The 46381-nt window shown below is 62.5% G+C and carries 34 protein-coding genes, 1 tRNA gene, 1 other RNA gene and 1 pseudogene; 13 read left to right on the top strand and 24 right to left on the bottom strand.

Features of this window, described 5'->3' with window-relative positions:
- The first annotated feature begins 865 nt into the window (after positions 1-865).
- The gene (locus ACP7BV_RS23985) at positions 866-1669 is read left to right on the top strand and encodes a hypothetical protein (protein WP_426107370.1); all 804 of its coding nucleotides are present in this window, start codon (positions 866-868) and stop codon (positions 1667-1669) included.
- Positions 1670-1956: 287 nt separating this feature from the next.
- Here the strand turns inward: ACP7BV_RS23985 and ACP7BV_RS23980 are convergent, their stop codons facing one another.
- Together ACP7BV_RS23980 and ACP7BV_RS23975 are read right to left on the bottom strand one after the other, a co-directional pair.
- Positions 1957-2247, bottom strand: coding sequence for a type II toxin-antitoxin system RelE/ParE family toxin (locus ACP7BV_RS23980; protein ID WP_426107368.1), 291 nt, complete (start codon positions 2245-2247; stop codon positions 1957-1959).
- Complete coding sequence (locus ACP7BV_RS23975) at positions 2240-2485, bottom strand: type II toxin-antitoxin system ParD family antitoxin (protein WP_426107366.1); 246 nt, start codon at positions 2483-2485, stop codon at positions 2240-2242. Before ACP7BV_RS23975 ends, ACP7BV_RS23980 begins: the two co-directional genes overlap by 8 nt.
- Positions 2486-2686: 201 nt before the next feature.
- On the opposite strand from ACP7BV_RS23975, the gene ACP7BV_RS23970 reads away from it, so the two are divergent.
- The 3 genes from ACP7BV_RS23970 (at position 2687) to ACP7BV_RS23960 (ending at position 5001) form a co-directional block, all read left to right on the top strand.
- On the top strand, positions 2687-2821 hold the full coding sequence (locus tag ACP7BV_RS23970) for a hypothetical protein (RefSeq protein ID WP_426107364.1): 135 nt from the start codon (positions 2687-2689) through the stop codon (positions 2819-2821).
- Positions 2822-2881: 60 nt separating this feature from the next.
- Positions 2882-3082 (top strand): hypothetical protein, encoded by a 201-nt coding sequence (locus ACP7BV_RS23965; RefSeq protein WP_426107362.1) that lies wholly within the window; start codon positions 2882-2884, stop codon positions 3080-3082.
- 143 nt (positions 3083-3225) lie between these two features.
- On the top strand, positions 3226-5001 hold the full coding sequence (locus ACP7BV_RS23960) for a class I SAM-dependent methyltransferase (protein ID WP_426107360.1): 1776 nt from the start codon (positions 3226-3228) through the stop codon (positions 4999-5001).
- Positions 5002-5181: 180 nt separating this feature from the next.
- Here ACP7BV_RS23960 and ACP7BV_RS23955 read toward each other — a convergent pair whose 3' ends face one another.
- The 3 genes from ACP7BV_RS23955 to ACP7BV_RS23945 form a co-directional block, all read right to left on the bottom strand.
- A complete protein-coding gene (locus tag ACP7BV_RS23955; RefSeq protein WP_426107358.1) occupies positions 5182-6609 on the bottom strand; it encodes an alpha/beta fold hydrolase in 1428 nt (475 codons plus the stop codon).
- 338 nt (positions 6610-6947) lie between these two features.
- Complete coding sequence (locus ACP7BV_RS23950; RefSeq protein WP_426107357.1) at positions 6948-8609, bottom strand: hypothetical protein; 1662 nt, start codon at positions 8607-8609, stop codon at positions 6948-6950.
- 1 nt (position 8610) lies between these two features.
- Entirely contained in the window at positions 8611-9030 is a 420-nt protein-coding gene (locus ACP7BV_RS23945; protein WP_426107355.1) for a hypothetical protein, read from the bottom strand.
- Positions 9031-9256: 226 nt separating this feature from the next.
- Between ACP7BV_RS23945 and tnpA the strand changes: the two are divergent.
- A pseudogene (gene tnpA / locus ACP7BV_RS23940) lies at positions 9257-9619 on the top strand (IS66 family insertion sequence element accessory protein TnpA); the annotation flags it as partial.
- A complete protein-coding gene (tnpB, locus tag ACP7BV_RS23935; RefSeq protein ID WP_426107353.1) occupies positions 9619-10170 on the top strand; it encodes an IS66 family insertion sequence element accessory protein TnpB in 552 nt (183 codons plus the stop codon). The pseudogene tnpA and the gene tnpB, both read left to right, overlap by 1 nt.
- On the opposite strand, the gene ACP7BV_RS23930 is transcribed toward tnpB, so the two are convergent.
- From ACP7BV_RS23930 to ACP7BV_RS23920, 3 genes are all read right to left on the bottom strand, one after another.
- Positions 10156-10245, bottom strand: a tRNA-Ser gene (locus ACP7BV_RS23930). The two genes, tnpB and ACP7BV_RS23930, sit on opposite strands and share 15 nt — an antisense overlap.
- A gap of 200 nt (positions 10246-10445) precedes the next feature.
- Complete coding sequence (locus ACP7BV_RS23925; RefSeq protein ID WP_426107351.1) at positions 10446-12500, bottom strand: putative bifunctional diguanylate cyclase/phosphodiesterase; 2055 nt, start codon at positions 12498-12500, stop codon at positions 10446-10448.
- A gap of 1 nt (position 12501) precedes the next feature.
- The gene (locus ACP7BV_RS23920; protein ID WP_426107349.1) at positions 12502-13677 is read right to left on the bottom strand and encodes an EAL and HDOD domain-containing protein; all 1176 of its coding nucleotides are present in this window, start codon (positions 13675-13677) and stop codon (positions 12502-12504) included.
- A gap of 266 nt (positions 13678-13943) precedes the next feature.
- On the opposite strand from ACP7BV_RS23920, the gene ACP7BV_RS23915 reads away from it, so the two are divergent.
- Positions 13944-16007: a carbon starvation CstA family protein gene (locus ACP7BV_RS23915; RefSeq protein WP_426107347.1), complete on the top strand. Its 2064-nt coding sequence runs from the start codon at positions 13944-13946 to the stop codon at positions 16005-16007.
- Between the two features lie 2 nt (positions 16008-16009).
- Positions 16010-16210 (top strand): YbdD/YjiX family protein, encoded by a 201-nt coding sequence (locus ACP7BV_RS23910; protein WP_426107345.1) that lies wholly within the window; start codon positions 16010-16012, stop codon positions 16208-16210.
- 50 nt (positions 16211-16260) lie between these two features.
- Here the strand turns inward: ACP7BV_RS23910 and ACP7BV_RS23905 are convergent, their stop codons facing one another.
- Together ACP7BV_RS23905 and ACP7BV_RS23900 are read right to left on the bottom strand one after the other, a co-directional pair.
- Positions 16261-16788: a DUF805 domain-containing protein gene (locus ACP7BV_RS23905; protein ID WP_426107343.1), complete on the bottom strand. Its 528-nt coding sequence runs from the start codon at positions 16786-16788 to the stop codon at positions 16261-16263.
- 89 nt (positions 16789-16877) lie between these two features.
- On the bottom strand, positions 16878-17447 hold the full coding sequence (locus tag ACP7BV_RS23900) for a DUF805 domain-containing protein (RefSeq protein WP_426107341.1): 570 nt from the start codon (positions 17445-17447) through the stop codon (positions 16878-16880).
- 264 nt (positions 17448-17711) lie between these two features.
- On the opposite strand from ACP7BV_RS23900, the gene ACP7BV_RS23895 reads away from it, so the two are divergent.
- Both ACP7BV_RS23895 and ACP7BV_RS23890 read left to right on the top strand, forming a co-directional pair.
- On the top strand, positions 17712-20552 hold the full coding sequence (locus ACP7BV_RS23895) for a response regulator (protein ID WP_426107339.1): 2841 nt from the start codon (positions 17712-17714) through the stop codon (positions 20550-20552).
- 1 nt (position 20553) lies between these two features.
- Positions 20554-22662, top strand: a complete 2109-nt coding sequence (locus ACP7BV_RS23890; RefSeq protein WP_426107338.1) for a putative bifunctional diguanylate cyclase/phosphodiesterase — start codon at positions 20554-20556, stop codon at positions 22660-22662.
- A 368-nt stretch (positions 22663-23030) separates the two neighbouring features.
- Here ACP7BV_RS23890 and ACP7BV_RS23885 read toward each other — a convergent pair whose 3' ends face one another.
- From ACP7BV_RS23885 to ubiD, 9 genes are all read right to left on the bottom strand, one after another.
- Positions 23031-25433 carry a penicillin acylase family protein gene (locus ACP7BV_RS23885; RefSeq protein WP_426107336.1) on the bottom strand — a complete coding sequence of 801 codons (2403 nt, stop codon included), beginning with the start codon at positions 25431-25433 and terminating at the stop codon, positions 23031-23033.
- A gap of 333 nt (positions 25434-25766) precedes the next feature.
- Positions 25767-26771, bottom strand: a complete 1005-nt coding sequence (locus ACP7BV_RS23880; RefSeq protein WP_426107334.1) for a DUF2334 domain-containing protein — start codon at positions 26769-26771, stop codon at positions 25767-25769.
- Positions 26758-27897: a glycosyltransferase gene (locus tag ACP7BV_RS23875; RefSeq protein WP_426107332.1), complete on the bottom strand. Its 1140-nt coding sequence runs from the start codon at positions 27895-27897 to the stop codon at positions 26758-26760. Before ACP7BV_RS23875 ends, ACP7BV_RS23880 begins: the two co-directional genes overlap by 14 nt.
- 114 nt (positions 27898-28011) lie before the next feature.
- Positions 28012-29229 (bottom strand): CaiB/BaiF CoA transferase family protein, encoded by a 1218-nt coding sequence (locus ACP7BV_RS23870; protein ID WP_426107330.1) that lies wholly within the window; start codon positions 29227-29229, stop codon positions 28012-28014.
- On the bottom strand, positions 29229-29819 hold the full coding sequence (recR, locus tag ACP7BV_RS23865) for a recombination mediator RecR (protein WP_426107329.1): 591 nt from the start codon (positions 29817-29819) through the stop codon (positions 29229-29231). Before recR ends, ACP7BV_RS23870 begins: the two co-directional genes overlap by 1 nt.
- 9 nt (positions 29820-29828) lie before the next feature.
- Positions 29829-30155, bottom strand: a complete 327-nt coding sequence (locus ACP7BV_RS23860) for a YbaB/EbfC family nucleoid-associated protein (RefSeq protein ID WP_426107328.1) — start codon at positions 30153-30155, stop codon at positions 29829-29831.
- A 37-nt stretch (positions 30156-30192) separates the two neighbouring features.
- Positions 30193-32454 carry a DNA polymerase III subunit gamma/tau gene (locus ACP7BV_RS23855; RefSeq protein ID WP_426107326.1) on the bottom strand — a complete coding sequence of 754 codons (2262 nt, stop codon included), beginning with the start codon at positions 32452-32454 and terminating at the stop codon, positions 30193-30195.
- Between the two features lie 144 nt (positions 32455-32598).
- An RNA gene (gene ffs, locus ACP7BV_RS23850) (signal recognition particle sRNA small type) lies at positions 32599-32697 on the bottom strand.
- Between the two features lie 103 nt (positions 32698-32800).
- Positions 32801-34285, bottom strand: coding sequence for a 4-hydroxy-3-polyprenylbenzoate decarboxylase (ubiD, locus tag ACP7BV_RS23845; RefSeq protein WP_426107325.1), 1485 nt, complete (start codon positions 34283-34285; stop codon positions 32801-32803).
- A 576-nt stretch (positions 34286-34861) separates the two neighbouring features.
- Between ubiD and ACP7BV_RS23840 the strand changes: the two genes are divergently transcribed.
- On the top strand, positions 34862-35689 hold the full coding sequence (locus ACP7BV_RS23840) for a transglycosylase SLT domain-containing protein (protein WP_426107323.1): 828 nt from the start codon (positions 34862-34864) through the stop codon (positions 35687-35689).
- Positions 35690-35882: 193 nt separating this feature from the next.
- Here the strand turns inward: ACP7BV_RS23840 and nusB are convergent, their stop codons facing one another.
- The 3 genes from nusB to ribBA are packed head-to-tail and all read right to left on the bottom strand — an operon-like array spanning position 35883 to position 38015.
- Positions 35883-36353 carry a transcription antitermination factor NusB gene (gene nusB, locus ACP7BV_RS23835; RefSeq protein WP_426107321.1) on the bottom strand — a complete coding sequence of 157 codons (471 nt, stop codon included), beginning with the start codon at positions 36351-36353 and terminating at the stop codon, positions 35883-35885.
- A gap of 32 nt (positions 36354-36385) precedes the next feature.
- Complete coding sequence (gene ribH / locus ACP7BV_RS23830; RefSeq protein ID WP_426107319.1) at positions 36386-36865, bottom strand: 6,7-dimethyl-8-ribityllumazine synthase; 480 nt, start codon at positions 36863-36865, stop codon at positions 36386-36388.
- A 37-nt stretch (positions 36866-36902) separates the two neighbouring features.
- Positions 36903-38015 (bottom strand): bifunctional 3,4-dihydroxy-2-butanone-4-phosphate synthase/GTP cyclohydrolase II, encoded by a 1113-nt coding sequence (gene ribBA / locus ACP7BV_RS23825; protein ID WP_426107317.1) that lies wholly within the window; start codon positions 38013-38015, stop codon positions 36903-36905.
- A gap of 349 nt (positions 38016-38364) precedes the next feature.
- Here ribBA and ACP7BV_RS23820 point away from each other — a divergent pair, with 349 nt between their 5' ends.
- Both ACP7BV_RS23820 and ACP7BV_RS23815 read left to right on the top strand, forming a co-directional pair.
- A complete protein-coding gene (locus ACP7BV_RS23820) occupies positions 38365-40830 on the top strand; it encodes a bifunctional diguanylate cyclase/phosphodiesterase (protein WP_426107316.1) in 2466 nt (821 codons plus the stop codon).
- A gap of 50 nt (positions 40831-40880) precedes the next feature.
- Positions 40881-43703, top strand: coding sequence for a M16 family metallopeptidase (locus ACP7BV_RS23815; RefSeq protein WP_426107315.1), 2823 nt, complete (start codon positions 40881-40883; stop codon positions 43701-43703).
- A gap of 56 nt (positions 43704-43759) precedes the next feature.
- Here ACP7BV_RS23815 and ACP7BV_RS23810 read toward each other — a convergent pair whose 3' ends face one another.
- The gene (locus tag ACP7BV_RS23810; protein ID WP_426107314.1) at positions 43760-44443 is read right to left on the bottom strand and encodes a hypothetical protein; all 684 of its coding nucleotides are present in this window, start codon (positions 44441-44443) and stop codon (positions 43760-43762) included.
- A gap of 1036 nt (positions 44444-45479) precedes the next feature.
- On the bottom strand, positions 45480-46139 hold the full coding sequence (locus tag ACP7BV_RS23805) for a hypothetical protein (protein WP_426107313.1): 660 nt from the start codon (positions 46137-46139) through the stop codon (positions 45480-45482).
- Positions 46140-46381 lie beyond the last annotated feature (242 nt).

Here is a 46381-nt window from a genome sequence, read left to right as displayed (position 1 = left end):
CTTCACATCGCTCATTGCCAGTTCTCCATTTTCCGGCAACAGCTTAAACCATTGTCTTGATTTCAGGATCCACTATAGAGGTTGGGTACGTTGACCAAGGCATCGTCGGCGGGGTGGTGATGGCGCGCTATATTGTGTGCGCGAAGAACGAAGAGCTGCTGATTGGGTTTGCGCTTGACGAGAGCGGCAAGGTGACGGCGTTGGTGCCGATTACCGAGTGATGTTTAGGTCGCGCGGCGGTTGCGCGGCGTGTTGATGTCTAATACAAAGGGCGAACGAAGACCATTGCGCGGCAATCTTGCCGCATTGGGCCGACTTACACGCCGCTTACTTGCGCCATGCTGGTCGTGGTGGTTGATAACCGGGATGTCATACTAAACGGGCACCTCGAATAACCACTTGTTTCCTTTGCATTGGCGAGGTCGATACGGCACAAGCGCCGGGAACGGCACAGGGGAACGCCACAGGGTCTGTGCCGACAATCGGACACGTTCTCTGCCAGCGGAGGTGCCTCGCATGGTATGACACCTCTTCAGAGAAGCCGAGCACGTCACACATATCGCAATACGGCGGCCGGCGGCCGTGTGAGCTTGATCGATATCAGAGTTCAACGCCCGGATCACGCGCACGGGAGATCCCACGCAAGTGGACAGTACGAGGCAAAAATAAGCTCGTTCCTCTTCTGTCATCCGCAAAGGATTCCTCCCTGAATAAATCTCTCCTCGCGCTCACAGCGCTACTTGCGCTGGCCGCCAGTTGGTCTGCAGCTGCCCTTGCCGCTCCGCATTCAAAAGGCAGCATCGTACTGGTTCCGTCGTTAATTGGGATGAACAAGGCCACACGTCCGCGACCGATGGCAGTCGTCATGCTGCCGCCCCAGGCCGGGAAGGTCAGAATCACATTTCAGTTGGTTCCTGGCGCCAAGCAGACGCAGAAGCGGACTGATTATGCAATTGATTACTTCATGAGCCGCCTTTACAGTCAAGCAACGCACTTCGACCGGAGGGCGGCGCCATACGCAGCAGTGGGGAGTGCGATTTCCTCAGGCAGCGGCAGGGCAAGCGCCTCGATCGCCGAGGGCAGCCAGGGCGACGGGTGCAACTACACAGAGGCCGGTTCATATGATTGCACTGGCGGTGACGCTGGCGTCTATGGTGGCGCTGGTGCCTATGGCAGCGCTAGTGCCGATGGGGGCGCTGGACGTGGCGTTCGGAATTACTCCGTGCGCGACCCAGATCAGATGGATAAGCTGTTGCGTGATGACTGCGACAGCAATTGCAGCTTCCCATCCGGGCAAGAAAGCGGCGACGGTGATCCTTGTATCGACTCGGACGGTAATACCATCTGCCCGGCGGCGTTTAGCACATGGAACCCGCCGCTTGGAGAACCGCAGAGCATGTGTGATCTTTCTTTAATATTCTGCTCAGGTGGGCTGGTGCCGACCAAGCCTCCGCCACCAATCCCGGACAAATGGCGCCGCGTGCATGCAATACAGCAGTGCTACGATATCGCTAGTGCGATGGCCGTCACATGCCGCGAAACGCAATGGGGCGAGGAAATGCAGTTTGCGATGTGCTTGCTGAAAGCGAGCGGCTCCCCCTTGAAATGCGAGATCAACGAAAGTGGACTTTCGTCGTCGATGCCAGATGCGGTTGAAGGACTTCAATGAACGTCTAACGATTTTTTTCGGCCCCACCGCCTTCCGAGACGTTTCGCTCCGTCCTGCGGTCGCCTCGCCTTGCCACCGGGGCGTTAGAGAGGGTCAGCAACGGCGCAGGGTCAGTGCCGACAAGGGGACATGGATCGCGCGCCCCCAAAGGCAGGGGTCAAAGCCGACATTCGTACACAGGCTGATCTGCAGTTTCGGTAGCTATCAGGGCGTGGCCGTTTGTCGGCACGCCGCCCATGCCGCGCGCGCAAATTTCGCGCTGAAGTCTGCCCTGGTAGTTGGTGTAATCACAGGTGGCGCAGTGCATCCATGCGGTCGTGCAGTACACGAACGACTGCGATACCGTATGTCGTGATACGAAAATAGATGATGTGGCGCTCAACACTTCGACGGCGGTAGCCTGGCCGTATGTGGTCGCAAGCCGGCGCTGTCTTGGGTGATTGGGCCAGCTCAGTGAAGGTCGCCATCAGGATGTCGATGTAACGATCAGCCTGCTCTAGGCCCCATTGCTGCAAGGTATGAATCCAGATCGCCTCCAAGTCGCGCACGGCGGCTGGCGTAAGGCGATATTCAGCCATGTTTAGCCAGCATTCTCCGCTTGAATGCGGCGACATCGAACGATGTCGGCTCCCCGCTGCCCTCGCCCTCAATTAATGCAGCGCGGATAGCGTCAATCTCAGCGTTGCGCTCCTGTTCGCGCCGGATCAGGTCGCGAATGTATTCGCTGTCGTTGGTGTAGTGCCCAGCTTCAATCTGAGCTTTAATCCAGCTGTCCTGCTGGTCGGTCAGCGTAATCGTCTTCCGCACCGTTCCCATAATTCCCCCTGAGCTACGCATCGAAAATCATACTATTGGTGCATCATCACACGAACCGACACAAGCTGCCAGAACTGCGCACGAGAACCGGACGCGCCCAGTATACGCACGAGTTGGCGCCGACGAAAGCAAGTGAACGGCGCAGGGTTAGTGCCGGCAAGGAACAGCTCGCCGACCGTACCACTCCCGCCGGCGGCCTCGATGATGATCGAGGACAAGGGAATGCTGCGCGCGATAGCGCTCGACTATACGGCACCCACGGCGACAATGGCGCCGACTTTCCTCGGCCGTATGGGCCGTATGCTCAAATCGAAGGATGTCGCGACTGCCTGGTGACCCGGCCCATTGCATCTTGTCCATCTTAAGGCCCTGCTCAATCTACTTGAAAACAAGGCAATGACAGGGCGGCTGCATTTGCTGGGAGGTGAAAAGAAGGAGCTGATGGCGGCGCACCAGTTTTTGCGCGCCACTGGTCTGGACACCATCGCAGGCGCCGTCGGCCGCTATGTGGCGGCGCCAGACGCTGCAAAAGCCTTGGCGATTGTGCATCTGTGCCACACGTGTGCGGAGCTGGACGTCAGTTTCATTGTTGGCTGACAGCGCTACCCCACCGCTGTACTGTATCGATCCAGATCTCCTCGAGGCCGCGCTCGGCAGCCGGCGTTAGGGTCGCTGTCGTTGGCGCTACGTGACACTCGCTTTCAGGGGCATTAACTTGGCGTCGGCAATTCCGAACTACAATGTACAAATCGCACTATTCAAACCCAGATTCCCTCATGCCGACTATTCCTCATTATGAAAAGAACGCGCGGCAACTTGTAGATCAGTACGAATCATTGGCGTTTGAAGTTATCCATGCCGGCTTGCTTGACCTTCTCCCACAGACGGGAACAACGATTCTTGATGTAGGCGCCGGCTCCGGGCGCGACGCCGCCTGGTTTGCATCGCGCGGATATGACGTGGTCGCCGTCGAGCCGTCCGATGCAATGCGCGCGCATGCTCGTAAGCTGCATCCGTCAACCAGGATTAACTGGATTGCCGATAGTCTCCCCAACCTCGCGCAGGTTCGCCGACTTGGCCTGTCGTTCGATCTGATCCTGTTATCGGCGGTATGGATGCACATCCTCCCAGCTTCCCGGGAGCGCGCGTTAAGAAAAATGGCCATGCTGCTCGCTCCGAACGGGCGCATTGCCATCAGTTTGCGCATCGGCGATCCGGACCCTGAGCGCGCGATGTACGCGGTGACGCTGCACGAATTGTCTGCCCTTGCGCAGCAATTTGGACTGCGGCTGATGAGCGCGACAGACAGCCCGGACAAGCTGGGACGGGCCAGCGTTTCATGGACCACGGCAGTGTTTGGTCTGCCGGACGACGCAATCGCCTCGCTCCCGCTCCTCCGTCACCTCGTCCTCAATGACGAAAAGTCGTCGACGTACAAAATCGCGCTGCTGCGAATCTTGGCGCGAATCGCAGATGCGGCAGCCGGCGCCGCGCGGCATGAATCCGACCACGTCGTTGTCCCCATGGGCCTCGTCGCACTTTTCTGGATGCGCATGTACAAGCCCTTGATCGAAAACGGCCTGCCGCAAATGCCCCACTCACGCCTTGGCGTCAAACCTGGTTTCGTGACTGACAGCTTCAACGCGCTCCGCCTCGTCACCCCGGTGGAACTGCGGGTGGGCGCAGTCTTTGAAGGTGAGACGGCCAGGCATTTGCACCGAAGCCTTTCGGAGATTGCCCGCCTGATTCGCGACATGCCGGCAAAGTACCTGCGTTGGCCTGCCAGTGAGCAGCGAATTTTCGACGTCCATCTGCTTCGACGAATGGCGGCTCCCTCACAACTTCAAGTCGATGAGCCATTCTTGTGGAGCTTCGGAGAATTACATATTCCCGCGCCGATCTGGCACGCGCTTACGCGCTATAACGTATGGGTTGAACCGGTCCTGGTGACAGAATGGATTCGCCTGATAGAAGGCTACGCAGGAAACCGCATCGCCAATGCTCGCCAGCTGGCGCAGGCGCTGCTCGTGTGGGCAGACCCCGAGCGTGATACGCGGCTGGCCCGCGCAGCTGTTACTCGCATTCGCGCTGAGGGCAAGCCAGTCTACTGCGTCTGGTCGGGCCAGCGATTGCACGATGAATACGATGTGGATCACTGTTTCCCCTTCGCCGCCTGGCCGTGTGGCGATGCATGGAACTTGATGCCGGCGTCGAGGCGGATCAACAACAAATCGAATCGCCTGGTTACCCAAGCGACCCTGGAGAAATCGAGCGATTACATTACCAGCTGGTGGAGCGATGCATTCTTGAATATCGGGGACAATTCAAGACGCCAGTTTTTTCTAGAGGCCAGGCAGACGCTTCCGATTTTTGTCGAGCACCCATCGCCCGATGACATCATCGAGGCCATGAAGATGCATCGCATTCGGCTGGAGAAGGACCAGGGATTGCGCCCTTGGGAGCCGGTACTTTCCACGAGTCGTTCTGAGCGGGGTCTGGCAGTACCTTCGGTATAAGCCATGCCGCATTTGACCTAATGTCGATACTTCAGACCACGAGCAAACAACATTCGGACATGCGCGTCTCCAGAAAGTATTGAGTCCCTCCGAACCCGTTCCGGTCGAGTGCAAGACCTGCGACAATAACGGCATCCGGCACCGCTTTCGGGACTGCGCGAACAGGGAACGGCCGCACGACTAAGGCCGTCGCTTCGACACCCCGCAGTGGTGGTCTGCAAGCGTGCCACCTTGCACAAAGTTGCGCGCGTAACGGGTAAAACATGCTGGCGCCGACCACAAAATGAAGTGCGGCGCGCTTGGCAAGCTGACCAAGCCAACCTTGCTGAATTTTTTAAGCGCCGCGATGTGGCTCAGAGCGCCGTCATAAGGCGTCTTCGGATCGAGCATGCCGGCAAACACCAGCACTGGAGGAAATTGCGTGGGCACTTTGCCAAAATACTCATCGCGGGGATACGACGGGAACAGTGGCTGGACCAGCAGCTCGGGCAATCGGCTCGCAAACAGCAAAGTTTCGTCCTCTTTTTTGAGATCGTCTGCCGTCAAGTTTGGGCGTAGATTATTTTCTGAGGCGCTGATGATGCTAACCAGTGGAATTGACGGCGGCGATTGGGGAAATTCTCCAAACTGCTTGCCAGCGTCCTGCAGCGTCTGAAGTACCGTCTCCAGTTCTTGACCGCGCGCTAATTCCAGGTCCTTGATCAAATAGGGAATGCGACTGCGGGCTTCGGGGACGTCGAGCATGCTACCAAGGAATCGCTTCAAGTCCTTGCCGGGTATCTTGGCGAGCAATATCGGCTGCTCGCGCATCATCGCCAGCACGCGTCGGTACACCGTTTCCGCTTTTTGCCCCATCATGCGATGGCACACCGTGTCTTTGTCGCACCCAGCCAGCACTGTGCGACCGACGTCATCGACGGCGTGGGAGCGGTGGCTCAAGTCCCACTGCGCTGCCGTTTGCAGGGGCACGAGAGAATCGAGGATGACACCGGTGATTGGTGTTTTCCCGAGCTGCAAGGTACGCAGGACCAATTGGGTTCCATACGAGACGCCATAAACGTACACCGGCTTATCAAGATTGGATGTCGAGATCAGATTTTTCAGATCATAGGCGGCAGTAGTCATGGAAAAGTTCCCGGCCCGTTCAGGATGTTCCGCGAGGTGCGCGGGGCAGCTCCCCCATTCCGCTCCCGCAAGCGCCGCGCCGCCAGGGCTGTCGACGGATTCTTCCCGCGGGCACAGGCGGCTGGAGTAACCGGTGCCACGATGATCCGGAATCATCAAATCGAAGTCAGGAAAACTGCTGCGCAACACGTCGAGCATCGGGTAGAGCGACGCGCCGGACTCGCCGGGACCGCCAGCGACGAGCCACACCGTCCCCTTCGACGGGCCTTTCGCGGGGAACTGCCGAACAAACAGACGTATTTCCGTGGCCGGGGCCATTGCAAGGTCCGCGTATGAGAGCGGCATGATGACGGTGGTGCAAACACTGCCCTTCAAAATAGGGAGTGCATCGCTATCAGGGCAAGGCGCATAAGTTGCAGCGCGGGCTAGGCTGGCGATCAGCAAAATGGCGAGCGCGGAAAACAGTTTCGTGCAGATCATCATGGAGACCTCAACGCAAGATTGGTGTGAATCCCCAGTATTCCGTTAACGCACAACATCCCTTGTGATTTTGCGACAGATTGCCTTGGGCATGGATAGATGGTTGTATGGGCGGTGTGAGTGATGGCCATGGTCAGCGCCGAAAGGTCGATACGCTCTGAACGTGGGGCAGTGGTGCTCAAGGTCGGGCTGGGCAACGGTAAGCGGTAAGCCAGCGGCGTTATATCCGGGCAGCTTCCATGTCGGCACAATCTCCTCCACCAGATCAAGGCGCGGCAATTGGGGCTTTCTGATCAAACGGATGGGCGATAGTTACGTCATTCCAAGTCCTAATGGGCGGATCAATGCAGAAAACTGTAAAGCTCGACGTTCTGCCGCGGCTCGCTGCACGCGATGGAAAGAACGGCGCCCTTGGTGTCGTGCAGCGTGGCCTGACCGCGCGCTGCGCAGCGGCGCTGGTGCTCGAAATAGGCATCGCGTCCCTGCTGCGCCAGCGCATAGCCGTTAATCGACGCGACCGGAAACTTGTCCGGCAATCCAGCGCATGACGCTGCCGGCGCGTCGAGCGTGTAAATGCCATCGAGAAAATACGTGCCGCGCATGCCGGTGCAATGACTGTCCAGAATCTGGTCAAGCGTCAGTTGCGCAAAAAAAGCGGACTGCGCCGGCCCCTGCTGTTCGCGGTCGGTCTGCCTCCTGATGAGGTGCTGGCGTTCCAGGCCGGCTAGCACGGACGACAACGGTTCAGCGCCGCTGACCAGCTTTTCCAGCAGGTCCACCTGCGCTCGCCCCTGTGGACCTGCCAGAACGCGCAGGGCGGCGAAATAGCGGGCCCAGTCATACGGACCTGTCTTATCGAGCAACATCTGTCGCCACACGCGCAACGTCGCGTCAGGCCCGCCCGCATCGCCCGTCAGCAACGCCGCCCCAAGATACTGAATGGCAGCGCCACAAGCGTACGGTGCGGCGCGCGTGTTATTGCGCTCCTTGTCGGCCAGCGTGTTGCCGGGTATCGATTGGCAGCGCAGCAGCGCGGCGTCCTTGACGCCTGCGAAGGCGCGTTCATCGAGCATGCCCAGGCTGTTGCGCAGGCTGCTGGCGGCCGCTTCGGCACTACCTTCAAGCAACGACAAGCCGCCATCGCCCGCCACCGAGGGTGCCAGCACATGATTCACCGTGTGAAATAGCTCATGCAGGATGAAGCCGGTCAGGTCCGCCAGCCGGGTCGGATCGGACGACTGCCAGCGCGCGCCCATGAAATTCAAGCGCACCAGTTGCGCCGACGTGTCGCCGCGCCACTGCGCGATGTCGGCTTCAGCTTCGGTGTACGTGATCAGGTAGGTCAATCGGCGCGGCAGCGAGAAATCCTTGACCAGGGCCGACGTCCCGCGAACGACACTGTCGACGGCGTGCGCGATCAGCCACGGCGGCGTGGCCCGGTCAAGCACCAGCGACGATTGTCCACGCTGTGTCACTTCGGGCTCGCCCACGATCAGATAGATATCGTCGCCACGATCGGTAAAGGCGTGCCGGCCCACGCGCGCCGACGAGCCCAGCGGCAGATAGCCTTTGAATTTGACCACCAGCTTTGTTGCTTCGCTCGCTGCCAGGTAGCGGCTGTACACGGCCATCGCACGGCGGTCGCCGAACGCAATGACGGGCGAGTAAACGCGGTCGATCTGTCCATCGCGCGCAAACGGCACAATGCTCACGTCGAATCGCCTGGCCGGCGTTGCCAGCACGACAGTGTTGCCGTCATCAAGCAGCGTTGCGCCGGCCGTCAGCATTGTCCAGGTGAGCGCCCTTACTTTGCCCGCATCGGACAGCCGAAAGCAGGAGATTTTTTCCGGAAAGCGATAGCTGAGGATGGCGCCGCCAGCCGCCTTGTCAATCTCGACGCTGGCATGCGGGACTGGAGACTGACAGGACCGGCTGTCGGCGGCCCAGGCGCAAGGTGCCCCGGTCAGAGCGGCACAGATGACGAACAGGTGAACAGCATTCATGTCAATACCCCATGCGCCGGTGAAGGCAAAGAATTGGTTCGAAGATGGCTTCAAAGATTGAGCGGCGATCGAGCACAAGATCGACCGTCAGACTCATGCCGGGAATGAGCGGACGCGCTTCATGATCGATGCTGATCACTTGCGCATCGAGGTCGATGTCCGCGCGGTACAGCGGCTCCTCGGCAGACATGCCGGCGTACAGGCCGGCCTTGCGCCCCTGGGGTAGCAAGGCCGGGTCCATCGGCGTCAGGCTCAGGGCGCGGATCGTACCGGAATGCTTGCCGAACCGATGCTGCTGAAAAGCGTCGTAGCTGATCCGTACACGCTGGCCGATTTTGACGAAGCCAATCCGCTGGCTGGGGATGAATACCACGGCGCGCAGACCAGATTTTTGACATCCGGTGGCCTTGCCGACATTCATCGCGAGTTCTTTATGTTGAGGAGCCAATCGATGGGCTGATCGACCTGCCACACGGTGGCCGTTAAATGGGCGCCTCAACTTCACCCCGATCAAAAGACGAGATGCGCATGGGAATCGCTGTTCGCTTCAAAAGAATTGCCGCATGAACGTTCGAATCGACCGGAGTATATATCAAATGAGTAACATTTTGCATCTGTAAATATTTTTGTTTTACTGACCGCTTTCGAAGGACAAGGCCAAGGCTGAATCGCCTGCGCAGATCGTCGAGCGCTCGATCATGGCGCGGCTGCGACATCGGCAGTTCGGCAGCGTGCACGAGGTTAATCAGGCGATGGCAGCACATTGGCAAGCAAGCGGCCTGTCTCAGCGCGCGTATGCGGTCGGGCAGGGTTTTACGGTACGCCAAGCCGGCTATTCGGTGCGGCGATTGACCGGCGCGCACGCTACGCCGGCGCTGCTGCCGGTGCGCGTAGCGCCAGCCGCTGCGCCGGTAGCGGCGAACAGCCTGCGCAGCGAGCGCGGCTGTACCCTGACGTTGCATGGCGATGTACCGGCCAGCTGGCTGGCCGAGTTGATGCGGGCGCTCTGATGCAGCTGTCGGCCGATGCAATCTGGCTGGCAACGGCGGCGGTGGATATGCGCAACGGAATTGACGGGCTGTCGTTGCATGTGCAGCAGGCGTTGGGGCGGTCACCTTGCGATGGCACGGCGTACGTGTTTGCCAAGCGCCGTTGTACGCGCCTGAAGATGCTTTGCTGGGATGGCACTGGCCTGTGGATGTGCCTGCGCCGCCCGCACCATGGCCAGTTCGTCCGGCCGCAGGTTGACGATGCCTGCTGGCAGATGAGCGCCGAGCAATGGCAATGGCTGGTCGCCGGCGTGGACTGGCAACGCCTGTCGGCACCGGCGCCAGCGCCGTGGCGACTGTGGGGGTGTACTGTTTCGCTTGTAGTCAGTCCAAACACGCGCAAGCTTCTGCTAATTTTGCCATTCTATGCGTCGCTCCGCGGCGCGTCTGCCGAGCGCGCGTCCTGCTCGTCCTGCGTCAGAAAGTCTTCGTCCATCCCCACGGTTTTGGGAGCGAACGGAAAAAGCCCCAACGCGTGGGGCTTATTTTCAAAATTCTGGCGGAAGCGGTGAGATTCGAACTCACGAACAGTGTAACCCGTCGCCAGTTTTCAAGACTGGTGCCTTCAACCACTCGGCCACGCTTCCTGCAGACCCGCATTATACATAAGTCGCTGGTACATGGCGGGAGTGGTTGACAGGCGACAGCCACCTTCCCTACCAATCCAGCGTCATCCGACATTGGCGCCTGATGGCGGAACGCCGCCTTCAGCCTTTTCCACCGAACCACTCTTCAAGCTCCCGTCCGGTTCAAACAGTGCCAGCTGGCCGTCTCAAGATCTGTCCGCTCACGGCACGCTTGGCCAATCATCGCGCAGCGCCTGCTCGAACGCCCGCGCCGCCAGCGGTCTTGAAAAATAATACCCCTGCACTTCGTCGCAGCCGGCCCCCAGCAAAAACTCCAGCTGCGCCGTGCTCTCCACGCCTTCCGCGATCACCCGGTGCCCCAACTGCTGCCCGATGCTGATGATGGTGCTGGCAATGGCGCAGTCGCTGGCGTCCAGCGGAATGCCCATCGTAAACGACTGGTCAATCTTCAAGGTATCGATCGGAAAGCGCTTCAGATACGACAGGCTTGAATACCCGGTCCCAAAATCGTCCAGCGACAGCGACACGCCCAGCGCCGTAATCTGGTCCATGATGTCGATCACCCGCTCGATGTCGTGCATCAGCGTGCTCTCGGTGATCTCCAGCTCCAGCCAGTGCGGCTCCAGGCCGTGGCGCGCCAGCGTGGCCGCCACGCGCGCCGGCAGGCTGGCGATGAATTCGCGCGCCGACACATTCACGGCCAGCCGGAAGGGCGCAATGCCCGCTTCGCGCCACAGCGCGGCCTGCGCGCATGCCGCTTCCAACACCCATTCGCCGACCTGCAAAATCAGGCCGGTGGTCTCGGCCAGGGGAATGAAGTCGGCCGGCGGGACCATGCCGCGCACCGGATGCAGCCAGCGCACCAGCGCTTCGGCGCCGACAATGCGCCCGCTGCCGATCTCGAACTTGGGCTGGTAGTGCAGCAGCAGTTCGTCGTGCAACAGCGCATGGCGCAAGTCGCTTTCAAGGCGCATGCGCTCCTGCATGCCCAGGTTCATTTCGTGGCAGTAGAAGGCCACGCTTTCATCGTCGCCGTGCCCGCCCTGCTTGGCGCGCGCCATCGCGATGTCGGCGTGGCGCAGCAGCGATTCGGCGTCGCCTCCGTCCTGCGGATAGACGCTGATGCCGATACTCGCGCCCACGCGCAGGTCGTGCCCTTCGATCAAAAACGGTTCCAGCAGCGCCGTTTGCAGCTTGCGCGCCACCGTGGTCGCCTCAAAGTGCTGGCGCAGATCGAACAGGCCCACCGCAAATTCGTCGCCCGACAGACGCGCCACTACGTCCTGGTCGCGCAGCGCGGTGCGAAAGCGCTGTCCCACTTCGCGCAGCAGCGCGTCGCCGATGCGCCGCCCGAGCGCGTTGTTGATCGCCTTGAAGCGGTTCAGGTCGATGTACAGCACGCAGCCGCTCGAGCCGTTGCGCAGCGCCACGGCGATTGCCTGGTCGAGCAGCTTGGTCATCAGGGTGCGGTTGGGCAGCTTGGTCAGCGCGTCGTGGTAGGCCAGCTGGTGCAGCCGCTCTTCGGTGCGCTTGCGCTCGGTGATGTCGCTCAGGTAGGCGATCAGGCCGGCCGGATTGCCGCCCATGTCCTTGAGCGGCGAGAGCGACATGCTGGCCCAGAAAACTTCACCCGATTTTTTCCGGCGCCGCACTTCCATCACCTTGCCGCCCTGCTCCACAAAGGCGTCGTGAAAGCCGACCTCCTCGGACACGTACAAAAACAGGATATTGCGCCCCACCGCTTCCAGCGCGCTGTAGCCGAACAGCCGTTCGGCGCCCTTGTTCCAGCTGGTGATGTAGCCAGTCTGGTCCATCGTCAGCACCGACTCGTTGATGCGGTCCAGGATCTGGCTTTGCTGCGACAGCTGGCGTTCGATTTCGGCGTAGGCGTGGGTCGAACGCAGCGCCAGCGAGTGCAACTGCAAGAGGTTGGCGGTCAGTTTGGCCAGGCTGGCCAGGTGCTGGCGGTCGCCTTCGTCGTACATGGCGCGGCCCCACACGGCAAAACGCCCGAAACGGCGCCCGTTGCACGCGATCTCCTGCACCAGGCCCTGCATGGTGTGCGGGAACAGGGCGCCATCATCAGCGTCTTCGCCCGCCTGCTCGCACGGCGCGAACACGCCGCACGGGCTGCCCAGCAAGGCGCCCGCGATGCGGCCCATTTCGTCGGCCAGCATGTCGCCGCGCATGTGCATCACCGCCTCGCATAGCGCGGCGCTGCTGCTCAAGATGTCGGATGCGGGGCGCAGGAACATCTTATAGATTCCGGCTCACTTGAATCGCCCAATGGTAGGCGTGCAGTTGGCTGCCCAGCCATTGGCGTGGCGTGAGCGCGGCGTGTTCGAGCATGGCCGCGCTGACCTGGCGCGCTTCGGTCATGGCCAGCAGTTCACCCAGTTGCCCGCTGCGCGCCAGCAGCGCGTTTGCCGCGTTGGGCGGCAAATTGAGCTCGCCCACAATCTCCGCCATCGGCATGCCGAGCAGCAGATCGAGCAGCGAGAACACGCCGGTCATGAAAGCCAGGTCTTGTTCGTCGCGCCCGCCGCCGTTCAGTTTGCACAGCGCTTCCAGATGCGCGGCGCGCAGGGCGGCGATCGGCAGCAGCGGGTTGGGCAGGCCGTCGGCCTGCTGGCGCGCGTACAGCAGCAGTTGCAGCCAGCGCTGCAGCTGGCGCCGTCCCAGCACGCTGATGGCCTGGCCAAAGCTGGTGATGGCGGTGCTGTGTGCAAAGGCGGCCGAATTGGCCAGCTTGAGCAAGTGGTACGAGAGCGCCGGATCCTGCTTGAGCAGCGCTTCGAGCTCGCGCGTTTCGGCGTCGCGGGCGAGCAGGCCCAAAAGCGTCATCAGGCGCTTGCGCGAGCTGCCGTCGTGCGGCGCCGGGTTGGGCGCCGGGTGCAGCGCATAGGCGCCGCTAAACCATTCGTAGCCCACGCGCGCGCATTGCGCGTGGCGCGCGGCGCTGTCGACGCCATGCGCCAGGTGCGGCCCGAACACCAGCGGCAGCACCCGGCTTTGCGGTTCGCTGTCGGTAAAGTCGCAGGCCACTGCAGTCACGCCGACCGGCGCGCTCACGCCCGGCGCCAGCGCTCCGTCGACCAGGATGCGGTAGCCGCTTTCGTGCAGCGCGGCGACGCGCTTGCGCCCGTCATCGTCCTGCAGCGCGCCAGCTTCAAAGGCGAACGAGACGCGCGCGACGGGCATGCGGGCCAGCAGCGCCGCGTCGAGCACGGCGGGCGAGGCGAGCATCAGGATGCAATTGAGCGGCGCGATGGCAGCTAGCAAGTCGGGCTCGCCAAACAAGCTGTGCAGCGCGGCGCCGGTGTCGCCATCGGCAGCTTGCACGCGCAGGCAGAGGGCGACCCATGCATTTTGCATGTTCGCCACCGCGTCCATATTTACCAGTGGAAACAACAGGGAATCGTTCGAAGCCATCGGGTTTCCGCAATCAGTGATACCGCCATGGTAGTAGAGATATTAACCAAATGCAATCCATAAAGTTGCCGTGCGGATATTTGTTAAAATTTTTCTATTCAATATGTTACATCCTGGGTAAATTTTTCAAAAAAGCGTATCAGTTTGATCATCACTAACATCAGCACTTTTGACTACCGCTTTGCGCCAGCCCAAGGTATGCGACGCCGGCGCGGAATCCTCGGCGCGTTTTTCGGTCCAACCGAAAAGCCACGGGAGGGTTAACCATGAAACGTCTCACAAGCCAGGCCGGCTGGGCGGCGCTCTCGCTGGGCGGCGCCTTTGCGCTCGCTTACATCGCCCTCAAGCGCGGCGAAGCGATCAACGCGATCTGGGTAGTGGCCGCCGCGGTGTGCGTCTATCTGATCGCCTACCGTTTCTACAGCAAGTTCATCGCCAGCAAGGTGCTCTCGCTCGACGCAACGCGCCAGACGCCCGCCTACAAGTTCAACGACGCTCTCGACTACGTCCCCACCAACCGCTATGTGCTGTTCGGCCACCATTTCGCCGCCATCGCCGGCGCCGGGCCCCTGGTCGGTCCCGTGCTGGCCGCGCAAATGGGCTATCTGCCCGGCATGATGTGGATTTTGGCGGGCGTCGTCTTCGCCGGCGCCGTGCAAGACTTCATGATCCTGTTCATTTCCACCCGCCGCGACGGGCGCTCGCTCGGCGAACTGATCAAATCTGAACTGGGCCCCATTCCGGGCGTCATCGCGCTGCTCGGCACCTTCATGATCATGGTCATCATCCTGGCCGTGCTCGCGCTCATCGTCGTCAAGGCGCTGACCGGTTCGCCCTGGGGCAGCTTTACCGTCATGGCCACCATTCCCATCGCGCTGTTCATGGGCGTGTATGCGCGTTTTTTGCGCGTCGGGAGGGTGGGCGAAATTTCCCTGATCGGCTTCGTGCTGCTGATGCTCGCCATTCTGGGCGGCCAGATGGTGCAGGCGCATCCCGTGCTCGGCCCCATGTTCACCTTCACCGGCGTCGAACTGACGTGGATGCTGGTCGGTTACGGCTTCATTGCGTCCGTCATTCCCGTGTGGCTGCTGCTGGCGCCACGCGACTACCTGTCAACGTTCCTCAAAATCGGCACCATCCTGGCGCTGGCCGTGGGCATCGTGTTCGTCGCGCCCGAACTCAAAATGCCGGCCGTGACCAGGTTTATCGACGGCTCCGGCCCGGTCTGGTCGGGCAGCCTGTTCCCCTTCCTGTTCATCACCATTGCGTGCGGATCGGTATCCGGTTTCCACGCGCTCATTGCGTCCGGCACCACGCCCAAGATGCTCGAGAACGAGCAGCATGCGCGCTTCATCGGCTACGGCGCCATGCTGATGGAATCGTTCGTCGCGATCATGGCGCTGGTAGCCGCTTCCACCATCGAGCCCGGCATTTACTTTGCCATGAACAGCCCGGGCGCCTTGCTCGGCAGCACCGCGCAGTCGGCCGCAGCGGCAGTCGGCCAGCTGGGCTTTGTCATCACGCCCGAGATGCTCACGCAAACGGCTGCCGATGTCGGCGAGACCACCATCATTTCGCGCGCGGGCGGCGCCCCCACGCTGGCCGTGGGCATGGCCAATATTTTGTCCAGCGCGCTGGGCGGCAAGGCGCTGATGGCGTTCTGGTACCACTTTGCGATCCTGTTCGAGGCGCTGTTCATCCTCACCGCCGTCGACGCGGGCACCCGCTCGGGACGCTTCATGCTGCAAGACTTGTTGGGTGTGGTGTCGCCTTCGCTTAAACGCACCGAATCGCTGCCGGCCAACCTGATCGCCACCTCGCTGTGCGTGGCGGCCTGGGGCTACTTCCTGTACCAGGGCGTGGTCGATCCGCTGGGCGGCATCAATACGCTGTGGCCGCTGTTTGGCATCGCCAACCAGATGCTGGCCGGTATCGCGCTGATCCTCGCCACCTGCGTGCTGTTCAAGATGAAGCGCGCCCGCTATGCGTGGGTCACGATCGCGCCCACGGTCTGGCTGCTGGTGTGCACGCTTACCGCCGGCTGGCAAAAAATGTTCCACGAAGACGTGCGCATCGGCTTCGTCTCGCACGCGCGCAAATTCCAGGCTGCCATGGACCAGGGCCTGGTGCTGGCGCCGGCCAAGAGCATGGGGCAAATGGGGCGCATTGTCTTTAATGATTATGTCGACGCAGCGCTGGCGGGGTTTTTCATGCTGGTGGTGCTGGCCGTGCTGGTGTACGGCGTGCGTACAGTGCTGGCGGCGCGCAACAGCGGTACGCCAAGCGCGCAAGAGTCGCCCTTTGTCGCCATGCCGGTGCCGCAGGCTTGACCATGTTTGGCGAACTCAAACAGGCGGGCCGCTACCTCGGGCAAAGCATGCGCCTGATGGTGGGGCTGCCCGAATACGACAACTACGTGGCGCACATGCAGGCCACGCACCCGGAGCAGCCGGTGATGACGTACGAACAATTTTTCCGCGAACGCCAGCAGGCGCGCTACGGCGGGGCCGGCAAGCAGGGCGGTTGCTGCTGACGCCAAGGCACCTTTCACGGTGCTTGTACCAGTGAAACCGGCGCTGAACCCTAATGCCCCCCCGCTATTCTCGTCACGGCATAGAACGCCAATGCGGAAAAGCCGATAACAGCGACCATCGATAGCACGCAGGCCACGCAGGCAACGATCACGCCCGTGCTGTTTTTGCACGGCGGCCGTCCGTAGTTATTCGCATTGCCGTCGCCGGGGCCAAACAGCAGCCACAATCCCAGGCCGAGATTGACGATGGGAACCAGCCCCAGCAGCAACAGCCAGCCGCTCCGGTTCATGTCGTTCAGGCGCCGCACCGCGACAACCGCCCACGCGGCCACCATGGACACGGTGCTGGGCAAGGTCAAAAAAGGGAGGAGTGGAGAATCGCGCGCTAACATGCTCGCCACGGCGGTGACGACCACGCCCGTGGCGAGCGAAGCCAATAGCATGCTGCCGGTCATATAAGCAACATAGCGCAAGCGGCCCAGTCGCCCGTGCACCGCGAAAAACGCGGGAACGTACGGTGCGCCAATGACCTGCGCTTGCGACAAATCCGCACTCGGTGCGTGGTAAGGATTATGCACAGCGTCTGCCTCTGTCTTTCAACGAAAACGGACGCCTCGGCGTCCGTTTTCAAGCCTGCAATCGAATCGAATCAAATCGAACGAAGCAATTATTCCGGTACAGCCTGGGTTTCCGCCGGCGCGGCGGACTGCTCCAGTGCCGCCCTGGCCTTGTTCGTGTAGGCCTGGTAGGCCGGAATGGCGATGGCGGCCAGAATGCCGATCACAACGGCAAACAGGAATGGCGAAAAAGCAGCGAGGATCACGCCCGTGCTGTTTTTGACGGGCGCCGGACCGTATTCATTGGTGCCCGGCGTGCCCGGGGCGAACAGCAGCCACAAGTTGAGCAGCGGGACCACGATGATCAGCGACATCCAGCCCGACTGTCCCATATCGTTGACGCGGCGGATCGCCATGATGAATGACACGGCGATGAGGGGAATAATCACCAAGAAGCCGAGCGCAATGAGTGCGCCCTGTTTTCCACCCGTCAGTGCCATCAGGATGCCGCCGAAAATCGCGGCGGCGAAATAAATCGCCATCGATACACCCATGGAATAGGCGATATAGCGCACGCGGCCGATCCGGCCCTTCATCGCAAACACCTGCGGCTGATAGGTATCGACATTGTTGCCTTGTACCGACATGTCGGCGGCCGGCGCGTTATAAGGATTGTTCAAGAGTGGCTCCAATGGAAGTTTGCGAAATTGACAACGACCGATCATACAAGCAACAAAGCGGCCTGTGTGAAAAAAATACCAGCCCGATGTTTACCGACGCGCCAATCCCACAACTTCATCGGCAACACGCGCCGCAGCGCGCACGCAGCGGCTTCACATGTCGCTTCGGGGCAACGTTGTGCCCCATCAAAACTGTCAGGAAACTTTACACGTATATTTTTCCTGGAAGAACCGAATTTCCACACCCACACAAAGATGCCTGCCATGTTGAACTTCGAGCGCTCCAGCCTCAACAAGAAGTTGACCATCATTTCCTTCCTTTCCACTGGCACCGCCCTGCTCTTCGTGTTCGTCGCCTTTACCGTCACGTCGGTGCTCAACCACCGCAAGGATGAAGGCATGCAACTGTCCTCCTTCGCCGGCGTGATAGGCACCAACAGCGTCGACGCGCTGATGTTCAACGACCGCACCCAGGCCCAGAACACGCTGTCGGCCTTGAAGGCCAAGGATGAAATTTCGATCGCGGTACTGTTCGACCGCACCGGCAAGCCCTTTGCCCAGTATGTCTCACCGGGCCGCACCGAAGCCGAACCGAGCGTGCCCGCCGTCAGCCTGGACGAAGACGCGCTGGCCGCCGCCAACCGCCAGGGCAGCACCTTTTGGTCGACCCGCATGCGCCTGTACCGGCCCGTCACGGGCAACAATTACCAGATCGGCATCGTGATGATCGAAGCCGATCTGACCAATATGTGGCTCGATATCCTCAAAAGCCTGGGCGTGATCGCCGCCGCCATGGGCGGCTCGCTGATTGTTGCGCTGATCCTGGCCAGCCGCTTCAAGGGCAGCATTGCCGACCCGGTCACCAAGCTCATCAACGCGGCCCAAAAAGTGTCGGCCAGCCAGAACTACAACCTGCGCATTGCCCACGAACGCACCGACGAACTGGGCACGCTGATCGACAGCTTCAATGTCATGCTGGCCCAGATCGAAGGCCGCGGCGCCGCCCTCACCCACCACCGCGACGAACTCGAGCGCCAGGTCGGCGTGCGCACCGAGCAGCTTGAAAAAGCCAAGAACGCGGCCGAAGCGGCCAGCCGCGCCAAGAGCGCCTTCCTGGCCACGATGAGCCATGAAATCCGCACCCCCATGAACGGCGTGCTCGGCATGACCGAAATGCTGCTTGGCACGGCGCTGACCGATACCCAGCGCAACTTCACCAAGCTGGTCAAGCGTTCCGGCGAACATTTATTGGTGATCATTAACGACATCCTCGACTTTTCCAAAATCGAGGCCGGCAAGCTGTCGATCGAGTACATCAATTTCAACCTGTGGGACTTGCTCGACGACATCAACAATATTTATACCCCGCAAGCGCACGCCAAAGGCATCGCGCTCGACTTCGACATCGCCAACGATATCCCGATTGCCGTCTGCGGCGACCCGAACCGCGTGCGCCAGATCATCGCCAACCTGCTTGGGAACGCCATCAAGTTCACCGATCACGGCCAGATCCTGGCCAAGGTCCAAGTCACCAGCGAAGACGGCCCCAGCGTGGGGCTGCGCTTCGAAGTGCACGACACGGGCATTGGGGTCTCGCGCGACGCCCGCACCCGCATCTTTGATGCCTTTTCCCAAGCCGACGATTCGACCACCCGCAAATACGGCGGCACCGGCCTGGGTTTGGCCATTTCGCGCCAGTTGGTCGAGTTGATGGGCGGCACTATTGGTGTGGATAATGCTCCAACGCAAGGTTCCATCTTTTGGTTCACGGTAAGTTTCGACAAGCGCCGGGTGGAATCGGACGAACCCGGGACGTCCCTCAAGGCCATCGAAGGATTGCGTGTGTTAATCGTCGACGAACAGCAAGACAGCCGTGCAGTGCTCGAAAAGCAACTGGCTGGCTGGCAAGTGGCTAGCGACAGCGCCTTGTCGGCGCTGGACGCGGTCGAGCGCCTGGTGGCCGCCGCCACCGCCGGCAAGCCTTACGACGTGGCCATCATCGACATGGACTTGCAGCGCACCAGCGGCCTGTCGCTCGCCTCGGTCATCAAGGGCTTGCCCGTCACCAGCGCCACCCGCATCCTGCTGGTGAGCGACAACCGCCTGGCGGCCGATCCGGTGCAGCGGCGCGAAGCGGGCGTGGCCTACCAGCTGATCAAACCGGCGCGCGCGGGCGACCTGTTCGAATGCATCATGACGCGCCCGCGCGGCAAGCGCCTGGAAGCGCCGGTGGCCGTCGACAGCGGCGCCGCGCCGCGCCACAATGCGCCGGACGCGGGGTCCGGCTTGAAACCGGCGCGCGTGCGCCGCGTGCTGCTGGCCGAAGACAATCCGGTCAATGTCGAAGTGGCCAAGGCCATGCTCGACAGCCTGGGCCTGGCCGTGCACTGCGCCCGCAACGGCGAAGAAGCGCTGCAGGCGGCGCGCGCCGGCGGCTACGACATCGTGCTGATGGATTGCCAGATGCCGGTCATGGACGGCTTTGCCGCTACTGCCGAAATTCGCCGCCACGAGCAGGCGGCCGGGCGCGCTCGCACGCTGCCGATCATCGCCATCACGGCCAACGCGCTGCAGGGCGACCGCGAAGCGTGCCTGGCCGCCGGCATGGACGACTACCTGAGCAAACCGTTCTCGCAGCAGCAGCTGGCCGCCGTCATCGGGCGCTGGATCGGCATGCCGATCGCCGCCAGCGTGCACCACGACGACGAAATGCCGGTGCTGCCGCCGGAGGTGCGCGCAGTGATCCAGCGCGACGTGATCAACCGCCATGCGCTGGCCAACATCCGGGCCTTGAGCCGCGAGCGCGGCGACGCGCTGGTGCAAAAGGTCATCGCCGCCTATGTCGACGACACGCCGGCCCATTTGCAGACACTGCGCCGCGCGATCGCCGGCCAGGACGCCGGCAGCGTGCGCAAGGTCGCGCACAGCCTGAAATCGAGCAGCGCCAACGTCGGCGCCGAGACGCTGGCGCAGATGTGCAAGGAAATGGAAACACTGGGACGGGCCGACACCACCGAAGGCGCAGCCGTCATCCTCATCAACATGGAGCAGGAATTCCAGGCCGTCCGGCATTCGCTCAGTGCCATTCTAGAGAAGGAAATCTGACATGCCAGCACTGACCAACAAACGCGGTACCGTCCTGGTGGCCGACGACGATCCTGTGATGCGCCTCTTGATGATCGAAATGCTCGGCCAGGTGGGCCTGGACGGCATCGAGGCCGAAGACGGGCGCCAGGCGCTGGCCTGCTTTCAGAGCATGGCGCCGGACCTGATCCTGATGGACGTGGACATGCCCAACATGGACGGTTTTTCGGCCTGCCGCGAAATCCGGCGCCTCGAAACCGGCGCCGCGGTGCCGATCATCATGGTCACCGGCGGCGACGACATCGAGGCCGTCACCAACGCCTACGAAGTGGGCGCGACCGACTTTGTCTCCAAGCCGATCAACTGGCCGATCCTGGGCCACCGCGTGCTGTACGTGCTGCGCGCCAGCGACGCCATTGTCCGCCTGCGCATCGCCGACGCCCACAACCGCGCCGTGCTGGCCGCCATCCCCGACACCTTTTTCAGGCTCAGCAAGGAAGGCTACTACCTCGACTACGAGCAAGGCCACGACGCCACGGCCGCGCTGCCGGTCGACAAATGCGTCGGCAAGCACATCGCCGAAGTGCTGCCCCAGGAAATCGCCGACCGCCTGCTCGAACAAATGCACGTGGTGCTTGAAACGCAGCAGATTCGCTCGGTGGACTACGAACTGATTCGCTTTGGCGCCATCGAGCATTACGAAGCGCGCCTGGTGGCCACGGGTCCCGACGAAGTGCTCGGCCTGGTGCGCGACATTAGCGAGCGCAAACGCACCGAAGACCAGATCCGCCGCCTGGCCTACTGCGACAGCCTGACCGGCATTCCCAACCGCCAGGCATTTCTGGAAACGCTGGAGCGCGAACTGCACCGTTCGAAAGTGGGCAGCAAGAAGTTTGCGGTGCTGTTCATGGACCTGGACGCCTTCAAGCGCATCAACGACACGCTTGGCCACAACGTGGGCGACCATCTGCTCAAGATCGTCTCGGAGCGCCTGCGCGAAACGATCCGCCCGAGCGACCTGGTCTCGCGCGGCGACCAGTCGCACAACCTGGCGCGCCTGGGCGGCGACGAGTTCACGATCCTGATCCCGGATTTGGAGCGGGTGGAAAATGCGCTCAATGTCGCCCACCGGGTAAAAGATGCGATGCGCCGGCCGTTCCTGATCGACGGCCACGAGATTTTCGTCACGGCCAGCATCGGCATTTCGCTGTTCCCGGAAGACGGCGACGACTGCGACTCGCTGCTCAAGTACGCCGACACCGCCATGTACCACGCCAAAAACTGCGGCAAAAACAACGCCAAGCTGTACAGCTCATCGCTGACGATGCAGATCATGAGCCACGTCAAACTTGAAGTGGGCCTGCGCAAGGCGCTCAAGAACGACGAACTGTACCTGCTGTACCAGCCGCAGATCGACGTGCGCACCTCCGAGATCGTCGGCGTTGAAGCGCTGGTGCGCTGGCGCCATCCGGAACGCGGCATCATCTCGCCCACCGAATTCATTCCGCTGGCCGAAGAGACGGGGCTGATCGTGCCGATTGGCGAATGGGTGCTGCGCACCGCCTGCATCCAGGCGCGCCAGTGGCAAAAAGCGACCCAGCGCTCGCTGCGCATGGCAGTCAATTTGTCGGCCAAGCAGTTCAAGGACGAGAACCTGACCCAGATCGTGCTCTCGGCGCTGCACGACACCGGGCTCGACCCGCGCTACCTGGAACTGGAACTGACCGAAGGCACGCTGATGGACGACGCGCGCGCCACCATGTCGACCCTGGAGCAGTTGCGCGCGATCGGCGTGTACCTGTCGATCGACGATTTCGGCACCGGCTACTCGTCGATGAACTACCTCAAGCGCTTCGATGTGCGCGCGCTGAAGATCGACAAGAGCTTTATTTGCGGCCTGCCCCAGGACACCGAAAACGCCGCCATCACGCGCGCCATCATCGCCATGGCGCACGGCTTGAAGATGGTGGTCGTGGCCGAAGGCGTGGAGACCGATGAACAGCTGGTGCTGCTCGAAGAATACGGCTGCGACATGGTGCAGGGCTTCTACCTGGGGCATCCATCGCCCCAAGAATCGATCACGCTGATGCTGCAAAAAGCGTGCGCGCAAGCGCTGGCGAACTGCAAGTGAGCGCTGCAGCCGAGCCGACAATCAATCCGGCATCGTCCTTGCGAATTTTCATGATCGTAACGGTTTCCAGCTGCGGACAGCGCCCTTCCACCCCGTGGTCCTCGGGCATATGGCTGTCGCAAAAGAGGCAACGGTGCAACAGAGTTACATCGTCCTCGCGCACGCGGGGACCCATGGAACAATTGCTCAGTTGAACCGTTCTATCGGTCCCCGCGTACGCGAGGACGATGTTGATTCAGATACTGGTCAATAAACAGCGCGGCACCTTGGAGGAGCGCCATCGGGGCTAAAAGTTCCCACCGAGTGGCACCTCGGCAAGAAGACGATAGCAACTTTCAAAAAATTTTCGCGAAGGCACCGTCGCCGACCTACCGCGAAAACAGCAGCGTATGCTGCGCCGCCCCCGGCAACAGCGGCAACATCTTCCCCTGCACCCAAGCCTGGTGCCCCGCCAGAAAATACGGCGACAGCGGATGCCCGCTCTGCCCTCCCGGCATGTTGAACACCCCCTGCTCTTCCTTCCCCGGCGTGACCGTCATTCGCTCGGACTGCCCCAGCCTGTTCCCCGCCACGCGCGGCATGTTGGCGTCGCCCGGCAGCCGGTCCTGCGGCGCGGCCAGCCAAAATCTCAACCAGGGCGCCGCAGCGCTGATCGGATGCGCGATCGCGGCCTTGTTGCGCCTGCCCCAGGTGGCGTCGGCCAGCGCCGTCCCGTCGCGCGTCACCTCCTCGATTGCCCTGTCCACCGCCGCCAGCTGCAACGCGCGCCAGTTCGCATACCCGGGCGGCAGCCAGGCTGCGGGCTGCTCGTCGAGCAGGCGCGCCACCACCACCGGCCAGCGCGAACTGGCCAGCGCCATCGTCGCCTTGTCGTCGAGCCTGGCCACCTCACTGTCGGCGCGCCCATACAGCAGGTCATGGAGCGAGAACATGAACTGGCGCGCCAGCAGGTATCCGGCCGAATCGGCGCTCGCGTGCCCCGTCCAGCCGCGCTGCAGCAGCGCCAAAAATTGCGCGCGCTGCGGCTTGCCTTTAATGGCGGGCGCATCGAGCACCCCGAGCGCGCGCTCCCGCCACTGCGCGATGAACAGCGCGCGGTCGTCGAGCGCCACGCCATATGCCGCGGCCACGTCGACCTGCGCACCCAGCGCCAGCAAGCCCTCGCGCACTTGCCGATGCCGCGCGCCGAGGTCGAAGCCGCCGTCGCCGATCAGCCGTGCACCGTCGCCCTGCAGCTGGCGGCTGTTCGCGCTTGACAGTTGGCCCGCCGCCGGGTTGACCAGGCGCGGATAGGCGTGCGGCGCCAGCGCGCCGTCAAACGACGCCTGCGCACCACCTTGCGCAAGCGGAAATGTGGCCGCCACGCCAGGTTGTGCGCGGCGCGCCAGCACGCCGGCGATGGTCCAGCCGATATTGCCGCGGTCGTCCCCGGCGATAAAATTTTGCGCCGGGATGCCCAGCGTGTTGGCAATCGCCAGCGCGTCGTCCACGGTATCGACCGTCTCCAGTTGCCGGGGCTTGAGGTTCAGTGCACCGGCGCCATGGGCCATCCAGTGCACCGCATACGTCTTGTCGCCCACCACGCGAATCGGTCCCAGGGAGCTGTCGCGCACGGCCATCTTCTCGCTTGCCGCGCCCTTGACGAGGATGGTCTCGGCATGCACGGCCGGCGTTTCCCATCCGCCTGGCGTTCGCACCTGACCCGGCCGGGTGCCATCGACGCCCAGTTCGACCAGGTCGAGGTAGTCGCCATAACTGTTCGAAAAGCCCCACGCCACGCGCCCATTGCTGCCTACCACCACGACCGGCGGCGCACCGGGCTGCGTCACGCCCACCACGCGCCGCGCCTTGCCCTGCGCATCCGGGAACCGCAAGGCGAGCCGGTACCAGATGTTGGGCAGCTGCAGGCCAAGGTGCATGTCGTCGGCAACGATGGCCGCGCCATCTTTGCTGCGCGCGCCGGCGATCGCCCAGTTATTGCTGCCGACCGCGTCGATTGCCTCGGCTGCCGCGATGGTCGCCACGCCGGGCTGCTTCGGTTTGCCCCACCACGCGGGCGCAGTGGGAGGAATGGGCACGGTGGGGGCGGCACTGCCGTCGCCATCGAGCAGCGCGTCCCAGGCGCTCGATTCCGGCAGCAGGAACGCGCGCTGCGCGGCGCTGCTGTGCTGCGCCACCCAGCCGCGCGCCAGTTCGCGCGGCTCCAGGTTGCCTTGCAAGTCAAAATACATGGCACATACCACCAGCAGCGAGTCGGCCGCCTGCCACGCGCGCGGCTGAACGCCAATGAGCCGGTACTCGAAAGGATGGGCGGCCAGCCTGGCCAGGCCGTCATTCACGCCGGCCACATAGCGGTCCAGGAAGCGCCGGTCGTCAGCGCTCATGGCCGCCAGCGCCAGCTCGGCACGGGCGCGAAAGCGATGCAGCCGGTGTGCCCGGTCAACCTTGATGGCCCTGGCGCCGAACAGCTCGGCCAGCTCACCGGCGCCTACGCGCCGCAGCAAATCCATCTGGAAGTAGCGCTCCTGCGCATGCACGAAACCGGTGGCGTAGGCAACGTCAATGCGGTCGGCGCCGCTGATAAGCGGCACGCCATAGTCGTCGCGCGCCACGCTGACGGGCGCGGCGAGGCCGCTCGCGTGCACGGCGCCGTCGAGCAACGGCAGGCTGGCGCGCAGATACAGCCAGGCCGCGATCAGCGCCACGGCCAACAGCACGGCCAGCATGCCGGCGATGCGCAGGGGCCGGCGCATCATCGAACGCATGTGCATCCTCGCTTATGCATCACATATCCTGCAATTGAACGAGCCTGCATCTTGCCACGAAAATATCAAAAACGCCCCCGCAAAAAGTTCGCCGAACCAGATTGAGCCAGATCAGAAATGAACATCACCCAGCTTCTAAGCTAGACCATGGCTGGCCCCTTGCTGGCGCTTGACTACGGAACAAGGAGATTGCAATGCGAAAACTCATCATGGCGGGCCTGGGCGCCCTGTTGCTGGCCGGGTGCACCACGCCGCAGCAAAGGGCGGCCAACATGCAGGCCGAAATGAACGAGATGATGGTGGTGTATGGGCCTGCCTGCGCGCAGCTGGGCTACCCCGCTAACTCGGACCAATGGCGCAATTGCGTTTTGCAGCTGAGTACAAAAGAGGAAATTGAGCGCACTGGCTATCCCAGCTACTCGGCTGCTTACGGCCGGGGCCACTGGGGCCTGAGCGGGCGCTGGGGTTCGTACTGGTAGTCGTACCGGTAGTCGTGCCGGCAGTCGTGCTTGCAGTCGTGCTTGCAGTCGCACTGGTAGTCGTACTGGCAGTCGTACTGGCAGTCGTACTATTGGTGTTAAGGTCAGGCAAGCCGGCCCAGGCGCGTGCAAAAGCGCCCTTGGTCACGGCTTGGCGCGACACCAGCAAGCGCTCGATCAGGCGCTGGGCGTGCGCCACCAGCGCCGGGTGATACGCGTCGCGCGGGTGCAGCGCCAGCCGCACCAGCGGCGCCTTGCGCTGGGTGCGTTCGGCCAGGCTGACGAGCGGGGGCGACAGCGCCCTTCCCGCGCGATTGCGTGCGGCATACACCAGCGCCGGGGCGAGCAGCTTGCGCGCGGGGTGCAGCACATGGAAATGCGTGTAGGTGGTGGTGTAAGTGAACCGGTACTCGGCCACTGCCGCCCACGCCTGCTCGCCCAGCAGCCAGGCCGGCGCCACGAACCCGTCCACCGGCCAGCCGCGCTGCGCGAACCACGCCAGCCCCAGCTCGATGCGGCGGCGCGCGTCGGCGCTGTCGATGTCGGCGAACTCTCCCTCGCGCTCCGTATACACGGTGCGCAACAGGCGCCGCGGCAAGCGCCCGCTCAGCGGCGCGTCGTCGCGATGCGTATAGCCATGCAGCGCCAGCTCATGCCCCTGCGCCAGCAATGCTTCAAGCATCAGCTCATACGAGCGCGAGCGCAGCGCGCTGGCGTGATAATTGGGCACCACCAGCCATGTCAGGGGAATGTCGGCCACCTCGCGCACCGCGCGCAGCAAGTGCAGGCATTCGGCCCAGGTGGATGGCGCTACGTCGTGGATCGACACGCACAGCGCGCCGTTTTCACTGTCATTCAGGAACACAGAACCCCTCCGTTTGAAGATCAGCCCGCTCGCGCGAGGCCAGCAAGCCGGCGTAGCGGCTCATAAGCTGCGGCATGATGGCATTCCAGTCGTAATGGTCATGCGCCCTGGCGGCGGCCGCGAGCGACAATTGTTCCAGGTCGCACTGATAAATCGCCTCGATGCCCGCGCACAGCCCCGCCACGCTGTTGGGCGGCACCAGGATGCCGGTGTGCTCGTCGACCAGCTCGGCAATGCCGCCACTGGTGGTGGCGACCACCGGCAAACCGCAGGCCATGGCCTCAAGGACGATCAGGCCGAACGTTTCGCAGTCGCCCGGATGCACCATGACATCGCAGCTTGCCAGCAGGCGCGCCAGCGAGCGCTGGTCGCGCTTGAACGGAATGAAGCTCGTTTGCGGATAGTGCGGCAAGGTAATGCAGCCGCCGCCCACCAGCAGCAGGTGATACGGCCGTCCCAGTTTGCGCACCGCATCGATCAACAGGCCGAGTTTTTTCTCGTGCGTGAAGCGGCCCGCGTAGACCAGCAGGCGGGCGTCGGGCGCCAGGCGCAAGTGCTGGCGCAGTGTGCCCACGCGCCGGCGCGGCGAAAACGTGCCCACGTCAATGCCCAGCGGCTGGTGAATGGCGCCCGCCACGCCCATGCTGCCGAGCTGCTGCACCATCAGCCGGCTGGGCGCGAGCACCATGTCGAACTGGCTGTAGAGTTCAATGAGATAGCGCCGCGCCACACCCATGCCGGCCCGCCCGAAGCGGCGGTACATCAGTTGGTGCAGGTCGGAATGGTAATACGCGACGGCGGGCACCCCGAGCCGGCGCTTGGCGCGCAGCGCCGCCCAGGCGCCCGGCCCGGCGTCGCCCGCCTCGATCAGGTCCGGCTGCAGGCGCGCGATGATGCGCGCCGTGCCGCCCACCGACAGCGGCCAGCGGTAGCCGTGCATGCCCGGCAGGCGCAGGCCCGGCACACCCACTAGCGCCGGCGCTTGTCCGACGCTGGCAACGTTGGGGCTGAGAATGCTGTGCCGCACGCGGTCGCGCTGCGCCAGCCAGCGTCCTTTAGCGTTCAGGTAGGTGCTCACGCCGCCCCCTTCGGCGGCATAGAACATGGTGATGTCGACCAGGTGCATCCGTATGGCTCCCGCGCCCGCGTGGCGCCGTGGCGCCGTGGCGCCGATAAGTGAGCCAACGATACCAGCCGAGTCCTGGCCGCGTTTGCGCACACGCAAACGGCGCGGGGCCACTTACAGCACGCCGTCCTTGCGCATGGCCGCAATATCGGCATTGGAATAACCGAGCTCGCGCAGCACGCCATCGGTATGCTCGCCCAGCGCCGGGCCCAGCCAACGCGTACCGCCCGGCGTGGCCGACAGCTTGGGCGACACCGCCGGCATCTTGACCGGCGTGCCGTCGGCAAACTGGTGCTGCTCGAACATGCCGCGCGCCAGGTATTGCGGGTCGCTCATCATGTCGCGTACTGAATAGATTTTGCCTGCCGGTACATCGGCCGCCTGCAGGGTGGCCAGAGCACTATCGATGGTGTGCGTGGCGCACCATTGCCCGATGGCTGCATCGATCTCGGCGCTGCGCGGCACCCGGCCATCGTTGCGCGCCAGCTGGGGGTCGCCCGCCAGGTCGATGCGGCCCATCGCCAGCATCAGGCGCTTGAAGATGGCGTCGCCATTGCCGGCGATGACGATGTTTTCACCGTCGCCCGTGGTGTAGGTATTCGATGGCACGATGCCCGGCAGCGCGCCGCCGGTGCGTTCGCGCACCACGCCGGCCACGTCGAACTCGGGCACCAGCGACTCCATCAGGTTGAACACCGATTCGTACAAGGCCACGTCCACCATCTGGCCTTCGCCTGCCGCGCGCCCGCCGGTCGCGTCGCGGTGGCGCAGCGCAACCAGCGCGCCGATCACGCCGTGCAGCGCCGCCACCGAGTCGCCGATCGACACGCCCACCCGCACCGGCGGACGGTCCGGATGGCCCGACACGTAGCGCAGACCACCCATCGATTCGCCGATCGCGCCAAAGCCCGGCTGGTCTTTCATCGGTCCGGTCTGGCCAAAGCCGGACAGGCGCACCATGATGACTGCGGGGTTCTCGCGTTTGAGCTGCTCGTAGCCGATGCCCCATTTTTCGAGCACGCCGGGACGGTAATTTTCAACGATGATGTCCGCCTCAAGCGCCAGCTGCCTGGCGATCGCGCGGCCGCGTTCATCCTTGAGGTTGAGCGTGATGCTCTTCTTGTTGCGCGACTGGACCGACCACCACAGCGACGTGCCATCCTTCAGGATGCGCCACTGGCGGATCGGGTCGCCCCCATCGGGCGCTTCGACCTTGATCACGTCGGCGCCAAATTCGCCCAGCATGCGCGCGCAAAACGGGCCGGCGATCAGCGTGCCCAGTTCCAGCACCTTGATGCCCGCCAGCGCGCCCGGGCGCAGCGTGGACGTCATCAGGTGGCGCGCCGGTCGAGCATGGCGCGCGCGATGGTGCCCGCGTCCACGTATTCAAGTTCGCCGCCCACCGGCACCCCGCGCGCCAGGCGGCTCACTTTCAGTCCGCGCGCCTTGAGCATTTCGCTGATGTAGTGCGCCGTTGCTTCGCCTTCGTTGGTGAAGTTGGTGGCCAACACCACCTCGCTTACCACGCCGTCGGCGGCGCGCTCGATCAGCTTGTCGAGATGGATATCCTTCGGGCCGATGCCGTCCAGCGGCGACAAGCGCCCCATCAGCACAAAGTAGCGGCCCTTGTAGGTCAGGGTCTGCTCGATCATCAGCTGGTCGGCCGGCGTTTCGACGACGCACAGCAAGGCCGTGTCGCGCGCGTCGTCGCTGCACATGTCGCAGATGTCGGTTTCAGCAAACGTATTGCACAAGGCGCAGTGGTGCACCGAGTCGACCGCCTGGTACAGCGCGCGCGAGAGCATGGCTGCACCCTCGCGGTCGTGCTGCAGCAAATGAAACGCCATGCGCTGCGCCGACTTGGGGCCCACGCCCGGAAGCCGGCGCAACGCTTCGGTCAGGAAGTCGAGCGACTTGGACATCGATCGTCTTTAAAAAGGCATCTTGAAGCCAGGCGGCAGCTGCATGCCGGCCGACAGACCACCCATTTTTTCAGCCGATACCGCTTCGGCCTTGCGCACCGCGTCGTTGAAGGCGGCGGCCACCAGGTCTTCGAGCATGTCCTTGTCGTCGGCCAGCAGCGACGGATCGATCGTCACGCGCTTGACGTCGTTCTTGCACGTCATGACCACCTTGACCATGCCGGCGCCGGACTGGCCTTCGACTTCAACCAGCGCCAGCGCTTCCTGGGCCTTCTTCATGTTGTCCTGCATGGATTGCGCTTGTTTCATCAAGCCTGCGAGCTGGTTCTTCATCATGATAGTTCTCCGGGATGGTTAATAAGGGAATAAATAGTCAGGGTGCGGGAGCGCCGGGCGCGGGACGCACCGAGCCGGGCACGATGAACGCGCCAAGGTCGCGCATCACATCCTTGACGAAGTCATCGTTCATGACCGTCTCTTCGGCCACGCGCTGGCACTCGGCGCGCAGCGAAATCGCTTCGGCGCTGGCGGTGTACCAGACCGGCCCGATGTCGATTTCGACCTGCACCTTGGTGCCGGCAAAATGGTCCTGCAATGCGGCCTGCAGTTTTTCGGTGTTGCCGCTGGCGCGCAGCGTATCGATCGGCACGCGCAAGCGGAACGTGGTCACCAGATCGTCCACCGTGCACGACGCCAGCTCGGTCTGGAACGCCAGCTGCTGCGACACGCCGCGCAGCGGCAGCAGTGCGGCCAGTGCCGGCCAGTTGCCGTCCCACGCAAGCTCGGGGACCGGCGTGATCACGTATGGGGGCCGCGCGCGGGCCGCTGCGCGTGGCGCGGCTGGCGCCGCCGGCGCTGCGGGCGGCATGTCCTGCGCCACGGCGCTGTCATCGGAAAAATCGGTTGCCCATGATGGCGGCTCGTTTTGGGCGTCGTCGTTTTGGGCATCGTTCGGCCCGTCATCCTGGAATTGTACAGGCGAACGTTGTTCCGGTGCGCTCTGCACGGGCGCGGCCGCCTCCCACGGCGGCGGGGCTTTTGCAGCCGGCGCAGAGGGAGTTTCCGGCACCGGCACCGGCGGCGCGGTCAATGCCGCGGCGGCATCGGCCTGGTTGGTCTGTGCGGTGGAACGGCGCGGCGCGGCATGCCGACCGCCGCTGGCCGCGCGCGCAGCTTCGAGCGCGGCGTTGATGGCGGCGCGCGCCGGGCTGGACGCGGGGGCGCCGGGCGCCGCCGGCGCAGCTTGCTGCACGCTCGCCGCCTGATGTACGCTCGCCGCCTGATGTACGCTCGCCGCCTGATGTACGCTCGCCGCCTGATGCACGCTCGCCGCCTGATGTACGCTCGCCGCCTGATGCACAGGCGCAGGCGGCGGTGGCGCCGGACGCGGTGGTGGCGGCGACGGCGACGGCAAGACGGCCGCATGGCTGGCGACAGCCGCAGCGGCGGCGCGTGCCGGCGGTGGCGCGGCAGGACGCGCCGGCGCAACGGGGCGCGCCGCTGCCGGACCGGAGGCCACGCCTTCGGCGCCCCCATTACCCGGGCGGAAAGCGAGCATGCGCAGCAGCGTCATTGTAAAGCCCGCGTATTCGTCGGGCGCCAGGCCAATCTCGTTACGGCCATGAACGACGATCTGGTAATACAGCTGCACTTCTTGCGCATCGAACGCGGCGGCCAGGCGATGGATGTCGGCCAGCTCGGGCAAGTCTTGCGGAACCGCCGTCGGCACGCTTTGCGCGAGCGCGATCCGGTGCAGCAGCGTGCCCAGGTCTTGCAGCGCGCCGTTGTACGACAGGCTGCGGCTGGCCATTTCGTCGGCCACCGCCATCAGGTCGGCGCCGTCCTGGTTGACCAGCGCGTCGAGCAGGCGGATCAGGTAGGACTGGTCGAGCGCGCCGAGCATGCCCTGCACCGCGTCGAGCGTGACTTGCCCGGCGGCGTAGGCGATGGCCTGGTCGGTCAGCGACAGCGCGTCGCGCATCGACCCATGCGCGCCTTGCGCCAGCAGCCGCAGCGCCGGCTGCTCGAAGCTGATGCCTTCCTGGCCGAGGATGTTGTCGAGGTGGCTGATGATGTGCCCGGGCGGCATCTGCTTCAGGTTGAACTGGAGGCAGCGCGAGAGCACGGTCACGGGAATTTTTTGCGGGTCGGTCGTGGCCAGGATGAACTTGACGTGCTCGGGCGGCTCTTCGAGCGTCTTGAGCATCGAGTTGAAGGCGTGGTTGGTCAGCATGTGCACTTCGTCGATCATGTAGACCTTGAAGCGCGCGTTCGACGGCGCGTACACGGCCTGTTCGAGCAGCTGGGCCATTTCATCGACGCCGCGGTTCGATGCCGCGTCCATCTCTATATAGTCGACAAAGCGGCCGGCGTCGATCGCGGTGCACGCTTCGCACACGCCGCACGGGTTGGCGGTGATGCCGCCGCTGCCGTCCGGGCCGATGCAGTTGAGCGACTTGGCCAAAATGCGCGAGAGCGTCGTCTTGCCCACGCCGCGCGTGCCCGTAAACAGGTAGGCGTGGTGCAGGCGACCCGTTTGCAAGGCGTGCGTGAGCGCGCGCACGACGTGTTCCTGGCCGACGAGCGTGTCGAAATTCTTGGGACGGTATTTGCGGGCGAGGACTTGATAGGACATGCGTGGATTTTACCGTATGTGACGCACCGGACGGGGCGAAAAGAGCCATTGTAACAAGCTATGCCGAAGCGGGGAAACGGGTTGGGGTAATGCGGATGCGGCCGCCGGAAGCGACGCGGGAATGACAAGGACTGATAGATCGAAAGAGGCGAGCCTGATCTGCGGCACTTATGGTTAACGGCCGTGGCTGCTTCGTTCCCGACCTGACCAGGTTAGCCATGCCACAATGCGCAGGGGCCCGCCAGCCGTGATTATAACCGACCGTGGCGGTTTGTGGGGAACACTGCGCAGCGGGTGTCGATGGGCTCGACGCTACGTTAACCTGAGCAGTGAGCCCGCATATGTTTTAAAGCCCCAACTCCTGCCAGATCTGATCGACCTTGCTTTTCACCTCAGGCGTCATCGCAATGGTCGTCCCCCACTCCCTCGTCGTCTCCCCCGGCCACTTGTTAGTCGCATCAATCCCCATCTTGCTCCCCAGGCCGCTGACCGGCGACGCAAAATCGAGGTAATCGATCGGCGTGTTATCGACCAGCAGCGTATCGCGCATCGGATCGACCCTGGTGGTGATCGCCCAGATCACCTCTTTCCAGTCGCGGATATTAACGTCTTCGTCGACCACGACAATAAACTTCGTGTACATAAACTGCCGCAAGAAACTCCACACGCCGAACATCACCCGCTTGGCATGGCCGGCGTACTGTTTTTTCATCTGCACCACGGCCATCCGGTAACTGCACCCTTCCGGCGGCAAATAAAAATCCGTGATCTCGCTGAACTGCTTTTGCAGCAGTGGAATGAAAACCTCGTTCAGCGCCACTCCAAGCACCGCCGGCTCGTCCGGCGGCTTGCCTGTATAAGTAGAGTGATAAATCGGATCGCGCCGCATGGTGATGCGGTCGATCGTGAACACCGGAAAACTGTCCTGCTCATTGTAATAACCCGTATGGTCGCCAAACGGGCCTTCCAGCGCGTGCTCATAGCCGGTCGGATGATTTGGATCGGCATAGATGTGCCCTTCCAGCACGATCTCGGCCGATGCCGGCACCCGCAGTTCGCTGCCGATGGCTTTGGTCAGCACCGTGCGGCTGCCGCGCAGCAAACCGGCGAACTGGTATTCCGACAAGCTGTCCGGCACCGGCGTCACCGCGCCCAAAATGGTGGCCGGATCGGCGCCCAGCGCCACGCACACGGGATACGGCTGCCCCTTGGTCGCAATCCCATGCTCCCTGAAGTCGAGCGCACCGCCGCGGTGCGCCAGCCAGCGCATGATGACCTTGTTTGGCCCCAGTACCTGCTGGCGGTAAATGCCCAGATTCTGGCGCTTTTTGTGGGGACCCTTGGTAATCACCAGCCCCCAGGTAATCAGGGGCGCCACGTCGCCCGGCCAGCAATGCTGGATCGGCAGGCGCGACAAATCGACGTCATTGCCTTCCCACACGATTTCCTGGCAGGGCGCGCCACGCGTTTCCTTGGGCGACATGTCCCACACCGCCTTGACCAGCGAACCGAGTCCCATCAAATCCTTGAACCCTTTGGGCGGCTCCGGCTCCTTCAAGCGCGCCAGTACGTGCCCGATCTTGCGCAGTTCACCCACATCGTCCGCCCCCATCCCCAGCGCCACGCGGCGTGGTGTTCCGAACAGGTTTCCCAGCACCGGGATCGTGTGTCCGGTCGGTTTTTCGAACAGAATAGCCGGCCCGCCGGCGCGCAAAGTGCGGTCGCAGACCTCCGTCATCTCCAAATAGGGTGAAACTGGCAAGGAAATCCGCTTCAACTCGCCCATTTCTTGCAGCTGAGTAACAAAATCTCGCAAATCTGAATATTTCATCGGTTTATTTATGTTTTTTTCTGGGACACATGGTTGTTGAAATAGCCATGCCAAGTGATTGATTTAACAGGGCTTTGCTGCGTTGCACCAAAATAAGTCAGATCTAAAAGTAATAAAGATCAATCGTGTTAGTATTGACTTGATATATGCGACCTCCTACAATTCGCCCTAGTTGATGAGACAGCGCGGTCCAAGGACTTGATTTTAGCTGTTCTCAACCTTTCACGGGGTCGGGGCCCCAACGACATTTAATGGAGTGTTTTCAATAGGCGTCAGCCTAGTCCCCGAAAACAGTTGTTTTGCCACTGGTCCAATACCACAGGGAACGACCAGCTGTAGCAAGCAATGACGGCGTTTCGTTGACCGCAGCAGCGGCGACAAACGATATTTCTGATGCACGGCAATAGAAAGCCCGCTGCGCTTACCCGCGGTAATGGGACAACTTTTGTCGCGACAAAGGGGAATTCGATGATACATCGTTTCAACGGGGCGACAGCTAAGTTTGCCCAGACAATGGCCGCCCGGCCAGTGACGTGGACTTCCGTCGCCAAAACGGCACGTGGTTTTGCGACCACCATGCAACACACCTTGACCGTCGTTGGTCTTTCCGCCCTGGCGGTGGTTGGCGTCCTGTATGCCCGCCCCGATATGGCGCACCAGATGTCGCAGTTCCTGGCGCCTGCGCAAGTGCTGATTGCCCAAGCAGACGCACCAGACGCACCAGAAGCAGCGTCCGGCATCATGCAAGCCGAAACCACCGTACCCGCCGAAGCAACAGCCGGCGCACGGGCAGAGGCCGGCGTGCAGGCTGCACCGGCCAACAGCAAGCAGCAGAAAATGGTCACCAGCTGGCTGTCGAAGCGCTATCGGGTTGCCGGCGACGCCACCAACATGCTGGTATCGACGGCTTACACGACCGCTAACGAAGTGAAAATCGACCCACTGCTGATCCTTGCGGTGATGGCCATCGAGTCTGGTCTGAATCCCTTTGCGGAAAGCCCGGTCGGCGCGCAAGGCTTAATGCAAGTCATGTCCAAGATCCACCACGCCCGGTTCCAGAAGATGGGCGGCATCCAGACTGCCCTCAATCCGGTTGCCAATATCCGTGTTGGCGCCCAGATCCTGAAGGAATATGTCAGCCGCGGTGGTTCCGTTGAAGCCGGCCTCAAGACTTACGTCGGCGCCGCAGCGTTCGACACCGACCAGGGCTACGGCTCCAAGGTGCTGGCCGAATACAAGCGCCTGAAGCTGGTTGCCGGCGGCAAGCAAGTACCGACCTTCACCGCGCCTTCGATTGCTGCCCCTGCAGCGGTCGTGGCCGACAAGGCAGCCCCCGCAGTAACGCCAAAAGCGGAAAACGCCCCTGCCGTCATCGAAGGCGAACAGCTCGCGGTACTGCAGTAAGCAAAACCCAGTCGCAAAAGCATCAAGGCCGTTTTGCACGCATCGTGCAAACCGGCCTTTTTATTTGCTCAACTATTTCCGCCACCTCCCCCGGGGGAGATTGTGCTTGGCGGGCGTGTTGTGGTGGCGAAGGGCAAAAAAAAGCCGCGCGGCTTGGGGCGGGCGGCTCCTTTATAGTTAGCTGGCGAATCGGTCAACGACGCGTGTCGCCCGCCACTTCATCAGCGCGCAGGATCGGCGCGAGCTTGTCGAGCACGCCGTTCACATACTTGTGCCCGTCAATGCCGCCGAACGATTTGGTCAGCTCGACCGCTTCGTTGATCACCACCCGGTAGGGAATATCGAGGTTGTTCTTCAACTCGTAGGCGCCAATCAGCAGCACCGCGTGCTCGATTGGCGAGAGCTCGGCCACGGTGCGGTCGATCAGTGGCGCAAACGCTTCGCGCAGCGCCACCGAACTTTTGATCGCGCCGTACAGCAGCACCGCAAAATGGTCGGCGTCGGCTTTTTCAAACCCGTGCGCGGCGCGAATATTGTTGACGACCGTGGTCGCGTCTTCGTTGTTGAGCAGCCATTGGTACAAGCCCTGCAAGGCAAACTCGCGCGCGCGGTGGCGCGGCGTGCGGTTCTTGCTCGGGTTGGCGTGCAAACTTTTATCTGTCATGGTACGTGCCTGTTCTTCTGTAATACGGGGACTTAGTCTTCTTCAGCTTGCAGTTCTTCGAGCGCGATCAGCAGGTTGGCCATTTCCACAGCCACACGCGCTGCGTCGGCGCCCTTCTCTGCCATGCGCACTTCAGCCTGCTCGTCGTTCTCGGTGGTCAAGACTGCGTTGGCGATCGCCATGCCGTAGTCCAGGCCCACGCGCGTGATGCCGGCGCCCGACTCGTTCGAGACCAGCTCAAAATGGTAGGTCTCGCCGCGAATCACCGCGCCGAGCGCAATCAAGGCGTCAAACTGCTCGGTCTCGCACATTTTTTGCAGCGCCAGCGGAATTTCCAGCGCGCCCGGCACGGTCACGTGCAACACGTCTTCGTCCGACACGCCAAGGTGCTTGAGCTCGGCCAGGCACGACGACAGCAGGCCGTGCCCGACGTCGGCGTTAAAGCGCGCCTGCACGATGCCAATGCGCAGGCCGGCGCCTGTCAGGTTGCTTTCATAGGTTCCAACGGTCATGGCGTCTCTCTTTTGTATGGGTTACGGGTAGTGTACTTCAGGCGGCCGGCTTGGCCAGGTATCCGGTGACCTCGAGGTCGAAACCGGTCATCGATGGCATCTTGCGCGGGCTGGCCAGCAATTGCATCTTGCCAACGCCCAGGTCCTTCAGGATTTGCGCGCCAATGCCGTAGGTGCGCAGGTCCATGCTGGCCGCGCGCGCCTGGGGCCGGGTTTCCGGCGCGTCGAGCGCTGAAAACTGGGCAAACATCTGGTCGGCCGATTCGCCGCAATTGAGCAGCACCAACACGCCGCGCTCGGACTCCTTGATCGCCTGCATCGCCGACGCCATGGTCCACGAATGGGTGGTGGCCTTGTTTTCCAGCAGGTCCAGGATCGACACCGGCTGGTGCACGCGCACCAGCGACTCCAGGTTGGGCGCGAGTTCGCCATGCACCATGGCAAGGTGGGCCGAGCCGCTCGGCTTGTCGCGGAAGGCAATCAGGCGAAATTCGCCGAACACGGTACTCATCGGACGCTCGGCCACGCGTTCCACCAGGCACTCGTGCTCGCTGCGGTAGTGGATCAGGTCGGCAATAGTACCGATCTTCAATTTATGTTCGGCCGCAAATTCGAGCAAGTCCGGCAGGCGCGCCATGCTGCCGTCATCCTTCATGATCTCGCAAATGACCGAGGCCGGCGTCAAACCGGCCATCTCGGTCAGGTCGCAACCGGCTTCGGTGTGCCCGGCACGCATCAGCACGCCACCGCGCTGGGCCTTGAGCGGGAATATATGGCCAGGCTGGACGATGTCGCTGGCCGTGGCGTTCTTGGCCACCGCTACCTGGATGGTCTTGGCCCGGTCGGCCGCCGAAATGCCGGTGGTCACGCCTTCGGCCGCTTCGATCGAGACAGTAAAATTGGTGCCGAACGAGGTGCCATTGCTGGTCGTCATCATCGGCAGCTTGAGCAGCTTGCAGCGCTCTTCGGTCAGCGTCAGGCACACCAGGCCGCGCGCGAATTTCACCATGAAATTGATCGCTTCGGGCGTGACGAAATCGGCCGCCAGCACCAGGTCGCCTTCGTTTTCGCGGTCTTCCTCGTCAACAAGGATGACCATGCGCCCGGCGCGCAGTTCGGCAACAATTTCTTGGGTGCTAGAGATAGACATGCGGTATTTCCTTCGGTACGGGCTGCATTTGCGCAATCCGCTATTTTAAAGGATTTACCAGAGTTCAACTGAGCTAAGATACAGAGGATGCCGCGACGCCGCTTCAGCAACTGCCTGAATGAAAAATTCGTTGCATCAGGACAACGATATTGTCATACAGTAGGAAAATTGTGAACTTTTTCGAATTCCAATGCAACATAGTGATTGCCTGCTTTATGATCGGGTGACGACGTCGCCGCGGTATCCGCCGTGCGCGCTTCCTGGAGTGCCTAATGCTTGTTGCCTTGCCCGCCCTGACCCGCCGTCCCCGCCCCGCGAATCCCTGTCCCGCACGCGCGGAGCACGCCTGATGTCCGACGACCTGTCCGGCTTCCAGACCATCCTGTGCGGGCTGACCCCGCTCGGGCTGGAGGCGGCCGCGCACAGCCCCATCAGCTATGCGCTGGGCGCGGCCGAGCACGACATCGGCGCGCTGCTGGTGGCCCAGACGGTGGCACCGGCGCTGGCCGGCGCCATCCGCGCCCTGGTGGCCGAGCGCATGGCCGGCCTGCGCGACATTGCCGCGCGCCTGGCCACGGTGGAAGACCTGGGCCTGCGTTTGATCGGCGAGCGCGATTCCGAGCAAATGATCGCCCGGTTCCTGGAATCGGCCACCCGCATCATGAAAGCCGACCACCTGGCCGTCTGCCTGCTCGACGCCAAGTCGCACCAGACGTGCCACTTGAGCGCGCACGGCTTCGACCCGGAAATCCTGGCCCCGCACGCGAACACCCGCGAGCGCTTGCCCGGCTCGCTCCTGAACGCGGCCAACGCCGTGCTCATGCACAGCCTGGATGCGACCGGCATCAAGGGCTTGCCCGACAAGCACCCGCCGGCCGGCACCTTCCTCGGCCTGCCGGTGCTCGAACACAACCGCCTGCACGGCTGGCTCTACTTTACGCGCGCGCCGCTCGCCGCCCCGTTCGACAGCGAGGACGAGCGCTTCGCCGCAACGCTGGCCGCGCAGCTCGCCGTCGCCTACGAAAACCTGACGCTGTACCAGTCGGTGCAGCGCCACGCGGCGCAACTGCAGCTCGAAGCGGCCGCGCGCCAACAGTCCGACCTGGCGCTGCGCGAAAGCGAACAGCGGCTGCGCCTGGCCGCGCGGATTTTCGAAAGTACCCAGGAAAGCATCATGATGACGGACGCGAACGCCGACATCATCGCCGTCAACGCCGCTTTTGAACTGAGTACCGGCTACACGGAACAGGAAGTCAAGGGACGCAATCCGCGCCTGTTGATGTCGGGCCGCCACGACAGCGCCTTTTACCGCGCCATCTGGAGCGCGCTGCAAAACCACGGCCAATGGCGCGGCGAGATCTGGAACAAGCGCAAGAACGGCGAAATCTACCCCGTGCGGATCGCCATCGACACCGTGCGCGGCGACGATGGCCAGATCAGCGCCTACGTCTCGGTCTCGAGCGACGTCAGCGCGCTCAAGGAAGCGCACCACCAGGTCGACTTCTTGTCGAACCATAATCCACTCACGCTGCTGCCCAACCGTGCGGTGCTCATCGAGCGCCTGCGCACCTCGATTGCCGCCGCGCGCGACGGCGAACGTCAGATCGCGCTGCTGCTGTTTAACCTGGACCGCCTGCAGCGCATCAACGACAGCCTGGGCCACGAAACGGGCGACTCCATGCTGCGCGAAGTGGCGCGCCGCGCCGGCGTCCTGGCCGGCCCGCACGACGTGCTGGCCCACTTGGGCGGCGACGAATTCGTGCTGCTGCTGACCCAGTGCCTCGATTCGGACGACATCGTCGAACACGCCGGCGCCCTGATCGAAGCGGTGGCCCGGCCTTTCGACGTGGGCGGGCACGACCTGATCGTCACCACCAGCGTAGGCATCAGCATCTATCCACGCGACGGCGCCAACCCGAGCGAACTGTTGAAAGCGGCCGACGTGGCGCTGTCGCACATGAAGGACACGGGCCGCAACGGCTTTCGCTTCTTCAAGGGCGAAATGAACGCGCAGGCGCTGCGCTGGATGTCGCTCGAGACGCATTTGCGGCGCGCCATCGAGCGCGGCGAACTGTCGCTCAACTACCAGCCGCAGGTCTCTATGGCCGATGGCAAGATCTGCAGCATGGAAGCGCTGCTGCGCTGGCGCAGTCCCGAGCTGGGCCAGGTCGCCCCGAACGACTTTATCGCGCTGGCCGAAGACACCGGCATGATCCTGCCGATCGGGAACTGGGTGATCCGCCAGGCCTGCATCCAGAACAAGGCCTGGCAAGACGCAGGCTTGACGCGCCTGCGCGTGGCGGTCAATGTCTCGGCCCACCAGTTCATGGTTGGCACGGTGCCGCAGGTGGTGCGCGAAGCGCTGCGCGAAAGCGGCCTGGAAGCGCGCTACCTGGAAGTGGAGCTGACCGAAAGCGTGATGATGCACGACACCGAAGCGACCGCCGCGCAGCTCACCGAGCTGACCGAGATGGGCGTGTCGATTTCGCTGGACGACTTCGGCACCGGCTATTCCTCGCTCGGCTACCTGTCGCGCTTCATGCTCGACAAGCTCAAGATCGACCAGACTTTTGTCCGCAACATCACGACCGAACCGCGCAGCGCGGCCATCGCCCAGGCCACCATCGCGCTGGCGCACGGCCTGTCGCTGGTGGTGATTGCCGAAGGCGTCGAGACCGAAGGCCAGCTTGCCTTCCTGAAGGCGATCGGCTGCGACGAAGTGCAAGGCTACCTGTTCAGCCGCCCGGTCCCGGCCGACGAAATGGGGCGCCTGATGAGCGGCGCAACGCCGCTGTTGCGCCTTCCCGCAGCATAAAGCAAGACAGGAGTAGAATTCGGCTCTCCTCTTTTGACCAGACCACGCCGATGTCCAAGCACTTTGCCCGCTCCGCAGTCTCCGCCATTTTGCTGTTTAGCTGCGTCTTGGGCGTACAGGCCGCGGTCAACCTGGGCGAGGCGTTGCCGGTGTCGACGCAGGTGGTGGTCGGCAAGCTCCCCAACGGCCTGACCTACTACCTGCGCAAGAACGGCAAGCCGCAAAACAAGCTCGAACTGCGCCTGGTCGTCAAGGCCGGTTCGATCCTGGAAGACGACGACCAGCAAGGCATGGCCCACATGGTCGAGCACATGGCATTTAACGGCACCGCCAACTTCAAAAAGCACGAGCTGGTGTCCTACCTCGAATCGATCGGGGTGCGCTTTGGCGCCGACCTGAATGCCTACACCAGCTTCGACGAAACGGTCTACATCCTGCCGATACCGACCGCCAAGCCGGGCAACGTCAACCAGGGCTTTCGCGTGCTGCGCGACTGGGCGCAAGGCGTGACGATGAACGGCAGCGACATTGACCAGGAGCGTTCGGTGGTGCTGGAAGAACTGCGCCTTGGGAAAGGCGCGCGCGACCGCATGGACAAAGTTTTGATGCCCAAGATTTTCAATGGCTCGCGCTATGCGCAGCGCCTGCCGATCGGTCAGGAAGCGATCATCACCAAAGGCTCGCACGAGGCGCTGCGGCGCTTCTACAAGGATTGGTACCGGCCGGACCTGATGGCCGTGGTGGTGGTGGGCGACCTCGATACGCGCGAAGCGGAACGGCTCGTCAAGCTGCATTTCGGGAGCTTGAAAAATCCCGTACCCGAGCGCGCGCGACTTGAAGCGGAAATTTCGCCGCGCGGCGCGACCGAAGCGGTCGTCATCACCGACAAGGAAGCGAGCGGCAACTCGCTGCTGGTGCGCTACCCGGTGCGCCCCGCCAAGGAGAGCGCCACCATCGGCGGCTACCGCGACGACCTGGTGCAGTCGCTGTTTACCACCATGCTCAATGAGCGGCTGGGCGAACTGACGCAACTGGCCGACGCCCCTTTCATGAGCGCCGGCAGCGCCGTCAGTCGCCTGACGGCGCGCTACGAAGCCTACAGTGCCTCGGCCACGCTGGGCGCGGGCGGCGCCGCGCCGGCCATCGGCGCGCTGGTGCAGGAAAATGCGCGCGCCTGCAAATTCGGTTTCAGCGCCGCGGAACTGGAGCGCGCAAAAAAGAACATCTTGCGCAGCTACGAGCGCGCCTACAACGAGCGCGAGAAGACCGACTCGGCCGCCCTGGTGGGTGAATACATCCGCAATTTCCTGAACCAGGAAAGCATCCCGGGGCTGGATAACGAAGTGAAGTACGCGCGCGAACTGATCCCCGGCATTTCGCTTGACGAGATCAACCGCTATGCGCGCGAGGCGGTTCCCCTGGATGCGCCCAAGCTGGTGGTGTACATGGGTGCGGCCGGCAGCGGCAGCCTTGCCACGCCCACCAGCGAACAGCTGCTGGCCTCCTTCAGCGCCGCCGAACAGGTCGCGCTCAAGCCGCGCGACGAGCGGGCCTACGCCACCAGCCTGATGGCGGCCAAGCCGGCGCCGGGCAGCATCGTCAGTGAAACGCAGGACAAGCGGCTTGGCCTGACCACGCTCACGCTGTCGAACGGCGTCAAAGTCATTGTGAAGCCTACCGATTTTCGCAACGACCAGGTGGTACTGTCGGCCACCCGGTTTGGCGGCGAATCGCTATTTGGCGAACCCGATGTGCTCAACGCGCGCTATGCGAGCACGATCGCCGCGAGCATGGGCGCGGGCGCTCATACGCCGCTGGAGCTGTCCAATATCCTGGCCGGCAAGAGCGCAAACGCGAGCGCCTCGCTTGGCAGCTACACCGACAGTGTGCGCGGCGCGAGCGGCGGCAACGATGTCGAGACCATGCTGCAGCTGGTGTACCTGAAATTTGGCCCGGTGCGGCGCGACCCGGCGCTGTTTGCCTCGCTGATGGGCAAGCAGCTCGAGTCGGCGCGCAACGCCATGGCCCAGCCCGAGGCAGTGTTCGAAGACACGCTGGCCGCCACGCTCTACAACAACCACCCCCGCGTGCCGCGCGTGCCGCGCCCCGAGGACTTCGCCAGGATCGACCTTGACCGCGCGCTGGCCATTTACCAGCAGCGCTTTGCCAGCGCGCGCGACATGACGTTCGTGATCGTCGGCAGTGTCGACATCGCCCAACTGCGCCCCTTGATCGCAACCTACCTCGCCAGCCTGCCAACGAGCCCGATTGTCGCGCTCTATCGCGACATGGGGATTGAACCGGTGCGCGGCGTGCTCAAAAAGGAAGTGCGGGTCGGCAGCGAAGCGAAAAGCACGGTGTCGATCAATTTCACCGGAGCGGCACAGTATTCGGAAGAAGAGCAGATGCGCCTGTCGGCCCTGCTCGAAGTGATGAACATCCGGATCATCGAAGTGCTGCGCGAGAAAATGGCACTCATTTATGGTGGCGGCATGAGCGGCGCGATCGGCAAGGTGCCCAAGCCGCACTACCGCATCGCGGTCAACCTGCCCACGGGGCCGGACAAGGTCGAGAAAGTCATCGCTGCCGCGTTTGCTGAAATCGAGCGCATGAAAACCCAGGGACCGTCGACCTCGGACTTGAACAAGGTCAAGCAAGGCTGGCTGCAGGATCACCGCAAGGCGCTGCGCGAAAACGGCTACTGGCTGGGACGGCTGCAAACGTCACTGCTGCAAGGGAGCGACCCGGCCACGCTGCTGGCCTACGAAGCGCAGGTCCAGGCGCTCACGCCGGAAGACCTGAAACAGGCGGCGCGGCGCTACTTCAATCTGCAGAACTACGTGCAGCTGGTGCAGTACCCTGAAAAGAAGTGATACGGCTTTTAAAGCAATGGCGCCCGGAATGAATCATGTTCGGGCGCCCGGTGTGCTTATTTTGTGGCCTCCTTCGCGACCGGCTCTGAATAGTAGCCCGCCATGTCGTTCACGCCCGTGACGCGGTCCACGTCTTTTTCGGTGATGGCTGCCACGGCGTCGTCGACGGCAGGCACTTTTTTCTGCTTGTCGCGGTCGGAGCCGATAAACACGCCATCCCAGCCGTAGACTTCATTCCACTCGCACGTGGGGCAATTGCCACCGTTGAACATATTGGTGACGATATATTGGCCACCGCTCTTGGTCTTTACGCAGGTCATCTCGGCGACTTTTTCGTCGATGATGTCGGGCGCGGCGCCGTCGCCCTTGACTGGCGCGTAATTGCGCGTGCTCAGCACTTTGCCCGAGACCGTCTCGGAAATGACCAGGCTTTGTTTGGTGCAGTGGAGCAGTTGCGGGCCGGCCAGGTCCAGGCAGCTCGCTTCAAGCACGACCTTGCGCTCGCCGCATTCCATGGTGGCTGCTTTCGGAATCGGCTTGAGCTTCTTGCCCGGCGCGGTTTTCTCGGCAATGGCGACGGCCGCAGCCGCCGTTGGGATGGCGGGCCCGGCCGCTGCGGCCTTGTCAGCCGCTGCCTGCACAGCCGCCGGCGCGGAGGCGTTGATCGTCTTGTCGGAACAAGCTTGCAGCAGGGACAGCACCAACAGACTGGCGGTCAAACAGATCGTATTTTTATTCATGAGGTCGCTAAAAAACGGGCGTGCTGAATTGCAACCCGATTGAATTGTTATCTTACTATCAATTCTATCAAAAGCCGCGCACAGTGCGCCACCACAAGCAACTACCTCTGCGCCAGCGTCCCCGTGCGCGACAGCACCCGCTCGACATAGCGCACGATTATGTTGAATCGCATCACAACCCTTATAGGCGCTGGCGGTACTTTGAATTACGGCCCAAATTCAAACGGTAAAACATTGACTCGGAACGTTGTATTAAAGGCAAGCTTGAACTATGATTAATTTTCCCAGGTAGGGATTGGCAATCACCGATCCTTCACGTCAACACTAATCATTTAAGGAAATCATGAGCGACCTTATCTGCCCACACTGCCGTGGGAACGTTCCCCATGGAGCAACGGTTTGCCGAGGCTGCCACGCAGAAATCGAGTATGGGCCACCGCCAATGGCTTATCTGGTCGTGGCCGTTGTTTGCGCATTTCTCGGGTATCAAGTGGGAAGATGGCTTCCAGACAGTGTGGAATTTATTGCCTGGATCGTCGGCGTGGGAGGGTTTATCGCAGGGAGCTACGGAGTCAGCCGGGTGTTTGCAGACCGAGTAATATTCAAACGGGTCTATCGCACCAAGTAATCCATCCCTGCCGCCGCGAACGTAGGGCTGGCATAGGCGGCCCGTGTCATTCTGGTGGGCCAACATCTTCGTCTTTGCGCGGGTACCGGACAGATGCGCCTAACCACGGAGGGAGGCACCCCAGCGTCTTGCATGTTGGCTCGCGCAGCTTGGCGCTCCCCGGACTGTCCTTACTGCGCTGCCGGTGCTACCGTGACTTCGAGATGGTCTTCTTCCTTGCGTCGATCGACAGGGCCTTCCACAGGTTGACCGAACTTCGGGTACCCGCCGACGCTTCCGCCCAGCCATCACAGACCTTGCCGAAGTGGTTACCCACGCCTTGCCCGCGATTTGCCAAACCGCTGTTCATCGGTTACTCGGCCGATTTTCCAGGGCATTCGGCACTTTAATGCCTCAGCGAACGGCATTTCACGCCAGCGTGGCCGACGCATTTGTCAGGTAGACCTGTAAGGCGGGCAGCATTTCCTCGTGTAGCTGCGCGAGCCGGGCATCCTTTTCGTCGTCTTCAATCGCATACTGATCCGGGCCGATTTGGTACGGATCGCCGAGCAGATTTGCCATGTCGATTTGAAAGTAACTGCAGCCTCCATACGGGTATTTCCCGTCGATGTACGGCATCGGCCAGATTGTATCCATCTCTAGCACAGCATCTATGTTGTCAGCGTCGACGGCAGTCCAGGCCGCGCCTTTTAGCAGGGTTACATGTTCGGGACGCAATGTGAACCTGCCGTCGCTTGCAACACCGCGCCATTCGGCCATCTCGCTCGGCACTGGATAGCTTCCAGGCGCAAGTTTGGCACAGAGCTCCATGTAGGATGGAAGAATACGACCGGCTTCGGCAATGGTTTGCGCCGCAAGGTATCTGTCGGTCGTACCGAGGAGTTCAAGCGCACGCTCGATCACATTGACGTCCTGGCCAAACGGAAATCCGCAATCGATCCCGGGACCACCATTTTCGATTGGTACCCAGGTTGCCCGAAAGGCGCGAATCAGTTTGACGTGGTCGCCGGTGATAGCGGGATCGTCCTTGGCGGTAAAAACCGCGCGTATTGCATCAGCGTATTCCATCCTATGAGTCCCGTAAAAGTTGATTGCAATGGTCTACCTGCCTGTGGCTGCGTGGCAGGCGGCGCACATTCCCAAGCAATTGTTTGCCGGTTAAAGAGAGCGCTGTCTGACCACTAATGGGGTGCGCTGCGCTGGAGCATCATTGCTCTTACTCTTTGATTTTTAGTGACTATTCAGCCTGAGCGCACAGTGTAGAAAGTTGTTGTAAACAAATCTTAGATAACGCATCATGGGGCATGCCA

Origin of the sequence: Massilia sp. TSP1-1-2 (genome assembly GCF_049896185.1) — a bacterium.
Taxonomy (GTDB): domain Bacteria; phylum Pseudomonadota; class Gammaproteobacteria; order Burkholderiales; family Burkholderiaceae_D; genus Telluria_A.
The sequence above is the reverse complement of the archived record's forward strand: the minus strand, read 5'-3'. Positions and strand labels throughout refer to the sequence as shown.

Excerpts from the sequence above, each read along its gene's own strand:
- ribBA (WP_426107317.1), bottom strand. The coding sequence starts at position 38,015 with ATGTCTATCTCTAGCACCCAAGAAATTGTTGCCGAACTGCGCGCCGGG.
- nusB (WP_426107321.1), bottom strand. The coding sequence starts at position 36,353 with ATGACAGATAAAAGTTTGCACGCCAACCCGAGCAAGAACCGCACGCCG.
- ACP7BV_RS23960 (WP_426107360.1), top strand. The coding sequence starts at position 3,226 with ATGTACAAATCGCACTATTCAAACCCAGATTCCCTCATGCCGACTATT.
- ACP7BV_RS23885 (WP_426107336.1), bottom strand. The coding sequence starts at position 25,433 with ATGCACATGCGTTCGATGATGCGCCGGCCCCTGCGCATCGCCGGCATG.
- ACP7BV_RS23915 (WP_426107347.1), top strand. The coding sequence starts at position 13,944 with ATGAAACGTCTCACAAGCCAGGCCGGCTGGGCGGCGCTCTCGCTGGGC.
- ACP7BV_RS23875 (WP_426107332.1), bottom strand. The coding sequence starts at position 27,897 with ATGCACCTGGTCGACATCACCATGTTCTATGCCGCCGAAGGGGGCGGC.
- ACP7BV_RS23815 (WP_426107315.1), top strand. The coding sequence starts at position 40,881 with ATGTCCAAGCACTTTGCCCGCTCCGCAGTCTCCGCCATTTTGCTGTTT.
- ACP7BV_RS23955 (WP_426107358.1), bottom strand. The coding sequence starts at position 6,609 with ATGATGATCTGCACGAAACTGTTTTCCGCGCTCGCCATTTTGCTGATC.
- ACP7BV_RS23860 (WP_426107328.1), bottom strand. The coding sequence starts at position 30,155 with ATGATGAAGAACCAGCTCGCAGGCTTGATGAAACAAGCGCAATCCATG.
- ACP7BV_RS23975 (WP_426107366.1), bottom strand. The coding sequence starts at position 2,485 with ATGGGAACGGTGCGGAAGACGATTACGCTGACCGACCAGCAGGACAGC.
- ribH (WP_426107319.1), bottom strand. The coding sequence starts at position 36,865 with ATGACCGTTGGAACCTATGAAAGCAACCTGACAGGCGCCGGCCTGCGC.
- ACP7BV_RS23840 (WP_426107323.1), top strand. The coding sequence starts at position 34,862 with ATGCAACACACCTTGACCGTCGTTGGTCTTTCCGCCCTGGCGGTGGTT.
- ACP7BV_RS23950 (WP_426107357.1), bottom strand. The coding sequence starts at position 8,609 with ATGAATGCTGTTCACCTGTTCGTCATCTGTGCCGCTCTGACCGGGGCA.
- ACP7BV_RS23890 (WP_426107338.1), top strand. The coding sequence starts at position 20,554 with ATGCCAGCACTGACCAACAAACGCGGTACCGTCCTGGTGGCCGACGAC.
- ACP7BV_RS23910 (WP_426107345.1), top strand. The coding sequence starts at position 16,010 with ATGTTTGGCGAACTCAAACAGGCGGGCCGCTACCTCGGGCAAAGCATG.
- ACP7BV_RS23805 (WP_426107313.1), bottom strand. The coding sequence starts at position 46,139 with ATGGAATACGCTGATGCAATACGCGCGGTTTTTACCGCCAAGGACGAT.
- ACP7BV_RS23820 (WP_426107316.1), top strand. The coding sequence starts at position 38,365 with ATGTCCGACGACCTGTCCGGCTTCCAGACCATCCTGTGCGGGCTGACC.
- ACP7BV_RS23870 (WP_426107330.1), bottom strand. The coding sequence starts at position 29,229 with ATGACGTCCACGCTGCGCCCGGGCGCGCTGGCGGGCATCAAGGTGCTG.
- ACP7BV_RS23920 (WP_426107349.1), bottom strand. The coding sequence starts at position 13,677 with ATGGCTTCGAACGATTCCCTGTTGTTTCCACTGGTAAATATGGACGCG.
- ACP7BV_RS23980 (WP_426107368.1), bottom strand. The coding sequence starts at position 2,247 with ATGGCTGAATATCGCCTTACGCCAGCCGCCGTGCGCGACTTGGAGGCG.
- ACP7BV_RS23945 (WP_426107355.1), bottom strand. The coding sequence starts at position 9,030 with ATGAATGTCGGCAAGGCCACCGGATGTCAAAAATCTGGTCTGCGCGCC.
- ACP7BV_RS23810 (WP_426107314.1), bottom strand. The coding sequence starts at position 44,443 with ATGAATAAAAATACGATCTGTTTGACCGCCAGTCTGTTGGTGCTGTCC.
- ACP7BV_RS23855 (WP_426107326.1), bottom strand. The coding sequence starts at position 32,454 with ATGTCCTATCAAGTCCTCGCCCGCAAATACCGTCCCAAGAATTTCGAC.
- ACP7BV_RS23895 (WP_426107339.1), top strand. The coding sequence starts at position 17,712 with ATGTTGAACTTCGAGCGCTCCAGCCTCAACAAGAAGTTGACCATCATT.
- ACP7BV_RS23925 (WP_426107351.1), bottom strand. The coding sequence starts at position 12,500 with ATGTTCCTGCGCCCCGCATCCGACATCTTGAGCAGCAGCGCCGCGCTA.
- ACP7BV_RS23970 (WP_426107364.1), top strand. The coding sequence starts at position 2,687 with ATGATGATCGAGGACAAGGGAATGCTGCGCGCGATAGCGCTCGACTAT.
- ACP7BV_RS23985 (WP_426107370.1), top strand. The coding sequence starts at position 866 with ATGCTGCCGCCCCAGGCCGGGAAGGTCAGAATCACATTTCAGTTGGTT.
- ACP7BV_RS23965 (WP_426107362.1), top strand. The coding sequence starts at position 2,882 with ATGACAGGGCGGCTGCATTTGCTGGGAGGTGAAAAGAAGGAGCTGATG.
- ubiD (WP_426107325.1), bottom strand. The coding sequence starts at position 34,285 with ATGAAATATTCAGATTTGCGAGATTTTGTTACTCAGCTGCAAGAAATG.
- tnpB (WP_426107353.1), top strand. The coding sequence starts at position 9,619 with ATGCAGCTGTCGGCCGATGCAATCTGGCTGGCAACGGCGGCGGTGGAT.
- recR (WP_426107329.1), bottom strand. The coding sequence starts at position 29,819 with ATGTCCAAGTCGCTCGACTTCCTGACCGAAGCGTTGCGCCGGCTTCCG.